The sequence below is a fragment of the Streptomyces sp. NPDC034085 genome, assembly GCF_055575555.1.
In genome coordinates, this window is record NZ_JBVISL010000008.1 from 1 (window position 1) to 56,929 (window position 56,929).

Annotated in this window: 50 protein-coding genes, 1 tRNA gene and 1 riboswitch (1 of these 52 cut by a window edge); of the genes, 11 read left to right on the plus strand and 40 right to left on the minus strand. The window is 73.5% G+C overall.

The window, feature by feature from the left end:
- The 4 genes from ACZ501_RS24945 to ACZ501_RS24960 all read right to left on the minus strand — a co-directional run.
- Positions 1-2,165: type I polyketide synthase (locus ACZ501_RS24945; protein ID WP_468798188.1), on the minus strand; the 2,165-nt coding region annotated here is incomplete at its 3' end.
- Positions 2,166-2,294: 129 nt separating this feature from the next.
- Positions 2,295-4,100, minus strand: a complete 1,806-nt coding sequence (locus ACZ501_RS24950) for an acyl-CoA dehydrogenase (protein ID WP_361607680.1) — start codon at positions 4,098-4,100, stop codon at positions 2,295-2,297.
- Between the two features lie 59 nt (positions 4,101-4,159).
- Positions 4,160-5,563, minus strand: coding sequence for a dihydrolipoyl dehydrogenase (gene lpdA, locus ACZ501_RS24955; protein ID WP_361607683.1), 1,404 nt, complete (start codon positions 5,561-5,563; stop codon positions 4,160-4,162).
- 602 nt (positions 5,564-6,165) lie between these two features.
- A tRNA-Pro gene (locus ACZ501_RS24960) sits at positions 6,166-6,239 on the minus strand.
- Positions 6,240-6,397: 158 nt separating this feature from the next.
- On the opposite strand from ACZ501_RS24960, the gene ACZ501_RS24965 reads away from it, so the two are divergent.
- Complete coding sequence (locus ACZ501_RS24965) at positions 6,398-7,099, plus strand: transketolase (protein WP_468798191.1); 702 nt, start codon at positions 6,398-6,400, stop codon at positions 7,097-7,099.
- 37 nt (positions 7,100-7,136) lie between these two features.
- On the plus strand, positions 7,137-8,033 hold the full coding sequence (locus ACZ501_RS24970) for a transketolase family protein (RefSeq protein WP_468798667.1): 897 nt from the start codon (positions 7,137-7,139) through the stop codon (positions 8,031-8,033).
- Positions 8,034-8,064: 31 nt separating this feature from the next.
- Here ACZ501_RS24970 and ACZ501_RS24975 read toward each other — a convergent pair whose 3' ends face one another.
- From ACZ501_RS24975 to ACZ501_RS25000, 6 genes are all read right to left on the minus strand, one after another.
- The gene (locus tag ACZ501_RS24975) at positions 8,065-8,610 is read right to left on the minus strand and encodes a GAF domain-containing protein (RefSeq protein WP_361607689.1); all 546 of its coding nucleotides are present in this window, start codon (positions 8,608-8,610) and stop codon (positions 8,065-8,067) included.
- Entirely contained in the window at positions 8,607-9,251 is a 645-nt protein-coding gene (locus ACZ501_RS24980; RefSeq protein WP_361607692.1) for a GTP-binding protein, read from the minus strand. Before ACZ501_RS24980 ends, ACZ501_RS24975 begins: the two co-directional genes overlap by 4 nt.
- On the minus strand, positions 9,229-9,570 hold the full coding sequence (locus ACZ501_RS24985; RefSeq protein WP_468798670.1) for a DUF742 domain-containing protein: 342 nt from the start codon (positions 9,568-9,570) through the stop codon (positions 9,229-9,231). Before ACZ501_RS24985 ends, ACZ501_RS24980 begins: the two co-directional genes overlap by 23 nt.
- Before the next feature lie 104 nt (positions 9,571-9,674).
- Positions 9,675-10,106, minus strand: coding sequence for a roadblock/LC7 domain-containing protein (locus tag ACZ501_RS24990; protein WP_361607701.1), 432 nt, complete (start codon positions 10,104-10,106; stop codon positions 9,675-9,677).
- A gap of 23 nt (positions 10,107-10,129) precedes the next feature.
- Positions 10,130-12,421 (minus strand): ATP-binding protein, encoded by a 2,292-nt coding sequence (locus ACZ501_RS24995; protein ID WP_468798194.1) that lies wholly within the window; start codon positions 12,419-12,421, stop codon positions 10,130-10,132.
- A gap of 258 nt (positions 12,422-12,679) precedes the next feature.
- A complete protein-coding gene (locus tag ACZ501_RS25000; protein WP_468798197.1) occupies positions 12,680-13,303 on the minus strand; it encodes a flavodoxin family protein in 624 nt (207 codons plus the stop codon).
- A gap of 55 nt (positions 13,304-13,358) precedes the next feature.
- On the opposite strand from ACZ501_RS25000, the gene ACZ501_RS25005 reads away from it, so the two are divergent.
- Complete coding sequence (locus tag ACZ501_RS25005; RefSeq protein WP_362460342.1) at positions 13,359-14,243, plus strand: oxygenase MpaB family protein; 885 nt, start codon at positions 13,359-13,361, stop codon at positions 14,241-14,243.
- Between the two features lie 59 nt (positions 14,244-14,302).
- Here the strand turns inward: ACZ501_RS25005 and ACZ501_RS25010 are convergent, their stop codons facing one another.
- The 3 genes from ACZ501_RS25010 to ACZ501_RS25020 all read right to left on the minus strand — a co-directional run bounded on the left by ACZ501_RS25010 (position 14,303) and on the right by ACZ501_RS25020 (position 17,654).
- Positions 14,303-15,532 carry an MBL fold metallo-hydrolase gene (locus ACZ501_RS25010; protein WP_468798200.1) on the minus strand — a complete coding sequence of 410 codons (1,230 nt, stop codon included), beginning with the start codon at positions 15,530-15,532 and terminating at the stop codon, positions 14,303-14,305.
- 156 nt (positions 15,533-15,688) lie between these two features.
- Positions 15,689-16,474 (minus strand): SGNH/GDSL hydrolase family protein, encoded by a 786-nt coding sequence (locus ACZ501_RS25015; RefSeq protein ID WP_468798203.1) that lies wholly within the window; start codon positions 16,472-16,474, stop codon positions 15,689-15,691.
- A gap of 163 nt (positions 16,475-16,637) precedes the next feature.
- Positions 16,638-17,654 carry a M23 family metallopeptidase gene (locus ACZ501_RS25020; RefSeq protein WP_468798206.1) on the minus strand — a complete coding sequence of 339 codons (1,017 nt, stop codon included), beginning with the start codon at positions 17,652-17,654 and terminating at the stop codon, positions 16,638-16,640.
- Positions 17,655-17,658: 4 nt separating this feature from the next.
- Positions 17,659-17,824, minus strand: a riboswitch (cyclic di-AMP (ydaO/yuaA leader).
- A gap of 315 nt (positions 17,825-18,139) precedes the next feature.
- On the opposite strand from ACZ501_RS25020, the gene ACZ501_RS25025 reads away from it, so the two are divergent.
- Complete coding sequence (locus tag ACZ501_RS25025; RefSeq protein ID WP_362460351.1) at positions 18,140-18,958, plus strand: tyrosine-protein phosphatase; 819 nt, start codon at positions 18,140-18,142, stop codon at positions 18,956-18,958.
- 76 nt (positions 18,959-19,034) lie between these two features.
- Here the strand turns inward: ACZ501_RS25025 and ACZ501_RS25030 are convergent, their stop codons facing one another.
- The 15 genes from ACZ501_RS25030 to ACZ501_RS25100 form a co-directional block, all read right to left on the minus strand.
- Positions 19,035-20,438 (minus strand): aspartate aminotransferase family protein, encoded by a 1,404-nt coding sequence (locus ACZ501_RS25030; RefSeq protein WP_362460354.1) that lies wholly within the window; start codon positions 20,436-20,438, stop codon positions 19,035-19,037.
- Positions 20,435-21,466: an adenosyl-hopene transferase HpnH gene (gene hpnH, locus ACZ501_RS25035; RefSeq protein ID WP_361609547.1), complete on the minus strand. Its 1,032-nt coding sequence runs from the start codon at positions 21,464-21,466 to the stop codon at positions 20,435-20,437. Before hpnH ends, ACZ501_RS25030 begins: the two co-directional genes overlap by 4 nt.
- A 5-nt stretch (positions 21,467-21,471) precedes the next feature.
- Positions 21,472-22,110, minus strand: coding sequence for a phosphorylase family protein (locus tag ACZ501_RS25040; RefSeq protein ID WP_362460360.1), 639 nt, complete (start codon positions 22,108-22,110; stop codon positions 21,472-21,474).
- The gene (gene shc / locus ACZ501_RS25045; protein WP_362460363.1) at positions 22,110-24,149 is read right to left on the minus strand and encodes a squalene--hopene cyclase; all 2,040 of its coding nucleotides are present in this window, start codon (positions 24,147-24,149) and stop codon (positions 22,110-22,112) included. The genes ACZ501_RS25040 and shc overlap by 1 nt, the downstream gene beginning before the upstream one ends.
- Positions 24,150-24,261: 112 nt before the next feature.
- Positions 24,262-25,362, minus strand: a complete 1,101-nt coding sequence (locus tag ACZ501_RS25050; RefSeq protein WP_468798210.1) for a polyprenyl synthetase family protein — start codon at positions 25,360-25,362, stop codon at positions 24,262-24,264.
- 56 nt (positions 25,363-25,418) lie between these two features.
- Positions 25,419-26,813, minus strand: a complete 1,395-nt coding sequence (gene hpnE / locus ACZ501_RS25055) for a hydroxysqualene dehydroxylase HpnE (RefSeq protein ID WP_468798213.1) — start codon at positions 26,811-26,813, stop codon at positions 25,419-25,421.
- 70 nt (positions 26,814-26,883) lie between these two features.
- Positions 26,884-27,834, minus strand: a complete 951-nt coding sequence (gene hpnD, locus ACZ501_RS25060) for a presqualene diphosphate synthase HpnD (RefSeq protein WP_468798217.1) — start codon at positions 27,832-27,834, stop codon at positions 26,884-26,886.
- Positions 27,831-28,760 carry a squalene synthase HpnC gene (hpnC, locus tag ACZ501_RS25065; protein ID WP_361608361.1) on the minus strand — a complete coding sequence of 310 codons (930 nt, stop codon included), beginning with the start codon at positions 28,758-28,760 and terminating at the stop codon, positions 27,831-27,833. The genes hpnD and hpnC overlap by 4 nt, the downstream gene beginning before the upstream one ends.
- 405 nt (positions 28,761-29,165) lie before the next feature.
- Entirely contained in the window at positions 29,166-29,948 is a 783-nt protein-coding gene (locus ACZ501_RS25070) for an ABC transporter ATP-binding protein (protein ID WP_361608347.1), read from the minus strand.
- A complete protein-coding gene (locus ACZ501_RS25075) occupies positions 29,941-30,870 on the minus strand; it encodes an ABC transporter permease (RefSeq protein WP_361608349.1) in 930 nt (309 codons plus the stop codon). Before ACZ501_RS25075 ends, ACZ501_RS25070 begins: the two co-directional genes overlap by 8 nt.
- Positions 30,871-30,966: 96 nt before the next feature.
- Complete coding sequence (locus ACZ501_RS25080; protein ID WP_468798673.1) at positions 30,967-31,839, minus strand: glycosyltransferase family 2 protein; 873 nt, start codon at positions 31,837-31,839, stop codon at positions 30,967-30,969.
- Positions 31,840-31,847: 8 nt separating this feature from the next.
- Positions 31,848-32,627: a CDP-alcohol phosphatidyltransferase family protein gene (locus ACZ501_RS25085; RefSeq protein WP_361608353.1), complete on the minus strand. Its 780-nt coding sequence runs from the start codon at positions 32,625-32,627 to the stop codon at positions 31,848-31,850.
- Entirely contained in the window at positions 32,605-33,666 is a 1,062-nt protein-coding gene (locus ACZ501_RS25090) for an iron-containing alcohol dehydrogenase family protein (RefSeq protein WP_361608355.1), read from the minus strand. The genes ACZ501_RS25085 and ACZ501_RS25090 overlap by 23 nt, the downstream gene beginning before the upstream one ends.
- Positions 33,654-34,406: a phosphocholine cytidylyltransferase family protein gene (locus tag ACZ501_RS25095; RefSeq protein WP_361608357.1), complete on the minus strand. Its 753-nt coding sequence runs from the start codon at positions 34,404-34,406 to the stop codon at positions 33,654-33,656. The genes ACZ501_RS25090 and ACZ501_RS25095 overlap by 13 nt, the downstream gene beginning before the upstream one ends.
- A complete protein-coding gene (locus ACZ501_RS25100; RefSeq protein ID WP_468798676.1) occupies positions 34,403-36,175 on the minus strand; it encodes a DUF5941 domain-containing protein in 1,773 nt (590 codons plus the stop codon). The genes ACZ501_RS25095 and ACZ501_RS25100 overlap by 4 nt, the downstream gene beginning before the upstream one ends.
- Before the next feature lie 413 nt (positions 36,176-36,588).
- On the opposite strand from ACZ501_RS25100, the gene ACZ501_RS25105 reads away from it, so the two are divergent.
- Together ACZ501_RS25105 and idi are read left to right on the plus strand one after the other, a co-directional pair.
- Positions 36,589-37,839 carry a GNAT family N-acetyltransferase gene (locus ACZ501_RS25105; protein WP_468798679.1) on the plus strand — a complete coding sequence of 417 codons (1,251 nt, stop codon included), beginning with the start codon at positions 36,589-36,591 and terminating at the stop codon, positions 37,837-37,839.
- A 131-nt stretch (positions 37,840-37,970) separates the two neighbouring features.
- On the plus strand, positions 37,971-38,573 hold the full coding sequence (gene idi / locus ACZ501_RS25110) for an isopentenyl-diphosphate Delta-isomerase (RefSeq protein WP_361611005.1): 603 nt from the start codon (positions 37,971-37,973) through the stop codon (positions 38,571-38,573).
- 60 nt (positions 38,574-38,633) lie between these two features.
- Here the strand turns inward: idi and ACZ501_RS25115 are convergent, their stop codons facing one another.
- Positions 38,634-39,158 carry an ATP-binding protein gene (locus ACZ501_RS25115; RefSeq protein ID WP_468798220.1) on the minus strand — a complete coding sequence of 175 codons (525 nt, stop codon included), beginning with the start codon at positions 39,156-39,158 and terminating at the stop codon, positions 38,634-38,636.
- A 130-nt stretch (positions 39,159-39,288) separates the two neighbouring features.
- Entirely contained in the window at positions 39,289-39,939 is a 651-nt protein-coding gene (locus ACZ501_RS25120) for an HdeD family acid-resistance protein (RefSeq protein WP_468798223.1), read from the minus strand.
- Positions 39,940-40,019: 80 nt separating this feature from the next.
- Between ACZ501_RS25120 and ACZ501_RS25125 the strand changes: the two genes are divergently transcribed.
- Positions 40,020-40,769, plus strand: coding sequence for an enoyl-CoA hydratase/isomerase family protein (locus ACZ501_RS25125; protein WP_468798226.1), 750 nt, complete (start codon positions 40,020-40,022; stop codon positions 40,767-40,769).
- Here the strand turns inward: ACZ501_RS25125 and ACZ501_RS25130 are convergent.
- Both ACZ501_RS25130 and ACZ501_RS25135 read right to left on the minus strand, forming a co-directional pair.
- Positions 40,744-41,382: a DJ-1/PfpI family protein gene (locus tag ACZ501_RS25130; protein WP_468798229.1), complete on the minus strand. Its 639-nt coding sequence runs from the start codon at positions 41,380-41,382 to the stop codon at positions 40,744-40,746. The two genes, ACZ501_RS25125 and ACZ501_RS25130, sit on opposite strands and share 26 nt — an antisense overlap.
- A gap of 111 nt (positions 41,383-41,493) precedes the next feature.
- Complete coding sequence (locus tag ACZ501_RS25135) at positions 41,494-42,459, minus strand: GlxA family transcriptional regulator (RefSeq protein ID WP_468798232.1); 966 nt, start codon at positions 42,457-42,459, stop codon at positions 41,494-41,496.
- A 120-nt stretch (positions 42,460-42,579) separates the two neighbouring features.
- On the opposite strand from ACZ501_RS25135, the gene ACZ501_RS25140 reads away from it, so the two are divergent.
- Positions 42,580-43,842 (plus strand): SLC13 family permease, encoded by a 1,263-nt coding sequence (locus ACZ501_RS25140; RefSeq protein ID WP_468798682.1) that lies wholly within the window; start codon positions 42,580-42,582, stop codon positions 43,840-43,842.
- Positions 43,843-43,884: 42 nt separating this feature from the next.
- Positions 43,885-45,522 carry an ABC-F family ATP-binding cassette domain-containing protein gene (locus ACZ501_RS25145; RefSeq protein WP_361603873.1) on the plus strand — a complete coding sequence of 546 codons (1,638 nt, stop codon included), beginning with the start codon at positions 43,885-43,887 and terminating at the stop codon, positions 45,520-45,522.
- A 22-nt stretch (positions 45,523-45,544) separates the two neighbouring features.
- Here ACZ501_RS25145 and ACZ501_RS25150 read toward each other — a convergent pair whose 3' ends face one another.
- From ACZ501_RS25150 to ACZ501_RS25175, 6 genes are all read right to left on the minus strand, one after another.
- Positions 45,545-45,784, minus strand: a complete 240-nt coding sequence (locus tag ACZ501_RS25150; RefSeq protein WP_468798235.1) for a hypothetical protein — start codon at positions 45,782-45,784, stop codon at positions 45,545-45,547.
- A gap of 81 nt (positions 45,785-45,865) precedes the next feature.
- Positions 45,866-46,648, minus strand: a complete 783-nt coding sequence (locus ACZ501_RS25155) for an SDR family NAD(P)-dependent oxidoreductase (RefSeq protein WP_361603867.1) — start codon at positions 46,646-46,648, stop codon at positions 45,866-45,868.
- A gap of 22 nt (positions 46,649-46,670) precedes the next feature.
- Positions 46,671-47,867: an MAB_1171c family putative transporter gene (locus ACZ501_RS25160; protein WP_468798238.1), complete on the minus strand. Its 1,197-nt coding sequence runs from the start codon at positions 47,865-47,867 to the stop codon at positions 46,671-46,673.
- The gene (locus ACZ501_RS25165; RefSeq protein ID WP_468798241.1) at positions 47,857-48,309 is read right to left on the minus strand and encodes a M78 family metallopeptidase domain-containing protein; all 453 of its coding nucleotides are present in this window, start codon (positions 48,307-48,309) and stop codon (positions 47,857-47,859) included. Before ACZ501_RS25165 ends, ACZ501_RS25160 begins: the two co-directional genes overlap by 11 nt.
- Before the next feature lie 297 nt (positions 48,310-48,606).
- Positions 48,607-51,072 (minus strand): Tex family protein, encoded by a 2,466-nt coding sequence (locus ACZ501_RS25170; RefSeq protein WP_468798244.1) that lies wholly within the window; start codon positions 51,070-51,072, stop codon positions 48,607-48,609.
- 86 nt (positions 51,073-51,158) lie between these two features.
- A complete protein-coding gene (locus tag ACZ501_RS25175) occupies positions 51,159-52,022 on the minus strand; it encodes an SCO6745 family protein (protein WP_361603855.1) in 864 nt (287 codons plus the stop codon).
- A 284-nt stretch (positions 52,023-52,306) separates the two neighbouring features.
- Between ACZ501_RS25175 and ACZ501_RS25180 the strand changes: the two genes are divergently transcribed.
- Positions 52,307-53,809, plus strand: a complete 1,503-nt coding sequence (locus ACZ501_RS25180) for a M1 family metallopeptidase (protein WP_361603852.1) — start codon at positions 52,307-52,309, stop codon at positions 53,807-53,809.
- 36 nt (positions 53,810-53,845) lie between these two features.
- On the opposite strand, the gene ACZ501_RS25185 is transcribed toward ACZ501_RS25180, so the two are convergent.
- Positions 53,846-54,739 (minus strand): oxygenase MpaB family protein, encoded by an 894-nt coding sequence (locus ACZ501_RS25185; RefSeq protein ID WP_468798247.1) that lies wholly within the window; start codon positions 54,737-54,739, stop codon positions 53,846-53,848.
- A gap of 141 nt (positions 54,740-54,880) precedes the next feature.
- Between ACZ501_RS25185 and sph the strand changes: the two genes are divergently transcribed.
- A complete protein-coding gene (gene sph / locus ACZ501_RS25190; protein ID WP_468798250.1) occupies positions 54,881-55,870 on the plus strand; it encodes a sphingomyelin phosphodiesterase in 990 nt (329 codons plus the stop codon).
- Positions 55,871-56,012: 142 nt separating this feature from the next.
- Here sph and ACZ501_RS25195 read toward each other — a convergent pair whose 3' ends face one another.
- Positions 56,013-56,929 carry the 3' portion of an AMP-dependent synthetase/ligase gene (locus ACZ501_RS25195; RefSeq protein WP_468798253.1) on the minus strand. It continues 910 nt past the right edge of the window, so the window shows 917 of its 1,827 coding nt (coding positions 911-1,827); its start codon lies off the right edge, out of view — the gene reads right to left on this strand; its stop codon occupies positions 56,013-56,015.

Genomic DNA, 56,929 nt, shown 5'->3' on the forward strand with positions numbered 1-56,929 from the left:
GGGAGCTGCTTGGACTTCACGCCCAGCGTTTCGGTGATCTCCCGGACCGTGGTCTCGTTTCCGGCGATGACCACGGAGGTCGCACCGTTGACCGCAGCGATCCCGGCCTCGGCCTCACGCCCGGCCAGCAGGGGAATGACCTGCTCTTCGGAAGCCTGGACGGCGATCATCGTTCCGCCGGCCGGCAGGGCCTGCATCAGACGGCCCCGTGCCGAGACCAGCGTGCAGGCGTCTTCCAAGGAGAGGACGCCGGCGACGTGCGCGGCGGCGATCTCACCGATGGAGTGCCCGCCCACAACATCCGGACGCACCCCCCACGATTCCAGCAGCCGGAACAGAGCGACTTCGAGAGCGAACAGGGCGGGCTGGGTACTGCCGGTCTCGTCCAGACCCTCACCGGTGGAGATGACGTCTGCGAGCGACGGGTCGAGGTGCGAGAGGACCTCGTCGAAAGCCGACGCGAAGACCGGGAACGCCTCACGCAGCTCCGCGCCCATACCCACCCGCTGCGAGCCCTGCCCGGTGAACAGGAACGCCAGCCGGCCCTCCGACACCGAAGCGCCACCACGACGCCCCGCCACCAGCTCCTCCAACGAAGCCACCAGCTCGGAGCGGTCCGCGGCCGTCAGCACGGCCCGGTGCTCGAAGGCGGTCCGGGTGGCGGCGAGCGAGTACGCGAGGTCGGCCGGCTCCGTCTCCGGGCCGGCCGTGACCTGGTCGAGCAGCCGGCCCGCCTGGGCCCGCAGGGCCTCCTCGGTGCGGCCGGACAGCACGTACGGCAGAGGCCGAACCCCGCCCTCGGGGGACCCGGCGGCGGACGGCTCGGGCTTCCCCGCCGGGGCCTCGCCGAGCACGACGTGGGCGTTGGTGCCGCCCATGCCGAAGGAGGAGACACCGGCGATCAGCGGTGCGTCCGGCTCGGCGGCCTGCGGCCAGGGGCCGAGCTCCGTACGCACCCGGATGCCCAGCTCGTCGAAGGGGATGTCCGGGTTGGGCGCGGCGAAGTGGAGGCTGGGCGGCAGTTCGCGGTGGACGAGGGAGAGGACCACCTTGATGAAGCCGGTGATGCCGGCGGCGGCCTCCAGGTGGCCGACGTTGGTCTTCACGGAGCCGATGTGGAGGGGCAGCCCGGCGTCGCGCAGCGGACCGCCGAGCACGGCGCCGAGGGCCGCGGCCTCGACCGGATCGCCGATGCGGGTGCCGGTGCCGTGCGCCTCGACGTAACGGACGCGGGCGGGGTCGACCGCGGCCCGTTCGTAGGCGAGGCGCAGGACGTCCTCCTGGCCCGCCCGGTCGGGAGAGGTGAGGTTCTGCCCGCCGCCGTCGTTGTTGACGGCCGAACCGTGGATCACGGCGAGGACCCGGTCGCCGTCGGCGAGGGCGTTGTCGAGGCGCTTGAGGACCACGACGCCGCCGCCCTCGCCGTGGACGAAGCCGTTGGCGCGGGCGTCGAAGGCGTGGCAGCGGCCGTCCGGGGAGAGGCCGCCGAACTTGGTGGCGGCGACGAAGCAGTCCGGGACGATGTCGAGGTTGACGCCGCCGGCCAGGACCATGTCGGACTCGCCGGAGCGCAGGCTCTCGCAGGCCGAGTGGACGGCGACGAGCGAGGAGGACTGGCCGGTGTCGAGGGTCAGGCTGGGGCCCCGCAGACCCAGCAGGTACGAGACGCGGTTGGCGATGACGCCGCGGTTGAGGCCGGTCAGGGTGTGGGAGCCGATGGACTCCAGGCCCTGACGGTGCGTCAACGTCGCGTAGGCGTCGGTCATCGCGCCGATGAAGACGCCGACCCGCCCGCCCCGCAGCCCGGCGGGGACGATGCGGGCGTGTTCGAGGGCCTCCCAGGCCAGTTCGAGGGTGAGCCGCTGCTGGGGGTCCATGGCCGCGGCCTCGCGCGGCGAGATGCCGAAGAAGGCGGGGTCGAACCCGCTGACGTCGCCGAGGAAGCCGCCCCGCCTGCCGGTGGTCCGGCCCGGCGCGGCCGGGTCGCCGTCGTACAGGGCGTCCGCGTCCCAGCGGTCGGCGGGCACGTCGGTGACGGCGTCGACGCCGTCGCGCAGGAGGGTCCAGAAGGCCTCGGGGCCGTCCGCTCCGGGGAGGCGGCAGGACAGGCCGATGACCGCGATGGGCGTCGGGGTGTGGGCAGGGGTGGGCACGGCAGTGGGCATGGCAGGTCTCTCCCTTGGCCCTGGGCGCGGGCACGGCTGAAGACGTACGGGACTCGGGAATCGGCCGTACGCGTGCGTCATCGGCTCAGGAGGCGGCGGAGCCTTCCGAGCTGCTGGGGATGGGGGCCGTCAGGCCTGGAGGTCGGGGTGCGCCACCGCGGTGTGGGCGGTCAGGGCGTGCACGTAGTCGGCCTGCGCGATGGGGGCGCCGACCACCTCGTGGGGGACGTCGAGTCCTTCGGCGAGTTCGAGGGCGTGCGGTGCGATGCGCTCGCACAGCTCGTTGACCCGCTGCGGGAGGGAGCGGACCTCGTCGGCGTCGAGCAGGCCGTGGGCCAGGTACCAGCCGTCGTGGGCGGCGATCTCCTCGGTCGCGTAGAGGGCGCACAGGTCGGTGAGCGCGGCCTTGGCGGCGGGATCGGCGACCGAGTCCAGGGCGGTGCGGACGGTGTCGAGGACGAGGGAGAACGCGTGCGCCTCGGAGAGGGCCTCGGCGAGGGCGTTGTGCTCGTTCCACATGTCGAGGGTGGACCGGCCGGCCTCGGTGGCCGTGCGCAGGGCGGTGGTGAGCTCCTGGTGCAGCAGCCGCTCGCGGGTGGCCGCCAGGGCGGTCCAGACCTCGGGGGTGAAACGGTCGCGCTCGGCCCGGGTGGGTGCCGCGTGGGCCGGGGGCTCGTACTCGACGCCGGCGGCCAGGGTCAGGGCGCCGTCGAGCAGCATCATCTGGTTGTCGGCGGCGGCGGTGTTGAACGAGTGCGCGAGGCCCTGGTAGTCGAGGTACCGGTTGTCGGCGAAGAAGCCCAGGGCGCCGGCGGCCTGCCGGGCCCGGATCGTGACGCGCTCGGCGAGCCGGTCGACGGTCACCTTCAGCAGGGAGGTGGTGCGGATCGTGCGTGCGCTGGCGACGGGCTTCTCGGGCGCGGCGACGGTCGCGGCGACGAAGCCGGTGACGTACGCGGCGGCGAGGGCGCCGAACAGGGGCCGCTGCTGGTTGCGGTAGGTGATGACGGGGACGTCCGCGGCGTGGCGGCCGGAGGTGCGCCGGTGGTGGGCGTGCCGTACGGCGACCGCCGCGCTGGCGCGGCTGACGGCGGACAGGCCGACGACGGCGGCTTCCCAGGCGTGGCGGATGACGCTGAGGAGGCGGCGGGTGCGGGTGAGGGCGTCGCCGGCCGGGTCGGTGAACTCGCCTTCCGGAGTCAGGGTGGCGCCGTCGCGCAGCCAGTGGCGGAAGGGGACGCGGACGTCCTCGAAGGAGACGAGCGCGCAGTCCAGCGGCAGGATCGCGGTGGGGCGCTGCGGGGCGATGCGCACACCGTCGCAGGGCCGGCCGTCGGCGTCGCGGATGGGGACGACGAAGAAGAAGAGTCCGCGGTCGTGGCCGTCGACCATCAGGCGGGCGCTGACGACGGCGGTCCTCGGGAACGGGGAGGAGACGCCGGGCGGGAACTTGACCGCGGCCGGGTCCGGGGTGCGGAGGACGAACTCCTGGCGTTCGGCGTCGTATACGGCCTGGGTGCGGATGTTCGCGTTGCTGTTGCCGCGGCCCGCCTCGGTCATCATCAGCGAGCCGATGGTGTCCATGTTGACCATGGAGCCGATGAGGTCGTCGAGGTCGTCGCGGCCCCGGCCGAAGTCCTGGATGGCGCCCATGGTGGTGCAGTAGTGGAGGAAGACCCCGTAGAACAGCGACGGGTCGGCGAGCGCAGCCCATTCCACCAGGGTGAAGAGGCGCTCACGGTCTTCGAGGAGCGGTGCGGTCAGGCCGAGGCCGTCGTTGATGTGCTTCAGGCGACGGTAGGTGAGGTCACAGCGTGCCGAGTCGTCGAGTCCCGTGGGGCGGTCGAAGAGCGGATCGGCGAAAACCTCTCTGAGGTGTTTCGCATGCCCCTCATAGGCAGGTCTATGTATCAGAGACGTGAAGGTGGAACGCATAGCAACCCCCGTTACTAATGCTATGTTGTTCGAAATTTCGTCTTGGTGTAACACCGATGTCACATATTGATCATGTGACCGGCAAGTCCGTGAATGGCTTCCTTGACGGCCTCACCCAGCGTCGGGTGGGCGTGAACGTTCCGGGCCAATTCGGTGACCGTGAGATCCCATTGCTGGGCCAGTGTGAGTTCGGGCAGGAGTTCCGTGACCTCGGGCCCGATGAGATGTGCGCCGAGAAGTTCCCCGTGGCGGCCATCACTGATGATCTTAGCAAAGCCGCCGGTGTCGCCGAGACCGTGCGCCTTCCCGTTCGCCATGAACGGAAATTTCGCGACCCGGACGTCGAATCCCTGCTCGCGGGCCTGTGCCTCGGTCCAGCCGAAACTGGCGATCTGGGGCTGGGTGTACGTCGCCCGGGGAATCATCACGAAGTCCAGCTCGGCCGTCTCCGCGTCCGCGATCGTTTCGGCCGCTATGACGCCCATGGCCTCCGCCGCGTGGGCCAGCATCAGCTTGGCGGTGACGTCACCGATGGCGTAGATGTGCGGCACCGAGGTCCGGCAGCGGGCGTCGACCTCGACGGCACCGCGCCCGGTCAGCCTCACGCCGGTGTTCTCCAGCCCGTAGCCCTCGACTCTGGGCTGGAATCCGATGGCCTGCAGCACCTTGTCCGCTTCGAGGACCCGCTGCTGGTCGCCGCTGGTGACGGTGACCCGGATCTTCTCGCCCGACTCGTCGATGCCGTCCACGCGGGTGGAGGTGAGGAGCTCGATCCCGAGTCGCTTGTAGCGGCGGGCCAGTTCGGCGGAGACCTCCTCGTCTTCGAGGGGGGCGATCCGGTTCTGGAACTCGACGATCGTGACCTGCACGCCGTAGCTGCGCAGGATGTACGCGAACTCCAGCCCGATGGCGCCGGCGCCCGCGATGACGATGCTCTCGGGCAGCCGGTCGGCGAGGATCTGCTCCTCGTAGGTCACCACCCGGTCGCTCAGCGAGGTCCCGGGGAGCAGCCGGGGAGTGGCACCCGTGGCGAGGATGCAGTTGTCGAAGGTGACGTCCTGGACGACGCCGTCGTTGCCTCGGACCTGAAGGCTGTTGGGGCCCGCGAAGTGCCCGCGCCCTTCGAACTGCGTGATCTTGTTCTTCTTCATCAGGTAGTGGACGCCCTTGACCCGGCCGTCCGCCACCCGGCGGCTGCGCTGGAAAGCCGCGCCGTAGTCGAACGAGACAGTGCCCTCCACCGTGATGCCGAACTCCTTGGCTTCGTGGCCGAGGAGGTGGGCGAGCTCGGCATTGCGCAGGAGCGCCTTCGAGGGGATGCAGCCGACATTGAGGCAGACGCCGCCCCAGTAGCGCTCCTCGACGATGGCGACACTGAGCCCGAGCTGGGCGCTGCGAATTGCCGCGACGTAACCACCGGGTCCCGCCCCAAGGACCACGACATCAAAGTGTGAAGAACTCACGCTTCCCCCTGCTTACACCCCGACGCTTGCGCCCAAGCGCAAAGCGCCACTTCCGCAAGCTTTTAACCGATCACATCCTTGCATTATCCAGCAACGTCCACTACGTGATCACTCTCACATGATCGAGCATGCCTCAAGTGCCGAGCATTTCCAGCCGTGTTGGCTTGATTCTGAGGGACGATGGGCGGTTCGAGTCAGTCGACTGGGCGGACTGGCGTGGAGCGGCCACAGTTGCGCTGACGGTGGCGCCATTCGGAGTCCGGGGGCCGGGTACGCGTGGGAGGAGAGGGCGCCGGCGACCGCCCCGCCCCGGTCGCCCATGCCGTCCCGCGGCTCACCCCCGCGATGGCGGCGCGGCTGGACCAGACCGCTCGGAAGGAGCGCGCCGCAGGGTGATCCACGCCGCCTCCAGCGCCTGAGCACCCCGTCGCGCCTCCGGCAGGGCCACATGCCGGTGCCGGTGCAGGAGGGCCTTCTCGGCGTCGGCAACGACCGCCGTATCACCCGCTCGGACCGGCCCGGTCCCCGACTGGTCCCCAAAAACGATCAAGGGGCCGTTTCGGATTACTCCGAAACGGCCCCTGATCTGCGACTCTTTCGAGTCGGGACGACAGGATTTGAACCTGCGACCCCTTGACCCCCAGTCAAGTGCGCTACCAAGCTGCGCCACGTCCCGATGCCCGCTGACCTGGGGTTTCCCCCGGCCGGACCGGCACGAGAACAATACCGCACTTCCGGGGGTGGTCGCGCGCACCTTTCCGGGGCGGCGGGGACCTGACGTACACGGCGTCCGGCGCTTGACCTCAAGTCCGCTTGAGGTTGCACGGTTGGTGCATGACACAGCTAACCGCGGACGCAGGGCTCCGCTACGAGGATCTGGACCGGCTGATCGCGCTCATGACCGGCGCCGAGAAGCACGGGCCCGCCGCCACGTCCACGCTCGACGTGCTGTGGGTGCTCTACGACCGGGTGCTGCGGGTGCGGCCCGGGACGGCCGGGAATGCCGGGCGGGACCGGTTCCTGCTGTCCAAGGGGCACGGGCCGATGGCCTACTACGCCGTGCTCGCCGCGAAGGGGTTCTTCCCCGTCGACTGGCTGCCCGGGTTCGGTACGTACGACTCCCCGCTGGGGCACCACCCCGACCGCACCCTGATCCCCGGCGTGGAGATCGGCAGCGGCTCGCTGGGGCACGGGCTGCCGCTCGCCGTCGGCAGCGCGCTCGGGCTGCGGGCCCAGGGGCTGGACGAGTCGGCGGTGTGGGTGCTGATCGGGGACGCCGAGCTGGACGAGGGCAGCAACCACGAGGCCATCGCGTACGCCGGCTCCGCCGGACTGGAGGCGCTGCACACCGTGGTGATCGACAACGACTCCGCCACCCACGGCTGGCCCGGCGGGATCGCCTCCCGCTTCGAAGCGGCCGGCTGGAGCGCGCTCACCGTCGACGGGCGCGACCACGCGGCCCTGCACGCCGCCTTCACCGCACCGCATCCGGGCCGGCCGCTCGCCGTCGTCGCCCGCGTCGAGAAGAAGTTCTGAGGGGGACACGATGATGGACACGACGAGGGACACGACGATGGACACCATGCGGGAGCGGTTCGTCTCCGTCACGTCGCGGCTGCTCGACGAGGACCCCCGGCTGGCCCTCGTACTGGCCGAGATCACCATGGACGGGTTCCGGCCCGCCCGCGAGCGGCACCCGGACCGGGTGATCAACGTCGGGATCCGGGAACAGCTGCTCGTCGGCGTGGGGGGCGGGCTGGCCCTCACGGGGCTGCGTCCCGTGGTGCACACCTTCGCCAGCTTCCTCGTCGAGCGGCCGTTCGAGCAGGTCAAGCTGGACTTCGGGCACCAGGGCACGGGTGGGGTGCTGGTCAGCGCCAGCGCCAGCTACGACTGGCCGGCCGGCGGGTTCACCCACATGGCACCCGGCGACGTGGCGCTGCTCGACACCCTCGACGGCTGGACCGTCCACGTGCCCGGCCACCCCGACGAAGCGGAGGCGCTGCTGCGGCACGCCTACGCCGCCGGCGACGACCGCGTGTACGTCCGGCTCTCCGAGATGTCGAACCGCTCCCCGCGCCCCCTCGACGGCCTGCGCTTCGAGACCGTGCGGGAGGGCCGCGCGGGTGTGGTGCTCGCCGTCGGCCCGCTGCTCGACAACGTCCTCGCCGCCACCGAGGGCCTCGACGTCACCGTCCTGTACGCCGCCACCGTGCGCCCCTTCGACGACGCGGCCCTGCGCGCCGCCGCCGGACGGGCGGCGGCCGATGTGGTGCTGGTCGAGCCGTACCTCGCCGGCACCTCGGCGGCGGCCGCCGGGCAGGCCCTGATGGAGGTGCCGCACCGCGTGCTGCCGCTGGGTGTCGGACGGGCGGAGCTGCGCCGCTACGGCACGGTGGAGGAGCACACCGCCGCCCACGGCCTGGACGCGGCCTCCCTCCGGCAGCGGATCACCGCCTTCCTGCGCTGAGGGCGGTGCACGGACACCGGAAGGCCTCCCGTCAGCCGCGGCGGGCCGACCGGTCGTCCAGCAGCCCGCCCAGCTCGGCGGCGAGCTCCTTGGCCGTCGCCAGGCCCTGCGTCCCCCACCGCCTCGGCACCACGTCCACCGCGCACACGGTGCCCAGGACGAAGCCGTGCCGGTCGGTGAGGGGCGCCCCGAGGTACGAACGGACCCCGCTCCCGTCGACGACGGCGTTGCCCGCGAAGCGCGCGAAATCCCGTACGTCCTCCAGGACCAGGGCCCGCCGGCGCACCACCACGTGCGGGCAGTAGCCGTGGTCGCGGGGCAGCACCCGGGCCGGGTAGCCGCCGGCCGCGGCGTCCGGGCCGTGGTGCAGGCCCGCGAAGAACTGCCGTTCCTCCCCGACGAAGTTGACCCCCGCGTACGGGGCCCCCAGGGTGTCGGCGACCCGGCGCGCGAAGGCGTCGAGTTCCGCGTCCACCCGCTCGCCCAGGCCCATCTCGCGCAGCCGGAGGGCCCGCGCGGGAGCCTCCCGGTCCACCGGAGTGAGCAGCAGGTGGCCGGTCGATTCGTAGTGGGTCATGGCGGTTCCCCCTGATGTGCGTGCGGCAGCCGGTCCGGCCGGCCGTGGTGTTCCCGGCGGCCCTGGCGGGCCGTGGACAGCAGGTGTTCGACGAGGGCGGCCAGCGTCCCCGTACCGGAGCGCGGCAGGCGCGCGTCGCACCGGACGACGGGCACGTCCGGGTCCAGGCCCACGGCTTCGCGGACCTCCTGGGAGGTGTAGCGGTGACCGCCGTCGAACTCGTTGACGGCGAGGACGAAGCCGATCCCCCGGCGCTCGAAGAAGTCCACGGCGGGGAAGCAGTCGGCGAGGCGGCGGGTGTCCGCGAGGACCACCGCACCGAGCGCGCCGGCGCACAGCTCCTCCCACAGGAACCAGAAGCGCTCCTGGCCGGGCGTGCCGAAGAGGTACAGGACGTGCCGGTCGTCCAGGGTGATCCGCCCGAAGTCCAGCGCGACCGTCGTCGTCGTCTTCGCCTCCACCCCGTCGAGCGGGTCGGCGGCCTCGCCCGGCCCGCTCAGCAGTTCCTCCGTGCACAGCGGCTCGATCTCGCTCACCGCGCCCACGAAGGTGGTCTTGCCCGCCCCGAACCCGCCCGCGACCAGGATCTTCAAGGTCGCGGGGAGGACCGGGGCCGTCTCACAGCCGTCGGCGCAGGCCATCGAGCACCGCCCGCAGCAGGGACACGTCATCGGCGGCGAGCGGGCCGCCGCCGTCCGGGAAGCGGGGTGCCTGCGCCATGACGGCCCCGCATTCCATCAGGTCGGACAGCAGCACCTTCACCACCACGGCGGGCAGCCGCAGTTGCCCGGCCAACTCGGCGACGGTCACCGCCGCCGCACCGGCGCACACGCGCAGCGCGAGGGCGTGCTCGGCACCGAGCGGGTCCCTGGGGCGTACGCCGGTCGCGGTCATCACGGACAGCAGGTCGAGCGCCATGGCCGGACGGGTGCGGCCGCCGCTGGCCGTGTACGGGCGCATGACGCGGCCGGCGGAATCGTCCAGCCAGGGCGTGTCCCGGGCCGTGGGGAAACCGTGCGGCCCGGGGAAGCCGCGGCCCCCGTGCGCCCCCCTCGCCCAGGCCCTCATCGCTCCGGGTCGGCGACGGGCCGGCGCGGGGGCGCAGCCAGGTACGGCCGTACGCTCTTGACCAGCATCGCCATCTCGTAGCCGAGCACGCCCGCGTCGGCCTCGCGGTCCGCGAGCACCGCCAGGCAGGTACCGGAGCCGGCCGCGGAGACGAACACGAGCGCCGTGTCGAGCTCCACGACCACCTGCCGGACCTCGGCCCCGTCCCCGAACCGGGTGCCGGCGCTGCGGCCCAGGGAGTACAGGCCGGAGGCGAGTGCCGCCATGTGGTCGGCGCTGTCGGCATCCATGCCGTGCACGCAGGTGACGAGTCCGTCGGCGGTGAGCAGTACCGCGCTGCGGGTGTACGGCACCCGTTGGACCAGACCGCTGAGCAGCCAGTCGAGATCGGAGAGGCTGCCTGTCCTGGTTGCCAGTTCGCCGGCCATGGGGGTGTGCTCCTTGCTGGGGTTCATGCCTGCTCGTCGGCCTGGGCGAGGCCGAAGCCCCGCTGGAAGGCCGCCATCAGGCCGGGGTCGTGCACGGGCTGTTCGGTTGCGTCGGCCCGCCGGGGGGTGGGGGTGTCGCGCAGCTGGGGCGCGAGGTGCTGCTGGGCGCGGCGCCGGGGCAGGGAGGGCCGGGCCTCCTCCGGAGCGGAGCCCTGGTGCGGTACGCGGGGCGGCGGCGGGCCCGGGTTCCAGGCCGCCGGCGCGGGGCCGAACCCGCCCGGCGCTTCCGCACGCCGGCCGGGCTCCTCCGCGTCCGGAACCGACCTGGCGCCGGCCGGGCCCCGGCCCGCGGGCGCGGGGTCTCCCGCACCGCGCTCCCGAACCACCGGCTCCGGGACTGCCACGCCCTGGCCCCACGCCGCGGGCTCCAGGGCTACCGCGCCCGGGACCCAGGCCGCGCGGTCGGGGTCTCCCTGACCGTCGTCCCACGCCGCCGGCTCCGCGGCTGCCGCGGCCTGGTCCCACGCCGCCGGCTGCGGGGCTGCCGCGCCCTGGTCCCACGCCGCCGGCTGCGGGGCTGCCGGGCGCGGGGCCCAGGGCGTCGGCTCCGCGCCACGGTCCAGGGTCGCCGGCTCCGGGGCCGGGGGTTGCGTCCAGGCCGTGCCCGGAGCCCCACCCTCGTCCGTGTCCGGGCGGAGTTCCGCATGCCGGGCGGGGGACGGCACCGCGGCCAGACCCCGGGCGGCGTTCGTCTCCAGGGGCTGCTCCGGTCCCGGGGCCCGCCCGAAGGCCGGTTCCAGGCCCGGTGCCCCGCCCCGGGCCGTGGCCGTACCCGAAGCCGGGCCGGGGTCCCCGCCCGGCTCCCGGGCCGGGGCCCGGACCGCCGGACCCGGGGCCGGTACCGACCCGCCCGGGTCGCGGGGCAGGCCCTGGGGCGGGACCGTCCTGACGGGAGCCCGGCCCGGGCCCGCCGCCGGGGTCATCGAGCCGGCGCCCCCGCCCGGGGCCGCCGAGCCGGAGACCGGCCCCGCCGCCGGGGCCGGGTCGGTCGTCGGCCAGGAGACGGTGCCCCATGAGGTGGTTCGGGATCCGCCCAGCGCGTCGGACGCGGTCGGGGCCTCCGCGCCCAGCAGCCCCTGGGGCAGCACCAGCACGGCCAGCACCCCGCCGTAGATGTTCGACTTCAGCTCGACCGCGATCCCGTGCCGCCGGGCCAGTGCCGCGACCACGAACAGGCCGATCCGCCCGTCGGCCAGCAGGTGCCGCACGCTCACCTGGTCGGGGTCGCCGAGCAGCAGGTTCATCCGGTGCTGCTCCTCCGCCGGCATGCCCAGCCCGCGGTCCTCCACCTCCACCGCGATCCCGGCGGTGACCCGCTCGGCCCGCACCACCACGTCCGTGTCGGGGGCGGAGAACACCGTGGCGTTCTCCACGAGTTCGGCCAGCAGGTGCACCACGTCGGCGACGGCGTGGCCCCGGACGGTTCCGCCCGCCGGGTGCACCACCTTGACCCGCGTGTACTGCTCGACCTCGGCGACCGAGGAGCGCAGGACCTCGCTCAGGTCGATGGGCCGGGTCCACTGGCGCCGGGACGCGGCGCCGCCCAGCACGGCGAGGTTCTCGGCGTGCCGGCGGATCCGGGTGGCGAGGTGGTCGACGTGGAAGAGCTCCTTCAGCAGGTCGGGGTCCTCGACGGTGTCCTCGAGGTCGTCGAGGAGGGCGATCTCGCGGTGCACGAGCGACTGAAGCCGGCGTGCGAGGTTGACGAAGACCTCCACCTTGCGGTCGCTGTCGGTCGGCGCGGGCGGTGCGGCCAGCCGTACGAGGGTCTCCTGCGCCTGCTCCCGGGCGCTGCGCAACTCCTGTGCGAGCAGCCAGAACTCGTCCACCCCGGACGGGTCCCCCGCTGGCGGCGCACCGCCCTGGGCCCCCCGCACGGGGCGCACGGCACCCTCCCCGCGTTCGATCCGCTCGGCGGCCGTCCGCAGCTCCTGGCGTCCGCGCATGCTGGAGCGGCGCAGCGCCTCGCAGCGGTCCCGGACGGCCTTGGCGGCGCGCTGGGCCCCGAGCAGGGCGGCCGCGAGCGCGCCGACGGCGAGCAGGGCGCAGCCCGCGAGCACCGGCCACAGCCGGTCGTCGCGGGCCCCGGCGCCCCCGCCGAGGTGGAGGGTGAACATGACCGCGGCGGCGCCGCTGAGCCCGGCGGCGAGCGTGGGCAGCACGGCGGCGCGGACCAGCTGGGGGCGCATCTGCCGGCCGGGCCCCTTGACGGCGTGTCTCGACGGGGAGTGGCGGGCGGCGCGGAGTCCGGACATCGGCGTCCTCGGTACGTGGGGCCCGGTGTTGATCACCGGATACCCACGCTAGACCGCACGATCGCGCAGCCGGTGCCCACTCGGGGAACTTCACCGGGGTGCTTCCCGCTCCCGATGGAGCGCTCGTACGGCAGCCCGAATCCGCCGGGAGCGCGTACCCCCGCACGACGGCGGGCGCACGCGCTCCCGGTGGCCCCGCCGACTTCCGAGCGGACCTCGGGCCCGGCCGGCGGCGGTCAGCCGGTCGTCGGCCGCCGGTCAGGACGCCGGATACTGGGCGTACTTGAGGCGCCGCGCGAGGTGGGCGGCGTTGGCGGCCAGGGTGGCGGTCGTGGCCGCGGTCTTCTTCGGGGTCTCGTCGAGGTCCTGGTAGTCCGTTCCCTGCATGGCCTCGCCGACCCAGTAGGTGACGGCGTTCGCCGGGAGGGTGAAACCGACGTCGTTCAGCCCCTGGAAGAGGTCGGCACTGACCTTGTGGGCACCGTCCTCGTTGCCGACGACGCAGATGCCGGCGACCTTGCCGTAGGTGAGCGGGCGGCCCTCCTCGTCGCTCTCGCCCAGTTCGGCGTCGAGGCGCTCCAGGACCCGCTGGGCGACGCTGGCGGGGTGGCCGAGCCAGATCGGCGTGGAGAGGATCAGGATGTCGGTGCCGAGGATGGTCTCGCGGATCTCGGGCCACGCGTCACCGTCCCCCATGTCGGTCTGTACGCCGGGGCGCACGTCGTGGTCGACCACACGGATGGTCTTGCCCGATACGCCGTGGTCCGCGAGGGCGGCCATGGTCTGTTCGGCCAGCAGCTGCGAGCTGGAGGGGGCGGGCGAGGGCGTCAGCGTGCAGACGAGCGCGACGGCGCGCAGCGGAGTGGTCTCTTTGGCTTCCATGCCGCGCGCTTACCCCGAACTCCGCGCCCGACCCGGCCGGGCGCATACTGGCCCCATGACCCGGGCGACGGCCGCCGTCCGGCAGCTGAGGCGGCACGCCGGCGAGGCGGTTTTCCTGCGCGTCGCCGGGCCCGACGGCGCGCGCAACCGGGAGCGGATCCACGGCGCTCCCGGGCCCCGGTGGTTCGGGCCGGGACGGCCGGTGCGGCAGGTCCACGGGGACGCGTCGATGTTCATCGGCGGTCTGGCGGCCCTGCTCCTCCAGTCCCTGCACCCGCTCGCGATGGCGGCCGTGGCCGCGCACTCGGGGTACCGGGGCGACCCGTGGGGGCGGCTGCAGCGCACCAGCACCTTCCTGGCGGTCACCACCTTCGGCACGAGCGCCGACGCGACGGCGGCCGTGGACCGGGTCCGGGAGGTGCACGCGCGGATCCGGGGCCGGACGGCCGACGGGATGCCGTACCGGGCCGACGACCCGGAGCTGCTGACCTGGGTGCACGTCGCCGAGGCGTACTGCTTCCTGCGGGCCCACCAGCGGTACGGCCGGCATCCGCTGAGCCCCTCGGGCCGCGACGCCTACCTCGCCGACACCGCCCGGGTGGCCAGGGCCCTGGGCGCGGAGCGGCCGCCGGAGGACGAGCGGGAGCTGGCGCTGCGGATGGCCGCGTACCGTCCCTCGCTGCGGCCGACGGCGGCTTCCCGGGACACCGCCCGGTTCCTGCTGACCGATCCGCCGCTGCCGGGGGCGGCCCGGCTGCCGTATGCGCTGCTGGCCGCGGCGGCCGTGGAGCTCCTGCCGCCCTGGGCGAGGGCGGCCGTCCGGCCCGGCCCGGCGCACGTGGTCGCGTGGATCCCGGCCCCGGCGGCCCGCGCCGGGGGTCATGCCGTGACCTGGGCGCTGCGCTGGGCGCTGCCGCCGGCGCCGGGCCGGTCCGGATGACGTCGGCCACGGCCCGCTCCCGCGGTGGCGGGGGGCGGGCCGTGGCAGCGGCGGGGACGTCAGCGTTCGCGCGCCAGGTCGAGGTCGTCCTGGAGGAGGGCGGGCGCGGGGGCTCCGTCGGGGGCGGCGGAGCGGGCCGGGCCCGCCGCCGCTGCCGGGGCGGTCACGTCGGCGGCCCGGACGGCGGCCGTGAAGGGCCGCCACCAGGGTGCGGCCGGGGCATCGGGCGCGCCGGGCTCGAAGGGCTGGCCCGGGATCGGCAGGGCCACGGCCGCGCCGGCCGCGCCGGCGGCGGCGAGGGTCCCCTCGCCGGGCTCCTCCCACGGGTGCGGGGCCAGGTTGAAGGTGCCCCAGTGGATCGGCAGCATCGTGCCGTGCGGGACACCGCCCTGGAGGTCGAGGTGGGCCCGCATGCCCTCCTCGGGGGTCATGTGGATGTCGGGCCAGTACTCCGAGTAGGCGCCGATCTGGATCATCGTGGCGTCGAAGGGCCCGTGCCGGCCACCGATCTCCTCGAAGCCGGGGAAGTAGCCGGTGTCCCCGCTGTGGTAGATCCGGTGTTCCCCGCCGGCGACGACCCAGGAGGCCCACAGGGTGAACTGCTGGTTGCGCAGGCCGCGTCCGCAGAAGTGGCGGGCGGGGGTGGCCGTGAGGGTGAGCCCGGCGACCTCGGTGGCCTCGTTCCAGTCGAGCTCGCGCAGCCGGTCCGCCGGGACGCCCCAGCGCTCGAGGTGCGCGCCGACGCCCAGCGGGACGGCGAAGACCGTGTCCGTGCCGGCCAGGGCCTTGATCGTGGGGAGGTCGAGGTGGTCGTAGTGGTCGTGGGAGATCACGACGACGTCGACGTCGCCCAGCGAGGCCAGCGGCACCGGGACGGGGTGGAGCCGCTTGGGCCCGGCGAAGGGGAAGGGGGAGCACCGCTCGCCCCACACGGGGTCGAAGAGCACCCGGCGGCCGTCGATCTCCGCGAGCACGCTGGAGTGGCCCATCCAGGTCAGGCGCAGTCCGCTCACGGGCGGCTTGGCCAGCTCGGCGAGGGTGGTCGGGTAGACGGGGATCGGCGCGCCGGGACCGCGCCGGACCCGCTGCTCCTTCTGGAAGTAGGTCCTGGCGAACTCCGCCATCGATCCGGAAGGCCTGGTCCGGGCCCCGACCGGGTTCTGGAAGACGCCGTCGGCGAAGTTCGGCGAGCGCAGGATCCGCTCCAGCCGTGCGCCGGAGGGGTCCGCGCCGAAGGCTTCGGGCCGCAGGGCGCGCAGCCGGGGACGCAGGGGTCGGGAGCCGGTCAAGGCGCCTCCTGGGAAGGTGCAGGATGAGGTGGGACGGTCGTACGACTACGACCATCCCAACGCACACCGGCCCCCCATGATTCCGCAGCGCGGGGTCCGCCTTGCCGTGGGCGCCGGCGGGCCGGCGCGGCGCCGCCGCAGCCGGCCCCTCCCCCGCTACAGCGGCAGCAGGTCCGGGCGCTTGGCCTCGACGTGGTCGCCGGAGGACTCCCCGCGCAGCCGGCGGCCGATCCAGGGCACGAGGTGTTCGCGGGCCCACTGGATGTTGTCCCGGGTCACGTCCACCGACCCGCGCGGCGGGACCGGCGGCCAGGGCTGGTCCGGGTCGGTCGGCACCGCGTAGCCCAGCACCTGCGCGGCGCGCAGGGCGACGCGGGTGTGCCCCTCGGGCGAGAGGTGCAGCCGGTCGCCGTCCCAGGCCCGCCGGTCCTGTACGGACTTGAGGGACCACAGGTCGAGGACGGGGCACCCGTACCGGTCGGCGATGGAGCGGACGTGCGCGCTGTACGTCGCGACCTTGCCCCGCAGGTGTTTGAGGACGGGCACGCCCCGGGTGTCGAAACCGGTCGTGACCATCACGAGCCCGACGGACCGGGTGAGGTCGGCCACGGCCGCCTCGAACCGCTCCGCCACGTCGTCCGGGTCGCTGCCGGGACGGATGATGTCGTTGCCCCCCGCGCAGAAGGTGACGAGGTCGGGTGCGAGTTCCCTGGCCCTCGGGACCTGCTCGGCCACGATCTGGTCGAGAAGTTTCCCCCGCACGGCCAGATTCGCGTAGCGGAAGTCGTGTTCTTCGCGCTGATCGGCCAGGAGTACGGCGAGCCGGTCCGCCCAGCCGAGATATGAATCCCCGGATCCCGGGTCCCCCACGCCCTCGGTGAAGCTGTCCCCGATCGCCGCGTACGAGCCGATGGTCTTGAGTGTCGTCTTCGTCGCTGCCACGGGACGACATCCTTCACCTTGGCAACCAACCTACGCCAACGTAATGAGGGGTTGACGGACCGTGATCTATACCACGCGGGGGATAAGGAATAAGTACGCGTGGGGCCGGGACCCCCCTCGGGTCCCGGCCCCACGCGCGTCACGGTGCCGACGGCGGGTGCCGTCAGATGCTCACGCCCTTGGAGCGGAGGTAGCCGAGCGGGTCGATGTCGGAGCCGTAGGACGGGCCCGTACGGATCTCGAAGTGCAGGTGCGGGCCGGTCACGTTGCCGGTCGCGCCGGAGAGGCCGATGCGCTGGCCGCCGGTGACGCTCTGGCCCGCCGAGACGGACAGCGAGGAGAGGTGGCCGTACTGGGAGTACCTGCCGTCGGCGTGCCTGATGACGACCTCGTTGCCGTAGGCGCCGCCCCAGCCTGCGGAGACCACGGTGCCCGCACCGACGGCCTTGACCGTGGTGCCGGTGCTCGCGATGAAGTCGACGCCGGTGTGGTAGCCGGAGGACCACATGGCACCGCTCGCCCGGTACTGCGTGGAGATGCCGCCGCCGACGGGGGCGGTGAACCCGGAGGAGGTGGCGGGCGCTGCGGGCGCCGGGGCCTTCTCGCTCTTTGCCGCGGCGCCGGAGCCCTGGGCGGCCGGGCTGCCGTACGTCCGGCCGGCCTTGCCGCCGGAGCCCTTGGCGGACGCCCCGCCGGAGCCCTTCGCGGCCGGGGCCGCGTCGGCCGTGTCCTCGGAGGCGGCCGGAGCATCGCTCGAGGATTCCTCGGCCGGGGCCGCAGGAGCCTTCGGGGCGGGAGCCTGGGCCTGGCCGACGCCGCCGAGGGTGAGCTTCAGGCCGGGGTGGATGAGGGAGGGGTCCTCGCCGACGGCCTCGCGGTTGTCGGCGTACAGCCTCTCCCAGCCGCCGTCCAGGTGGCGCTCGGCGGCGATCTTCGAGAGGTAGTCGCCCGGCACCACCGTGTAGACGGCGGACGCGGCGGCGGGCGCGGCGGTCAGCGCCTGGGGGGCCTGCGCGTGGTGCGCGGGGGCGGTCTTCGCGGGCACGGCCGCCGGGGCGGCGTGGGCGCCGGCGGCACCCATCAGCGGGAGCGCGAGGGCCGCCCCGCCGGTTCCGGCCACGGCGAAACCGCGGGATATCGAACTGGACTTCGGACGGCGGTGCTTACCCTTTGCGGGCATGGCGAATTCCTCTCCGGCGCCTGCGAGGTGAGCTGTCGGGTTCGGACTGGAGATGTCCGGCCATACGTGCGGAGCACGGTTTCGGCTTCACCCCGAGCTGCACCGGACATGCTCCGGAGCAGCGGCCTACCTGGTTCCCCCGCTCCTGCCGCGCGCGGTGGTCGGGTGCGGTCCCCGGGCGGCGGCAGGATTAGGCGGTCCACCCGGATCGATCGCGAAGGTAATCGAGGCGGGCGCCGGGCAACAAGCCACGAATTCTCTGACGGAATCGCAGATATGGGGGATCAATGGAATTACGGTCACCCTGCGTCCATTCCGCACCCTCAACAACCGCTCCCACGAGGGAATTCGATTCCCGTGATCAGGCACGCACGGTCACCGTATGATCTGGCTCACGGGGCATGGCCCGATCTCGCCTCCACCTATGGCAAGTTGCTCCCAACCGGACCAATTCGGACACCCCAGGACCACGCGGAGGAGTACACGTGACCCAGCAGATACCCCAGCCCCTTCCGGCCGCCCCCGAGCCCGGTGCGCAGCTGACCGGAGTGCGCAACTTCCGTGACGTGGGCGGGCTGCCGACCGCGGACGGACGAAGGGTCAGGCCGGGACGACTGTTTCGAAGCGGACATCTCGCGCATGCCACCGAAACCGATACAGAGTTCCTCGCGTCGCTGGGCCTGCACACCGTCTTCGACTTCCGCAACGCGGTCGACCAGGCTCTGGAGGGCCCGGACGTCGAACTGCCGGGCGTGCTGAACGTGAACATCCCGCTGACGGACCCCGCCGACGGCCGGGAGTTCTGGACGATGGTCCGCGAAGGCGACCTCGAACAGCTCCGCGGCCTGCTGGGCGGGGGCAGGGGGGCCGCCCGCATGGCGGAGTCGTACCGCACGATCATCCGCACCCGCACCGCCGAGCACGGCCGCGTCCTGCACGCCCTGGCCGAGGACAGCGTCCCGGCGCTGATGCACTGCGCGGCGGGCAAGGACCGGGCGGGGCTGTCGATCGCGGTGACGCTGCTCGCGCTGGGCGTGGAGCGCGAGGCCATCGTGGCGGACTACCTGGAGTCGAACGCCCCGCACAACCGCTACCGGGTGCGCCGCGGCACCGACACGCCCGAGGCCCGCGCCCCCGAGGTGACGGAGCTGCTGGCCCCGCTGTTCGACGCCCGCGCGGAGTACCTGCTTGCGGCCTTCGCGACCATCGACGAGCTGTGGGGCGGGGCGGACCGCTACCTCGCGGAGGGGCTCGGGCTCGCCCCCGCCTCCCTCGGCCTGCTGCGGGACCGGCTCCTGGACTGACCCGCCGGAAAGAGGGCCGGCGGGGACCGGATACGCCCCCGCCGGCCGCCGGACAGCCGGCCCGGCGGTCGTCGGCTCAGCGGTTGCCGACCGCCTGCTTCACCAGCGTCCTGCCGAAGTCCCACATGAGCCCGCCCCCGCCGTGCGCCTCGTCCATGACCTCCCGGAAGGCCCCGACGAAACGCTCCACGTCCGCCTCGTCCACGACGAGCGGCGGGATGAGCTTGATGACCTCCAGGTGGTCCCCGGAGACCTGGGTGAGGATCCGGTGTTTGCGCAGCAGCGGCACCACGACCATCTGGGCGAACAGCCCCTTGCGGGCCGCCTGGAGCACCGCCCAGCGGCTGCGCAGGCCGAGCGAGGAGGGCTTGCCGAACTCGATGCCGATCATCAGCCCGCGCCCGCGCACCTCGTGCAGCAGCTCGTACTCGTCCACGAGCGCCGCGAGCCGCCCGCGCAGCAGGTCGCCCATCGCCCGGGCGTTGGCGACCAGCTGCTCGTCGTCCATGACGGAGAGCACCGCCAGCCCGGCCGCCATCGCCTGCGCGTTGGAGCCGAAGCTGGCGGAGTGCACCAGCACCCGGTCCATGGACGAGTACACCTTCTGGAAGATCCAGTCCTTGCCCAGGGTCGCGCCGACGGGCACGTAGCCGCCGGAGAGGGCCTTGGCCACGCACACCAGGTCCGGCTCCACGCCCGGCTCGTGCTGGTACGCGTAGAAGTCCCCGGTACGTCCGAGGCCCGTCTGCACCTCGTCGGCGATCAGGAGCGCCTTGTGCCGGTGCAGCAGCTCCTGCGCGGCGCGCAGGAAGCCGGGCGGGGCGGCATGCACGCCCTTGCCCTGGACCGGTTCGACCACGAAGGCGGCCACGTCCCCGCGCGCGAGCTCGCGCTCGAGCGCGGCCAGGTCCCCGAGCGCGATCTTCGTGTCGGGGAGCAGCGGGGCGAAGCCGTCGCGGAAGCCGCCTTCGCCGTTGACCGACAGCGAGCCCGTGGTCAGCCCGTGGAAGGCGTGGTCGCAGTAGAGGACCCTGGGCCGCCCGGTGGCGTACCGGGCGAACTTCAGGGCGGTCTCCACGGCCTCGGTGCCGCTGTTGCCGAAGAAGACCCGGTCGAGGTGGGGGCTGTACGACAGCAGCTTCTCGGCCAGCAGCCCGGGCAGCGGCTGGCAGTCGAAGCGGGTCAGGTCGGCGAGCTGGGCGTCCAGGACGTCGTGCAGGGCCCGGCGTACGACGGGGTGGTGCCGGCCCAGGCCCATCACCCCGAACCCGGCGAGCATGTCGAGGTAGTCGTTGCCCTCGGCGTCCCAGAAGTGGGCGCCCTCGGCCCGCTCGTAGACCTTGTCGAAGCCGATGGTGTGCAGCATGCGGGGCAGCTGGTGGTTGAGGTGGCGGGCGTGCAGCTCGTAGCGCTCCCCGCCGCGCTCGGCCAGCAGCGCGGCGAGGTCGAAGCCGCCCGGCCCGCCCTGTGCGGGGGTCATGCGGACGTGTCCCGGTTCCCGCCCAGGGTCTCGCGGGCCGCGCGCAGCGACTCCTTCAGCGACCCCATGGTGGCGAGGACGGCGGTGGGCTCGTAGCCGCAGTGCGCCATGCAGTTCGCGCAGCGCGGGTCCTTCCCGCGGCCGTACTTGCTCCAGTCGGTGTCCTCGATCAGCTCCCGGTACGTGGGCACGTAGCCGTCGCTCATCAGGTAGCAGGGGCGCTGCCAGCCGAAGAGCGAGTAATTGGGAATGGCCCAGGCGGTGCAGGGGAAATCGGCCTTGCCTTCGAGGAAGTCCAGGAAGAGCGGCGAGTGGTTGAGCCGCCAGCGCCGCCGGTTGCCGCCCGCGAAGGCCTTCTTGAAGAGTTCCCGGGTCTGCTCGACGCCCAGGAAGTGCTCCTGGTCGGGTGCCTTTTCGTAGGCATAGGCGGGCGAGATCATCATCTCGTCGACCTGGAGGTCGTCATTGAGGTAGTTCAGTACTTCGATGATCGTCTGCGGGGTGTCCGTGTTGAAGAAGGTGGAGTTGGTGGTCACCCGGAATCCGCGGCGCTTGGCCTCCTTGATGGCCGCGACCGCCTCATCGAAGACGCCCTCCTTGGCCACCGATTCGTCGTGGCGTTCGCGCAGTCCGTCGATGTGGACGGCGAAGGCGAAGTAGGGGGAAGGGGTGAATTTCTCGATCTTCTTGCGGAGCAGCAGGGCGTTGGTGCAGAGGAAGACGTATTTCCGCTTCGCCACCAGCTGGCGCACGATCTCGTGGATCTGCGGGTGCATCAGGGGTTCGCCACCCGCGATGGAGACCATCGGCGCGCCGGACTCCAGCACGGCGCCGACCGCCTGGGCGACGGGCATGCGCTGCTTGAGCACCCCGGCCGGGTGCTGGATCTTCCCGCAGCCCTCGCAGGCGAGGTTGCAGGCGTAGAGCGGTTCCAGCTCGACGATCAGCGGGAACTTCTCACGCTTGCGGAGCTTCTGTTCGAGAAGATAGGTCCCGACCCTGATGGACTGTCGCAACGGCATGGCCATCTGGTTCACCTCCTGGGGAGCAGTAACGAACGGTGCCATTCGTGGAACGCGGGCAGTAGGGCGCGCAGGACACGGAAGGCAGATATTCCACCCCGTACCGTGCCGATGCGGACGAGCTCGTGCTCCGGAGCGTCCACGACCACCCGGACGGCGGCAACGGGACGGCCCGGTGCTGCGGCGGTCCACAGGGTGGCCGCGGACTCCATGTCGACGGCGACGGCGCCGGTCGCGCGCAGCTGCGCGCGCTCCTGGCCGCGTACGACGTGGTCGGAGCCGGTCAGAGCGCCGGTGTGCACGGTCCGGCCGGGGACGGCACGGGCCAGGGCGCCGGCGAGCAGGGCGGTCCCGGTGCAGGTGACCACCCCGCGGGGGTCGCGGGTCTCCTCGGCGACGACCAGGTCCCCGGGGTGCATGCCGGGGACCAGGCCGGCGCAGAAACCGGTGGCGAGGACGGCCGCGCGGCGCATCCCGGGCCGCTCCAGGGCCCGGGCGACGGCCCGCTCGGCCGCGCGGGGGCCCATGCCGGTGCGCAGCAGGGCGCCGGGTACGGGTCCGGCGCGGCCCGCGCTGCGCAGGGCCGCCTGCTCGATGCGCAGGGCGCAGGCGACCAGCAGGGGCGGCGGGGGCTCCGCTGCGGCGGGCATCAGGACCCCCCGGCCGCGGCGGGGTGCCTGCGCCCGGGGCCGAACGGTTCTCCGTGGAGGTACCGGCCGAGGGCAGTGAGCGGGAACACCTGCCGGTAGAGGTGGTAGTTGATGGAGAAGTCCCAGGGGAAGCCGGTGCCGGTGAAGTACGGCTCGTCCCACGTGCCGTCGGGGTGCTGGGTCCGCACCAGGTACGCCAGTCCCCGCTCGACGGCCCGGCTCTCGCGCTCCCCCGCCGACAGCAGGGCCATCAGCGCCCACGCGGTCTGCGAGGCGGTCGAGGCGCCCTTCCCGGCCCAGGAGGGGTCCTGGTAGGAGCGCTGGTCCTCGCCCCAGCCGCCGTCCTCGTTCTGTACGGATTCCAGCCAGCGCACGGCCCGCCGGAGGGCGGGGTGCGCGGGTGCGAACCCGGCGGCGGTGAGGGCCGGGACCACGGAGCCCGTCCCGTAGACGTAGTTGGTGCCCCAGCGGCCGAACCAGGAGCCGTCGGGCTCCTGTTCGGCCAGCAGCCAGGCGATGCCCCGCCGGGCGCGGGGGTCGGCGGCCCGGCCCTCCGCGGCGAGCATCTCCACCACGTGGGCGGTGACGTCCGCCGAGGGCGGGTCGATGACCTCGCCGAAGTCGCAGAAGGGCAGCCGGTTGGGGAAGGGGCTGGTGTTGTCGGCGTCGAAGGCGGCCCAGGCGCCGTTCTTCGACTGCATCCCGACGGTCCAGGACACCCCGCGGGCGATGGCGGCCTCGACCTTCGCCGGTTCGGGGTGGCGGATGCGGCGCAGGGCCAGGACCACCTCGGCGGTGTCGTCGATGTCGGGGTAGTTGTCGTTGTGGAACTCGAAGGCCCAGCCGCCGGGTTCGAGGGCGGGCCGGCGGACGGCCCAATCGCCGGGGCGGCGGATCTCCTCGCCGAGCATCCAGTCGGCGGCCCGGACCAGCGCCGGATGGTCGGGGGGCAGGCCCGCGTCGGCCAGGGCGATGGCGGCGAGGCAGGTGTCCCAGACCGGGGACTGGCAGGCCTCGACCATCCGGGCGCCGTCCTCGCGCCAGACGGTGAAGCGGTCGAGGGATTCCAGCCCGGCCCGCATCACCGGGTGCTCCAGGTCGTAGCCGAGCAGGTGCAGGGCGATGACCGAGTACACGGCGGGCGGCTGGATGCCGCCCCAGCAGCCGTCGTTCTCCTGGCGTTCGATGATCCAGCGGGCGGCGGAGTCCATGGCCGCCTTGCGCAGCCGGCGCGGGGCGAAGCGCCGGTAGAGGTGCAGGGCCTTGTCCATCCGCTGGAAGGCCCCGTCCCAGCTGGCCAGCGGCGCGGGGGGCGCGGCCGGGTTCGGGTCGCGCGCGTCGGTGTGAAGTTCGTCGAGCGCGAAGGGCGCGGGGCGGACGGGCCGCAGGGCGGAGACGACGGTGAGCGGGACGATCGTCTGGCGGGCCCAGCAGCCGAAGTCGTAGATGTTGAGCGGCATCCAGGAGGGCAGGAAGACCAGCTCGGGCGGGAGCTCCGGCAGGTGCTCCCAGTTCCACCAGCCGAACAGGGCCAGCCAGATGCGGGTGAAGACCCGCGCGGCGGCGATGCCGCCGTGGGCCCGGATCCAGGCCGAGGCGCGGGCCATGTGCGGGGCGTCGGGCGGGTCGCCGGCCAGGCGCAGGGCGACGTACGCCTCGACGGTGGCGGAGAGTTCGGGCGGTCCGCCGTGGAAGGTGGCCCAGGTGCCGTCGGCGTTCTGCTCGCCGCGGATGAACAGGGCGGCGGCGTGGGTGACGGCTTCGTCGCGGATGCCGAGGAACTGCCGCAGCAGCAGGTCCTCCGCGTCCATGGTGACGTTGGTCTGGAGGTCGCCCTTCCACCAGCCGGCCGGGTCCTGGCGGGCGAGCAGCTCGCCGATGGCCCGGTCGGCGGCCTGCCGGACGTCCCGCAGCAGGCCGGATTCACCGGCGGGCGCGGCGGCGGCGAGGGCGGCCACGGCGCCCATGGCCGGCGCGCTCTCGTGTCGTGGATCCGCGCCGTCGGTCGTCGCACCGCCGCCGTCGGTCGTCGCTGTCATGGCTTCCCCTTCGTACAGTGCTTCGGCTGTGCCCGGGTCTGCCGTCGGCCGGGGGCCCTAAGGGGCGCCTCCGGCCGGCGACTCGCGATTCATATCCACATTTCGGCGATGGTCACCTCTTGCGCACGACGACGAAGTCGGCGAGGGCGACGAGCTGCTCGCGCACGCGCTGCGGCATGTCGACCTCGTCGAGCGCGCGGATGGCGACGGCGTGCTGGCGGCGCGCCTCGTCGGCGGTCCACTGGCGGCCGCCGGCGGCCTCGATGAGCGCGGCGCGGTGGGCGAACTCCTCCTCGGAGAAGTTCTCGAAGTCGTTGCTCTTGGCGTCCGCCGCGAGCAGCGTCGCGAGCTCCTCACATGCGGGTCCGCCCGCCGCGAGGGCCGCGACGACGGGCAGGGACTTCTTGCGCTGGCGCAGGTCGCTCCAGGTCTGCTTGCCCGTGGACTCCGGGTCGCCCCAGATGCCGAGGAGGTCGTCGACGGCCTGGAAGGCGAGGCCGAGGTGGTAGCCGTACTCCTCCAGCTTGTCGGCGGTGCGGTCGTCGGCGCCGCCCAGCACGGCGCCGATGGACACCGCGCACGCGAGCAGGGCTCCGGTCTTGTTCCCCTCCATCTCGAGGCATTCCTCGACGCTGACGCGCTCGCGGTGCTCGTACGAGATGTCCTGGGCCTGGCCGTCGATGAGCTTGCGGCTGGCGGTGGTCAGGCGGCGGGTGGCACGCCCGGCCTCGACGGTGCCGAGTTCCAGCAGCACCTCGTTGGCGAGGGCGAACAGGGCGTCGCCGACCAGGATGGCGAGGGCGGGGCCGTGCACCTTCCACACCGTGTCGCGGTGGCGGCGCTGCTCGTCGCCGTCCATCAGGTCGTCGTGCAGCAGCGAGAAGTTGTGGACGAGCTCGACGGCGACGGCCCCGGGGACGCCGACCTCGGCTGCGGCGCCGGCCGCCTCGGCGGACAGCAGCGCCAGGGCGGGGCGCACGGCCTTGCCGCCGTCGCCGTCCGCCGCGTTGCCCTGGGCGTCGATCCAGCCGAAGTGGTAGGCGGCGACGGTGTCCATGGGCGCCGCGAGCCGGCTCACCGCCGCGCGGAGCACGGGCGTCGACAGCGTGCGGCCGCGTTCCAGGAGGGCGAGGGTGTCGGCCTTCTCCACTCCCCCTCCGGCTGCGCCCGTGCCGGCATCCGTGTTCTCGACAGCCGGGTTCCCCGGGTTCACTGGCTCTCCTCTGGTTCCTGTACGTGCTGTGCCGGTGGTGCTGGTGGTCGTGGTGCTCATACCGCCTCCTGCAGCGGGTGTTCGCGGGGGCGGCCGAGAGCGGCCAGCGCGGCGTGGGCCGCGCCCAGACCGCTGCGGACGGCGCTCTCCATGGTCGCGGGCCAGCCGGTGGCGGTCCACGCACCGGCGAGGTAGAGGCCCGGCGTGTCGGTGCGGGGGCCGGGGCGCAGCCGGCCGACGCCGGGGCTGGGGGCGAAGGTGGCGGTCCGCTCGCGGGTGACGAAGAAGTCCCGTACCTTCGCGCCGCGGGCGGCCGGCAGCAGCCGTTCCAGCTCGGGCAGGTAGGTGGCGCGCAGGACGGAGACGGGCTCGTCGATGTCGTCCTGGGCGGCCGACTGGGACAGGGCCAGGTACTGGCCGCCGTCGGTGAGTCCGGAGGCGTCGGTGCGGTCGAAGACCCACTGGACGGGAGTGCCGAGCGCGGCGAAGAAGGGCTGCTTGAGCACCTTGCGGTCGTACACGACGTGGACGTTGAGGATGGGGGCGGTGCCGATGTCGAGGAGCTTGTCGGGGTCGGCCAGCGCTCCGGGGGGCAGCAGGGCGTGCGCCTCGCGCTGCGGGACGGCGAAGACGACGGTGCCCGCCTCCAGGGACTCGCCCTCGGTGTCGACCCGCCAGCTCCCGTCGCCGGTACGGGAGACGGCGGTGACGCGGGCGCGCAGTTCGGTGCGTACGCCGGCGGCGTCGAGGGCCTTGCGGGCGAGGGTGTCGTGCAGGTCGCCGAGCGGGACCCTGGCCCAGCCGATGTCGGCGGCGCCGTTCTCGGAGAGCAGGCCGGTCTTGAAGACCATGGCGGCCAGGCCCAGCGAGCACCGGTCGGCGGTGGCGTTGAGGGTGGCGATGCCGACGAGGTCCCACAGGGCCTCGACGGTGCGCCGGGACTGCCCGTGGCGGGCGAGCCAGGTGGCGAAGTCGAGGCCGTCGAGCGCCGGGTCGGCGGGGTCGAGCCGGCGCAGCGCGAGGGCGGCGCGTCCGACGGCCAGCCGCTCGGGGAGGGAGAGGTGCGGGTAGGCGGCCAGTGAGGCGGCCAGGTGCAGGGGCACGGGCAGGGCGCTGCGGCGCAGCCGGCCGAGGCGGGGGCCGCCGGGGTGGGCCGCGTCGAGGACGGGTACGTCGAGCCGGTCCTGGAGCGGGGCGAGGGCCGCGCCGTCGACCCGGTCGAGGAACCACCGGTAGGCGGTGCAGCAGCGCAGGTAGACGTGCTGGCCGTTGTCGACGGTCAGGTCGCCGCGCTTGAAGGAGAACGCGAGCCCGCCGAGGCGCGGGCGCCCTTCGAGGAGGGTGACCCGCAGCCCGGCGTCGGCGAGTTCGAGCGCGGCCGTGACGCCCGCGAGTCCGCCGCCGATGACGACGGCGCGGCGGTCGTTCCCGGCGGTCGCGCCGGCGCTCATGAGGCCTCCCGTGTGGTGCGGCGGCCCGCCGGGCCGGGGTGCGGCACGGCCGGGGTCGTGGTCGGGGGCATCAGGTGCGCCTCCGGGTGCTCTGGCGGGAGACGGTGCGGGCGTCGAGGCCGGACAGGCCGCGCACGGCCACGTACGCCTTCTCGTGGGTCGGCAGCGAGACGCGCCCGCGCAGCACCGCCTCGGGTTCGCGCTCGATGCGGTCCAGGAGGCGGCGGTAGATGCCGGCCATCGCGGCGACGCAGGCGCCGCTGCGCCGGTCGAGCATCGGCAGGAGCCGGTATCCCTCGGCGAACAGGGCCCGCGCGCGCCGCACTTCGTGGTGCACGAGCCCGGCGAAGTCGGCGCCCGCCGGCATCCGGCCGGCCCCGAAGCCTTCGGAGCAGCCGAACTTGGCGAGGTCCTCGGCGGGCAGGTAGGTGCGTCCGTTGCCGGCGTCCTCGCGGACGTCGCGCAGGATGTTGGTGAGCTGGAGGGCCAGGCCCAGGGTGTCGGCGTACTCGTCGGCGCGGTCCGCGGGGCCCACGGTGCCGAACACGCCGAGCGAGAGCCGTCCGATGGCGCCGGCCACGCAGCGGCAGTAGGCCTGGAGGTCCTCCCAGGTCTCGTACTCCTCGCCGCGTACGTCCATCAGGACGCCGTCGATGAGTTCGTCGAGGCCGCCGAGCGGGATGGGGAAGCGGCGCGCGGCGTGGGCGAGGGCGACGGCGACCGGGTCGGTGTCGTCCTCGTCGACCTCCTCGGCGCGGATCCGGCCGAGCAGGGCGCGGGTCTCCTCCAGCCGGGCCAGCTTGGCCGCGGGCTGGAGGGGGCCGTCGCCGATGTCGTCGACGCGCCGCGAGAAGGCGTACAGCGCGGACATGGCGTGCCGCTTGTCGGTGGGCAGCAGCCGGATGCCGTACGCGAAGTTGCGCGCCTGGGTGCCGGTGACGGCCTCGCAGTAGCTGTAGGCCGCGAGGACCTGGGCGGACGGTGCTGACGCGTGTGCGGGGCCCTCCACGTTCGGGCTCACCTCTTTCTCGGCGCTGTACGCAGGACGGCGGCCACCTCGCGGAGCAGGAGGCTCCGGGTGGGCTTGGGCGGGCCGGGCAGCACGTCGAAGCCGACGGCGGAGATCGCTCGCAGGGCGGCGCGCCCCCCTCCCACGAATCCCGCGAGCAACAGCCGTAGCCTGCCGTGGACGCTACCCACGAGCGGGGTGCCTTCATTCAGGAGATCGCGCGTGCGTTCGGCCTCGAAGGCGATCAGGGCGCGTACGGACGCTCCGGCGGACGGGGCCTTGAGGTCGGCCTCGGCGACGTGGAAGCGGCGCATGTCCTCGGCCGGGAGGTAGATCCGGTCGCGGCCGAGGTCCTCGGTGACGTCCTGAAGGTGTTCGGCGATCTGCAGGGCGGTGCACACGGCGTCGGAGCGGCGGATGCGCTCGGGGGTGCTGGTGCCGGTGAGGGAGAGCACGAGGCGTCCGACCGGGTTGGCGGACAGTTCGCAGTACGCGAGGAGTTCGCCGTACGTCTCGTAGCGGCTGACCCGCTGGTCCTGGCGGTTGGCCTCGATGAGCCCGAGGAAGGGTTCGGGGGTGAGGCCGCGCTCGCGCACGACGGGTTGCAGGGCCAGCAGCAGGGGGTGGCGCGGGGGGCCGTCGGAGCCGCCGAAGACGCGCAGCAGGTCGGCCTCGAAGGCGTCGAGCATGGCGGGCCGGTCGTCGGCGGCGGCCGGGTCGAGGCCGAGGAGCACGGCGTCGCGGCCGCCGGGGGCGAGGTCGCCGTCGCCGATGTCGTCGACCAGGCGGGCGTACCCGTAGACCGCCATGAGGCCCTCGCGCCAGGCGCGCGGGAGGAAGGCGGGGGCGACGGGGAAGTTCTCCGCCGCGGCCTTGTCGAGGGTGGCCCGCGCGGGGAGCGGGTCGGGGGTGCCTGCGCCGGCCGGCGCGGGACGGATGCCGTGCCCGGGGGTCACCGCCCGCCGCCCGGGGCGGGGACGGCCGCTGTGCCTGGGGGCCGGAGAATTCCCGTAGCCATTGCCGTCACGTCTCCCGTTCTACACTGCCGACCCAAGTCATCCTATTTCGGACACGCCGCCGGACCTTACCCGGGGGTATCCCCACGGGGCCGGCTGCGGGGAATCGTCCCCTCTTGGCGCGATTGAGAACTGGTCCAGCTTACGCTGTACAACGCCGCGGGAGCCTTCGGGGTGCTCCTCCGCGCCCCGGAATGTCGGCCGCCCGCTCCGGAAGCTCCCGCTCCGCCCGTTCGCCCGCGCACCGCCGCCGCCCGCCCCCATGGCGAGGCCCCCGCCGCGGTGAGCGGCAGGGGCCTGCGGGCCGGAGCGGGGGGGACCCGCGGGTCAGTGGCCGCTGGCCTTCTCGTACGCCGAGACCACTTCCTCGGTGGGCCCGTCCATCAGGAGTTCGCCCTTCTCCAGCCACAGGACGCGGCTGCAGGTGTCGCGGATGGACTTGTTGTTGTGGCTCACCAGGAAGACCGTGCCGGCCTTCTCCCGCAGCTCGCGGATGCGGTTCTCCGAGCGCACCTGGAAGCTGCGGTCACCGGTGGCCAGCGCCTCGTCGATCATCAGGACGTCGTGGTCCTTGGCGGCGGCGATGGAGAACCGCAGGCGCGCGGCCATGCCGGAGGAATAGGTGCGCATGGGCAGGGAGATGAAGTCGCCCTTCTCGTTGATCCCCGAGAAGTCGACGATGTCCTGGTAGCGCTCCTTGATCTGCTCGCGGGTCATGCCCATCGCGAGACCGCCGAGGACGACGTTGCGCTCGCCGGTGAGGTCGTTCATCAGCGCGGCGTTCACGCCCAGCAGGGAGGGCTGGCCGTCGGTGTAGACCTTGCCGGACTCGCAGGGCAGCAGGCCCGCGATGGCGCGCAGCAGGGTCGACTTGCCGGAGCCGTTGGAGCCGATGAGGCCGATGGCCTCGCCGCGGTACGCCGTGAAGGAGACGCCCCGGACGGCGTGGACCCGGCGGACGCCCGGGGCGTCGCCCTTGCCCCGGCGGAGGATCTTGCTCAGCGCGGCGGTGGCACTGCCCTTGCCGGAGCTGCCCGTGTTGACGCGGTACACGATGTGCACCTCGTCCGCGATGACGGTGGGGACGCGCCCCGGGGTGTTGTCAGCCACGGCCGTAACGCTCCTCAGCCTTCCAGAAGTACACGAAGCCGCCGATGCCGATCACGACGGCCCAGCCGACGGCGAAGGCCCAGACGTGCGGCGGGAGGTTCTCCCGGCCGTAGCCGTCGATCATCGCGAAGCGGACCAGGTCCATATAGATGGCGGCGGGGTTCCACTGGAGCGCGTCCGCGATCCACGCGGGCCGGTCCTTCAGCATCTCGCTGATGGAGAACATCACGCCGGAGGCGTACATCCACGTACGGGTGAGGAAGGGCATCAGCTGCGCGAGGTCGGGGGTCTTGGACCCCATGCGCGCGAACACCAGCGCGAGCCCGGTGTTGAAGACGAACTGCAGCACCAGCGTCGGGATGACCAGCAGCCACGACAGCCGCGGGTAGTTCCCGAAGGCCACGGCGACGACGACCACGACGATCATCGAGTACAGGAGCTGCTGGAGCTGCTGCATCGAGAAGGAGATCGGCAGGGAGGCGCGCGGGAAGTGCAGGGCGCGCACCAGGCCGAGGTTGCCGGGGATCGCCCGGACGCCGGCCATCAGCGAGCTCTGGGTGAAGGTGAAGACGAAGATGCCCATCACCAGGAAGGGGATGTAGACCCCCTTCTCCATGCCGCGGCCCGCGTTCAGGATGAGGCCGAAGATCAGGTAGTAGACCAGGGCGTTGAGCAGGGGGGTCGCCACCTGCCACACCTGGCCCAGCTTGGCCTGGCTGTACTGCGCCACCAGCTTGGCCCGCGAGAAGGCCATGATGAAGTGGCGCCGACCCCAGAGCTGCCGCACGTATCCGCCCAGGCTGGGCCGCGCGCCACTGACGGACAGGCCGTACTTCCTGGCGAGCTCCGCGGGGCTGAGCCCCGCGTCGTCGGACGGCGGCTTGCTCGTGGCGAGGGCGCCGTCGTGGGTTGTGTCACTCACAAGTTGAAACTTTCCGTCTTCAAGATGCGGCAGGAGGGGCATCGGGGCTGGAACGCCGGACCCGTGGTGGGGCCCATGGTCCCAGACGCGAGCTTGTCAGATGACAGGCGGTCGGCCCAGCCGCGTCAGCCGCCAGACCGTACGCCACCTCATCGGACGCCGGGGGCCGCAGGGGGTGGTCCAGCCCTCCTTGAACCCGCCGAACCAGGCCTTGAGCGCCGGCACGGAGGGCCTGCGGACGAGCGTCAGCGCGAGCCAGACGCCCAGGTAGACCGGGACCAGCGGGGCGGGCAGGTTGCGGCGGGCGAGCCACACCCGGTTACGGGCCACCATACGGTGGTAGACCGCGTGCCGGGAGGGAGCCGTCGCCGGGTGGAGCAGCACCATGTCCGCCCGGTAGTCGATCAGCCACCCGGCGTCGAGCGCCCGCCAGGCCAGATCGGTCTCCTCGTGGGCGTAGAAGAACTCCCCGGGCAGTGTCCCGACCTGCTCGAACACCTTCGTGCGGACGGCGTTGGCGCCGCCCAGGAAGGTGGTCACGCGGGAGGAGCGCATCGGGTCCGAGGCGCGCAGCCGGGGCACGTGGCGGCGCTGGGTGGTGCCGGTCTCCGGATCGGCGATGCGGAAGCTGACGATCCCCAGCCGCGGGTCCCGGGCGAAGGCCTGCCGGCACAGCTCGGCGGTGTCGGTGCGCTCCAGGAGGCCGTCGTCGTCGAGGAACAGCAGGGCGTCCACGTCGGTGCCGCCGGGCCCGAAGGCCTCGATGCCGGCGTTGCGGCCGCCGGGGATGCCCAGGTTCTCGGGCAGCTCGACGGTGCGCACGCCCTCCGGGAGGCCGGGGACCTGCACGCCCTGGCCGACGACGACCACCTCGACGGGGTCGCCCTCCTGCCGGGCGACCGATTCGAGGAGCGCCTTCAGCTCGTCGGGGCGGTTGCCCATGGTGATGATCACGGCGCCCAGCCGCATCGGCGTCGTCACTTGAGCCTGCTGGAGGCCAGGATCGACACCAGGTGCAGCAGGGTCTGCAGCAGCGCGATGCCGGCCAGCACGGCGACGCCGAGCCGGGTGAAGAACAGGTCTCCCCGGATCTGGTCCACGACGGCGAGCGCGAGGATCAGCAGGGAGGCCTCGATGCCGAGGACCAGGCGGTGGAACTTGAGCGCGGCGGCGGCCCGGCGGGCGAGCGCCATGCCGGAGGAGCGCGGCTCCGCGGCGGACTCCTGGACCACGGGCTTGCCGGCCTGGTGCCGGGCGACGCCGACGAGGTCCGTCTCGGCCTTGATCAGAATCGCACCGAGGGCGGCGAGGGTTCCCAGGAAGGCCCACAGCCAGTCGATTCGGCCCCCGCCCCACAGGTCGGCGGCGCGCAGGCCGAAGCCGACGAGGACGGCCGCGTCACACAGGTAGGCGCCGACCCGGTCCAGGTAGACCCCGGAGAGCGAGAACTGCTTCTTCCAGCGGGCGACCTCGCCGTCGACGCAGTCGAGCAGCAGGTACAGCTGGACCGCGACCACACCGAGGACGGCCCCGGGCACGCCCGGCACCAGCAGCGCCGGGGCGGCGAGGACGCCGGCGAGGGTCATCACGTACGTCAGCTGGTTGGGCGTGACGCGGGTGGTGACCAGGAGCCGGGTGATGCGCAGCGAGACCTCGCGCATGTACAGGCGGCCGCCCCAGTGCTCGCCACTGCGCCGGTCCTTGACGCCCGGCGGGTGAACGACGGGCCGGAGTTCAGCTACGGATGGTCTGGGCATAGTCGGCGTAAGCGTCCCTGATCTCGGCTGCGGACAGGTTGAGGTGCTCCAGGACCGTGAAGCGTCCCGGGCGGGTTTGGGGGGCGTACTCGACGGCGGCGACGAACTCGTCCACGCTGAACCCGATCTCCTCGGGCAGCACGGGCAGGCCGTGGCGGCGCAGGACCTCCGTGAACAGGCCGGACTGTTCTGCGGCCCCGCGCAGGTGCATGGCGAAGGCGGCGCCGATGCCGACCTGCTCGCCGTGCAGCGCGGAGCGCCCCGGGTAGAGCAGGTCGAAGGCGTGGCTGATCTCGTGGCAGGCGCCGGAGGAGGGACGGCTGTCCCCGCTGATCGACATCGCGATGCCGGAGAGGACGAGGGCCTCGGACAGCACGGTGAGGAACTCGTCGTCGCCGCATCCGCCGGGGTGGCGCAGTACGGACTCGCCGGCGGTGCGGGCCATGGCGGCGGCCAGGCCGTCGACGGCCTCGCCGGTGACGCGGTGCGAGAGCTCCCAGTCGGCGATGGCCGAGATGTTGGAGATCGCGTCGCCGACGCCGGCGCGGATGAAGCGGGTCGGGGCCTCGCGGATCACGTCGAGGTCGATGACCATCGCGATCGGCGTGGGCACGCCGTACGAACCGCGGCCGTTGTCGTTGTCCAGGATGGACACCGGGGAGCAGATGCCGTCGTGGGAGAGGTTGGTGGCGACGGCCACCATGGGCAGGCCGACCCGCGCCGCGGCGTACTTCGCCACGTCGATGATCTTCCCGCCGCCCAGCCCGACGACGGCGTCGTAGCGGCGGCCCTTTATGTCGTCGGCCAGCTTGACCGCCGAGTCGATGGTGCCGTCGACGACCGGGTACCAGTCGGCGAGCGGCAGGGCCGGCTCCAGACGGGCGCGCAGCGCCTGCCCGGAGCCCCCGCTGATCGCGACCGCGAGCCGGCCGGACGCGGAGATCCGCTGGTCGGCGAGGATGCCGTCCAGCTTGTCCATCGCGCCGCGGCTGATGTCGACGACGACCGGCGAGGGGATCAGCCGCGTCAGTACTGGCATGCGATCGTCCGGCCCTTGGCGAGGTCGTCGTGGTTGTCGATCTCGACCCACATCACGTCGCCGATGGGGGCAACGTCGATGGTGAAGCCGTCGTCGACGAGCTGCTGGTAGCCGTCCTCGTAGTAGAGGTCGGGGTCCCGCTCGAAGGTGGTCTTCAGGGCCTCCGCGAGCTGCTCGGCGGCCTCGGGCTCGATGAGGGTGACTCCGATGTACTCGCCGGTGGCGTCGGCGGGGTCCATCAGTTTGGTGATCTTCCGCACGCCCTGCCCGTCGGCGGTGACGACCTTCATCTCCTCGTCGGCCAGGTTCTTGACCGTGTCCAGGGCGAGGATGATCTTCTGGCCGTTGCCGCGGGCGGCGAGCAGGGTCTTCTCGACGGAGACGGGGTGGACGGTGTCGCCGTTGGCCAGGATCACGCCCTGCTTGAGGACGTCACGCGCGCACCACAGGGAGTAGGCGTTGTTCCACTCCTCGGCCTTGTCGTTGTCGATCAGCGTGATCGTGACGCCGTACTTGGCCTCCAGGGCCTCGCGGCGCGCGTAGACGGCTTCCTTGCGGTAGCCGACGACGATCGCCACCTCGGTGAGGCCGACCTCGGCGAAGTTGCCGAGGGTGAGGTCGAGGACGGTGAGGCTTTCCTCGTCGCCTTCGGGGCCGACGGGCACGAGGGCCTTGGGCAGGGTGTCGGTGTAGGGACGCAGGCGGCGTCCGGCACCGGCAGCGAGGACGAGGCCGATCATGCTGGTTCTCCTTCGTCATGTACGGCGGGTGCCCCGGAGGAGACCCAGAAGCGGATGCTCTCCACGAGCACCACGAGTGCCACGAACACGGCCAGGGCCGTGAACGCGACGGGGAGCGTGTCACGGGGCAGGACGGCGGCCAGGACCACGGCCAGCAGGACCCGGCCGTCCTGCCCGCCGATCGTCCACACCAGCCACCTGGGCGGCGCGCCGGAGCCGCCGCGGATGCGGTAGACCGTGTCGTAGTGATGGTAGGCGACCGCCGCGACCAGTCCGAATGCGGCGGGAAGCGCCCCGGGGACGTCGGCGCGCGCGGCGAGCGCCAGCACGGTCACGTACTCGGCGCAGCGGAACACCGGCGGGATGAGCCAGTCGAGCGCCCCCTTGAGCGGGCGGGAGACCGCCGCGCCCGCGGCTATGACGTAGAACACCGCGGATCCGATCAGCGCGGCGGTGCCGAACGGGCGCACCGCGGCGTCGCCGATGACCAGGAGGGTGCCGATGAGGGCCATCGCCAGGGGTGCGACGGGCCGCCCCTTGGCCAGGCCCGTGCCGATCGGGGCCAGCGGCCCGCAGTCGGCGAGGTCGGCCAGGGCCTGGGCGGCCCGGTCGGTCCTCTGCGCCTTGCGGGTCAGGGAGCGCAGCACCCGGCCGGCGGTGGTGTAGAGGGCGCCGAAGGCGCAGCCGACGAGCAGGGCGTAGAACACGGTCCGGGGGCTGGTGACCGCGGTCAGCACCGCGATCATGGCCCACCGCTCGCCGATCGGCAGGATGATCATCCGCCGGACCCAGACCGTCCAGCCGACGCTGTCGAGCCTGTCGGACAGGGCGGCCGTCGGGCTCGTGTTGGCGGTCGCGTCGTGGTTGGCCTCGTTGAACGCGAAGTCCACGACGTGGCGGCAGGTCATCAGGATCATCGCGCCGAGGGCGAGGGCCCACACGTCGTCGCCGTTCGCGGCCGCGCCGAGCGCGAGGCCCGCGTAGAAGGAGTACTCCTTCGCGCGGTCGAAGGTGGCGTCCAGCCAGGCGCCCATCGTCGAGTACTGGAGCGAGTAGCGGGCGAGCTGCCCGTCGGTGCAGTCCAGGACGAAGGAGACGAGCAGCAGCACGCCGGCGGTGACGTAGCCCCAGCGCTCCCCGGTGGCGGCGCAGCCCGCCGCGATCAGCGCGGTGATCAGGGAGGCGGTGGTGACCTGGTTCGGGGTCAGGCCGCGGCGCGCGCACCACCGGGCGATGTAGCGCGAGTAGGGGCTGATGAAGAAGGTGGTGAAGAAGCCGTCGCGGGACTTCACCGCGGTGCGCAGGCGTACGGCCTCGTCGTCCACGGCCGCGACCGCGGCGAGGGCGTCGGCGCGCTGTGCCTCCCCGTCCGGCACGGCCGCCACGAGGCTGCCGAGCTCGGGTCGCTGGACGGTGGTCCCGGCGGCCTCCACGGCTGCGGCGAGCCGGTCCGCGTAGGGGCCGGGGCCGGCCGGGGCCAGGGCGGCCGCCTCGTCGAGGGCCGCGCGGGCCCCCGCCTGGACGGCGAGGGCGCCGGTCACGGCGCAGGCGTCGAAGCGCGGGTCGGTCAGCGCGAGGCGCAGCGCGTGCGGGTGGCCGACGAAGCCGCTGTCGACGACGGCCACCCGCTCCCCGGCCGGTACTGCGGCGAGGGCGGTGGCGGTGTCCTGAGGGCCGGTGACCGGGCGCACGTCGAACCCGAGCGACCGGAGCTCGTCCTGGAGCGGTGATCCGGGTACCGGCGGGCCGGTGAGGATGACGGTCGGCAGACGAACTCACTCCTTGCGACGGACATTCCCGACGGCCGGGGGCCCGGTGGGGCGGCGGCAGCACGTCGGCAGGGCTGTCGGCAGAGGCTATCGGATGATTGGAAGGGCGCATCCACCAGCTGTTCAGGACGATTAAGGCCCCTTTGGCCCGGGTGTTAGGGTGGACGCCGGCGTCCACGGGTCACGTGGCGCGCCCACGAGGGCCGAAGCGGAAAGAGGTGGGTCGATGACCGTCGCAGTGGCCGCTGCCGTGCGCAGCGGACTCCGGTACGTCCCCGTTTCCTTCCGGGCGTCCGGCCGGCTCTGATCCCACCCGGGTCTGATCCCACCCGGGGCGGTCCCCGTCGGCCGTAGCCCCCGTTCAAGGGTTCACGTTGACCGACCACACCACTTCATCGTCCTTCGACGCCTTCATGGAGCTGCACCGCGGGCTGCCGCGGCAGTCCCCCGGTTCCGACGCCTCCACCCGGCACCTGCTCTCCCTGTGCGGACCGCTGCCCGAGCGGCCCCGCGTCCTCGACCTGGGCTGCGGCCCGGGCCGCAGCGCCCTGCTGCTCGCCGCCGAGGCGGGCGGGGCGGGCCGCGCCGAGGTGACCGCCGTCGACCTCTACGAGCCGTTCCTCGACGAACTGCGCCCGGCCGCCGCCGCCCACGGGCTCACCGGCCGGGTCCGCGCCGTGCGCGCGGACATCGGCGCGCTGCCCTCCGCCGCGTTCGCGGACGGCTCCTTCGACCTGGTGTGGGCCGAGGGCAGCGCGTACCTCCTCGGCTTCGACCGGGCCCTCACCGAGTGGAAGCGCCTGCTCGCCCCCGGCGGCCGGCTCGTGCTGAGCGAGTGCGAGTGGACCGCCGAGGAGCCCTCGGCCGGGGCCCGGGCCTTCTGGGACCCGCGGTACCCGCTGCGCTCCACCGCCCGCAACGTCGCGGCGGCCCAGGCCGCCGGGTACCGGGTGCTGGGCACCCGCCTCCAGCCCGACTCCGACTGGGCCGAGTACTACGGCCCGCTCGGCGAGCGGGTCCGGGCGGCCCAGCCGGCCACCGCGGCCGAGGAGGCCGCGCTGGGCCTCGTACGCGAGGAGCTCGCCGTACGGGAGCGGCACGGCCGCGAGTACGGGTACACGGGCTTCGTCCTGGCCCCGGTCGGCGCCGGGGACGGGGGCCGCTGGCGGGTCCGCCCGGAGACGGCGGCCGACGCGGCGGCCGTACGGGCCGTCAACCTGGCGGCGTTCGAGACCCCGCTGGAGGCTGATCTCGTGGACGCGCTGCGCTCCGACGCGACGGCCTGGCTGCCGGGGCTGTCGTACGTGGCCGAGGGCCCGGACGGGTCGGTGGCGGCGCACGCCCTGCTGACCCGGTGCGCGGTGGACGGGGTGCCCGCCCTGGCCCTCGCGCCGGTGGCCGCCGATCCCGCGGTCCAGCGCTCGGGCGCCGGCAGTGCCGTCGTACGGGCGCTGCTGGCGGCGGCGCGCGCGAGGGGGGAGGCGCTGGTGCTGGTCCTCGGACATCCCTCGTACTACCCGCGCTTCGGGTTCGTGGCCGCTTCGCGGTTCGGGATCCGGGCGCCCTTCGAGGTGCCGGACGCGGCGATGATGGCCCTGGTGCTGGACGATTCCGTTCCGGTGCCGGCGGGCACGATCACGTATCCGGCCCCGTTCGGGGTCTGACCGCCGAGCCCGGTGTCCGCCCCCCGCCGTCTACCACGCGGCGGGGGGCGGACATGCGCGGATCGCCGAAGTGGGGACAAGCCCCTTTTGTACGGCAGACTGAAGGCCGAAGTCCGAAGCGAAGGATGGGTATGCCGACCACACCAGCCACCGACGCCACCCGCAGCGCGTCCGCCGGCACCGGCGCTCGAGAACCGATCATGCTCGAACTGGTCGACGAGTCCGGCAACACCATCGGCACGGCGGAGAAGCTCTCCGCACACCAGGCGCCCGGCCTGTTGCACCGGGCGTTCTCCGTGTTCCTCTTCGACCAGCAGGGCCGCCTGCTGCTCCAGCAGCGCGCCCTCGGGAAGTACCACTCCCCCGGCGTCTGGTCGAACACCTGCTGCGGTCACCCCTACCCGGGGGAGTCGCCGTTCGCGGCGGCGGCCCGGCGCACCCACGAGGAGCTCGGGCTCTCGCCCGCCCTGCTCGCGGAGGCGGGGACCGTCCGCTACAACCACCCGGACCCCGCGTCCGGGCTGGTGGAGCAGGAGTACAACCACCTGTTCGTGGGACTTGCCCAGGCCTCGCCGCAGCCGGATCCGGAGGAGGTCGGCGCCACCGCCTTCGTCACGGCCGGGGAACTGGCGAAGCGGCACGCGGAGCAGCCGTTCTCGGCCTGGTTCATGACGGTGCTGGACGCGGCGCGGCCCGCGATCCGCGAGCTGACCGGCGACGCGGCCGGCTGGTAGCCGCTACGCCGTTCGTCCGCGGAGGCCCCGGGTCCTCGGCGCCCGCCGGGGGTCCGGTGCTCAGAGCCGGGGGCCGGGGAGCGGCAGGGCCGCCCAGATCACCTTGCCGCCCGTCGCGGTGTGCTCGACGTCGCACACCCCGCCGGCCTCCCGGGTGATCTCCCGGACCAGCAGCAGGCCCCGGCCGCCGGTCTGGCCGAAGTCGGCCTCCAGCGCCTTGGGCCGGTACGGGTGGTTGTCCTCGACGGCCACCCGTACCCACTCCCGGCCCACCGCCACCTCGACGGCGACCTCCGGGGAGAGCAGGGCCGCGTGCCGGACCGAGTTCGTCACCAGCTCGGAGACGATCAGCAGCAGGGAGTACACGAGGTCCTGCTGGGCCGGCACCCCCTGGCGGCCGAGGAGCTCCCGGACCGCGCGGCGGGCCTGCGGAACGGATTCTTCTACCGCGGGCGCGGTGAAGCGCCACACTCCCTCATAAGCGAGGGGGTCGGCCGGAGCCGACGCCTCACCTCCCCGGGCCGGCGGGACGCTCCCGCTGTCGTTCATCTTGCCGCCCCCGTCTTCGCGCTCGATCGTCTCCACAGGGCAAGAGTGGGGAACAGCCTGGTCCGGACCGCGCCGCTGACCAGAAGTCAGCGGCAATCGGACGCTTTCTGACCGTCGGCTTATGACAGAGTCAGTTGTTGGTCCCTTCCTGATCCGGTCCGGCCCCCTACTCGGCCGCCTTCCCCGCCCCGTCCGACGCACCCGGCGTGTCCTTCCCGTCATCGTCCCTGACCAGGCCGAGGATCCGGCGGGCACCCATGCCCAGCCCCACCAGGCTGAGACCGTCGAACAGCAGGGCGAGCGAGAAGAACGTTCCGATCACGTACGGGCTGTTGCCGGGCCAGCCGAACAGGATCAGGATGCCCAGCAGCAGCCCGAAGGCGCCCTGGACCAGCGCGATCCCGAAGTTGGCGCCGCGCACCACCAGGGCGCCGGCGAGACGGAAGACCCCGCCGGTGAGGAAGAGCAGGGCCGCGAACATGGTCAGCGCCTCGGCGCTCGCCTCCGGGCGGCGCAGGATCACGAAGCCCGCGGCCAGGTTGACCGCGGCGACGATGACGGCGAGCCAGAAGTAGTTGCTCTTGCGTGACTGCACGGCCTGCGCCAGGCCGACCACTCCGCCGAGGAGCAGCAGCCAGCCGAAGAGGAACATCGACGTCAGGGTGGCGAAGCCGGTGTAGGCGAGGCCCACCAGGCCGGCCACGACGAGGACCACCCCGAGCAGGGCCAGCAGTCCGAAGCCGCGGTTCAGCTCCTTCGTCTCCTGCTGCTTCGGGTCCCGCTTCTTCGCGTCGCGCTTGCTGCGGTCGGCGCGCATGGACGTGCCACCTCCTCGGCACCCCCCGGGTCGGACTCCCCTTGATCGTAGGATCGGCCGACCGGGATAGCATCCGGCGCATGGACTCAGCCCTCCACCATTCGGTCGCCGACGGGGTCGCCACCGTCGTCATCTCGCACCCCGCGAAGCGGAACGCCATGACCGCCTCGATGTGGCGGGCCCTGCCGGAGCTGCTGGCGCAGCTGGCCGACGACTCGGCCGTCCGGGTGATGGTGCTGACCGGGGACGGCCCGACCTTCTGTGCGGGGGCCGACATCTCCTCGCTCACCGGCAAGGAGGATCCGCAGGCCCTGGCGGTGGCGGCGGAGGAGGCCCTGGCGGCCTTCCCGAAGCCGACGGTGGCGGCGATCCGGGGGTTCTGCGTGGGCGGCGGAAGCCAGCTGGCGGCGGCGTGCGACCTGCGGTTCGCCGAGGAGGGTGCGTCGTTCGGGGTGACCCCGGCGAAGCTGGGCATCGTCTACCCGGCGTCTTCCACCCGGCGGCTGGCCTCGGTGGTCGGCCCGGCGTGGGCGAAGTACCTGCTGTACTCGGCGGAGCTGATCGGGGCGGAGACGGCCCTGCGGGCCGGGTTCCTGAACGAGCTGCTGCCGGCGGGGCGGCTGGAGGAGCGGGTGGCCGCGTTCGCGCGCGTCCTGACCGCCCGCTCGCAGCTGACGCAGGCCGCCGCCAAGGAGTTCGCGGACGGCCGCACCGACCGGGACGCGTACTGGTCGGAGCAGGCCGCCGCGAGCGGCGACACCGCCGAGGGCGTCGCCGCGTTCCTGGAGCGGCGGGCTCCGGACTTCAGCTGGCGCCCGTCAGCGGGTTAGCGGCGCGCAGCCGGGCGACGAGCTCGGCCGGGGCCTTCTCCGGGGAGCCGGCGTCGTACGGCGGCTGGGGGTCGTACTCGCACATCAGCTGCACGGTCCGGGCGTACTCGTCCCCCGCGATCCGGCCGACGAGGCCGAGGCCCATGTCGAGGCCGGAGGAGACCCCGGCGGCGGTGACGTACTTGCCGTCGAAGACCACCCGCTCGCCGGTGGGCTCCGCGCCGAAGGGGACCAGCCGGTCGAGGTAGAGCCAGTGGCTGGTCGCCCGCCGCCCCCGGAGCAGTCCGGCGGCGGCCAGCAGGAGCGAGCCGGTACAGACGGAGGTGGTCCACGTGGTGGTGGCGTCGACGGCGCGGAGCCAGTCGAGCACGGCGGCGTTCTCCATCTCCACCTCGGGGTGCGGCCCGCCGGGCACGATGACGACGTCCGGCCGCGTCACCTCGTCGAGCCCCTTCTCGGCGACGAGCCCGAGCATGCCGTTGTCCGTCCGCACGGGGCCGGGGCGCTCGGAGACGAACACGGTCTCGGCGCCGGGGACGCGGCTGAGGGTCTCGTAGGGCCCGACGGCGTCGAGCGCGGTGAAACGGTCGTAGAGCAGTACGGCGATCTGCATGGCTCCTCCGGAGCGGTAGGCCGCCCCCGGTCGTGGGGCGGAAGCGTGTGTCGTGCCGCCGCTCGCACGGCGGTGTCGGCCTCCGGCCCGCGGCCCGGGGTGGGCGGGGCGTCAGAAGGGCACGCGGCCGAAGCGGCGGCGGTACTCGGCCGGGGGCTGGCCCAGGGTCTTGACGAAGGCCCGCCGCAGGGCCTCCGGCGTCCCGTAACCGCACGTCCGCGCGATCTGCGCGATCCCCTCCCCGCTCTCCTCCAGCAGACGCCGCGCGTGCTCCAACCGCACCCGCTCGACGTACCGCCCCGGCGTCACCCCCGTCTCCGCCTGGAAGGCCCGCGCGAAGTGGCGCGGCGACAGCGCGGCCCGCGCCGCCAGGGCCTCCACGCTCAGGTCCGCGTCCGGATGCTCGGTGATCCACTGCTGTACGTCGCGCAGCGGCTCCCGCCTCGCGGTCTGCGCCGCCAGCTGCGCGCTGAACTGCGCCTGGTTCCCGGGCCTGCGCAGGAACACCACCAGGTGCCGGGCGATCAGCAGCGCCGCGTCCCGCCCGAAGTCCTCCTCCACCAGCGCCAGCGCGAGGTCGATCCCGGCGGTGACCCCGGCCGAGGTGGCGACGGGGCCGTCCCGCACGTAGATGGGGTCGGGTTCCACCGACACCCGGGGGTAGCTGCGGGCCATCCGCTCGCACACGGACCAGTGCGAGGTGGCCCGCCGCCCGTCCAGCAGCCCCGCCTCGGCGAGCAGCAGGCCCCCGGTGCACACGGACACCAACCGGCCCGCGCGACCCCCGTACGCGCGCAGCCAGTCGGTGAGCCGCGGCTCGAAGGTCCCCGTGTAGCGGCCCCCCGGCACGAGCAGCGTGGTCCCCGGGCCGGGGCGGGCCTCCTCCAGCTCCCCGTCGGGCAGCAGGGTCAGCCCGCTGCTGGTCCGTACCGGCGCACCCCCCAGTGAGACGGTACGGATCGCGTACCCCTCTCCCCCCGGGCGCCGGCTGGCTCCGTCGAAGACCTCGACGGGGCCGGTCACGTCGAGGCTCTGGACCCCGTCGTAGAGGACGACGAGCACGTTCAGCGGTGGCATGCCCCCATCCTGTGATCCCGGCCGGATGGCCGCAATGACGCGCAGCCCACCCATCCGGACACGCCCCCGGCGCGGGATGGGATCCTTGGCCTTCCCCTCCCCGCCGACCGGAGCACCGCCCTGAACACCGTCGTCGCCGAAGCCCTGTCCGTCGTCCTGCTGCTCGCCGTGCTGGCCTTCGCCGTGCTGCGCCCGCGCGGGCTCCCCGAGGCGGCGGCCGCCGTGCCGGCCGCCGGTTTGCTCGTCGCCCTCGGGGTGGTGTCGCCGGCCGACGCCTGGGGGCAGACGCGGGAGCTGCTGCCCGTGGTCGGGTTCCTGGCCGTGGTCCTGGCCCTCGCGCAGCTGTGCGCCGACGAGGGGCTGTTCCGGGCCGCGGGCGCCGCCGTGGCCCGGCGGGCGGCCGGGCACGGGCCGGCCGGGCTGCTGGGCGGGGTGTTCCTCGTGGCTTCGGCGGTCACCGCCGCCCTGAGCCTGGACGCCACGGTGGTGCTGCTGACCCCGGTGGTGCTGGCGACGTCCGCGCGGCTGGGCGCCCGGCCGCGGCCGCACGTGTTCGCGACCGCGCACCTGGCGAACTCGGCCTCACTGCTGCTGCCCGTCTCCAATCTGACGAACCTGCTGGCGTTCGCCGCGAGCGGGCTGACCTTCACCCGGTTCGCGGCGCTGATGGCCCTGCCCTGGGCGGTCGCGCTCGCGGTGGAGTACGCGGTGTTCCGGCGCTTCTTCCGGGCGGACCTCCAGGCGCCGCCCGAACACCGCCCCGAGGCGGCGGAGCCCGCGCCGGTGCCGCGGTTCGCCCTGGCCGTGCTGGCCCTGACCCTGGCGGGCTTCGCCCTGGCCTCCGTCGCGGGGGCCTCCCCGGTCTGGGCCGCGCTCGCCGGCGCCGTGGTGCTCGGCGTACGGGCCCTGCTGCGCGGCGAGACCACCCCGCGGCGGCTGGTGGCGTCCACGGCGCCGGCGTTCTGCCTGTTCGTGCTGGCGCTGGGGGTGGTCGTCCGGGCCGTGGTGGGCCACGGGCTCGGCGACGGGTTGCAGTGGCTGCTGCCCGACGGGGACGCGCTGCCCGCGCTGCTGGCCGTCGCCGGGGTGGCCGCCGTACTGGCCAACCTGATCAACAACCTGCCGGCGGTGCTCGCGCTGCTGCCGCTGGCCGCGCCCGGCGGTGCGGGGGTGGTGCTGGCGGTGCTGATCGGCGTGAACATCGGCCCGAACCTCACGTACGTCGGCTCCCTGGCCACCCTGCTGTGGCGGCGGCTGCTGCACGCCCACGGCGAGGACGTCCGGCTCGGCGACTTCACCCGGCTCGGGCTGCTGACCACGCCCCTGTCCCTCGCGGCGGCGGTGACCGCCCTGTGGGCCGGCCTGCGGCTGCTGGGCCCGTAGGCGGCCGGCGGTGCGGCGGGGCGCCGATAGGATCGGAGCATCATGACTGCAACCCTCGTCGCCAGGAACCTCACCGCCGCGCACGGTGAGCGCACGCTCTTCGCCGGTCTCGACCTCGTCGTCGCGCCCGGCGACGTCATCGGACTCGTCGGCGTCAACGGCGCCGGCAAGTCGACCCTGCTGCGGCTGCTCGCCGGGCTCGACACCCCCGAGACCGGTGAGCTGCGGCTGTCGCCGCCCGGCGCGGCCGTCGGCCACCTCCCGCAGGAGCCCGAGCGGCGCGACGGCGAATCGGTGCGGGAGTTCCTCGCCCGCCGGACCGGCGTGGCGGCCGCGCAGGCGGCGCTGGACGAGGCGACGCAGGGGCTCGTGGACGGCACCCCGGGCGCCGACGACGCGTACGCGGAGACCCTCGACCGCTGGCTGGACCTCGGCGGCGCCGACCTGGACGAACGCGCCCAGGAGGTGGCGGACGAGCTGGGGCTGGCGGTGAACCTGGACCTGCCGATGACCGCCCTGTCCGGCGGCCAGGCCGCCCGGGCCGGACTCGCCTCGCTGCTCCTCTCCCGGTACGACGTGTTCCTCCTCGACGAGCCCACCAACGACCTGGACCTGGCCGGTCTGGAGCGGCTGGAGCGGTTCGTGACGGGGCTGCGCGCCGGCACGGTCGTCATCAGCCACGACCGCGAGTTCCTGGCCCGGACCGTCACCAAGGTCCTCGAACTCGACCTGGCGCAGCAGCAGATCAACCTCTACGGCGGCGGCTACGACGCCTACCTGGAGGAGCGTGCCCGCGCCCGCAGCCACGCCAGGGAGGAGTTCGAGGAGTACGCGGACAAGAGGGCCTCGCTCGAGGGCCGCGCGCAGATGCAGCGCAACTGGATGGACAAGGGCGTGCGCAACGCCCGCCGCAAGGCCACCGACAACGACAAGATCGGCAGGGCCCTGCGCGGCGAGTCGAGCGAGAAGCAGGCCGCGAAGGCCCGGCAGACGCAGCGTGCGATCGAGCGCCTGGAGGTCGTGGAGGAGCCCCGCAAGGAGTGGGAGCTGCGCATGGAGATCGCGGCGGCGCCGCGCTCCGGCTCGGTGGTCGCGACGCTGCGCGAGGCGTGCGTCAAGCGCGGTGACTTCGCCTTCGGCCCGGCGGGTCTGCAGATCGACTGGGCGGACCGGGTGGCGATCACCGGGGCCAACGGCGCCGGCAAGTCCACGCTCCTCGCGCTCCTGCTCGGCCGGCTGGCTCCGGACTCCGGTGCGGCCACCCTGGGCTCGGGCGTCCTGGTGGGCGAGGTCGACCAGGCGCGGGGCCTGTTCCTCGGCGAGGAGTCGCTGCTGGAGGCCTTCTGCGCGGCCGTCCCGGAGACCGAGCCCGCGGAGGTGCGCACGCTGCTGGCCAAGTTCGGCCTGAAGGCGGCGCACGTGATGCGCCCGGCGGCGACCCTCTCGCCCGGTGAGCGCACCCGTGCGGCCCTGGCCCTGCTCCAGGGCCGCGGGGTGAACCTGCTGGTGCTGGACGAGCCGACGAACCACCTCGACCTTCCGGCGATCGAGCAGCTGGAGTCGGCGCTGGAGGCCTACGAGGGCACCCTGCTGCTGGTCACGCACGACCGCCGGATGCTGGACGCCGTCCACGTGACCCGGCGGCTGGAGGTCGCGGACGGCAAGGTGACCGAGCTCTGAGCCGCCGGGCGTTCCGGGCGGTCTAGAACTCCTTGGGGCCCTTGCCGTGGCTGCGGTGCTTGCGCGGCTCGTCCGGGTTGGGGGCGGGGGCCTCGGGGCGGTCGAGGCGGCTCGCCTCGTCCGTGTCCTCGGCCCGTACGGGGCCGGGCTCCGGCCGGGGCCGGGGTTCCGAGGCGTGCCGCCCGGGGTGCGGCTTGCGGTGCTGCTGTCCGTCGTCCTCGTCGTGGAGCGGGACGCCTCCGGCGCCGCCTTGGTCGTCCATGTCACGTCCTCCTCTGCCCCCGCGCGGCTGTGCCCCCTCGCTCGGCGGGTGCCCGGGCAGCCGTCCCGCAAACCGCCCCGGTCAGGCCGGTGCGTCGGCGGGGGGCCGCCGGGTGCGGGCCATCCTGCGGGCCACGAAGGAGCGCGGGAGGTGGCGGGCCGCGAAGGCGTACGCCTGGTAGTGCCGGCCGGTGACGCTGACCGGGCGGCGGCGGGCGAGGTCGCGCAGGGCCTTGGCCACCACCGCCTCGGGTTCGAGCCACACCGCGTCGCGCAGGGCGCTGACGTCCATGCCGGCGCGTTCCTGGAACTCGGTGCGGGTGAAGCCGGGGACCACCGCCAGCACGCGGACTCCGTACGGCTCCATGTCGACCCGCAGGGACTCGCTGAAGGCGGTGATCCAGGCTTTCGCCGCCCCGTACGTCCCGGTCGGCAGCAGTCCCGCGACCGAGGAGACGTTGAGCACCGCGCCCCGGCGGCGCTCCCGCAGGCCCGGCAGCAGGGCGTGGGTGAGCCGGAGCGGGACCTTGACGAGGAGGTCCAGCATCCGCTCCTCGTCCTCGACCGGGTTGTACGGGTAGGGGGCGGGGAGGCCGAACCCGGCGTTGTTGACCAGGACGTCCACGGGCCGCGCGGTGTCGGCGAGCCGGGCGGCGACGGCCGCGCAGGCGGCGGGGTCGAGCAGGTCGGCGGGCAGTACCTCGCAGACGGTGCCGCCGCTGTGGGCGAGTTCGGCGGCGAGGGCCTCCAGGCGGTCCTTGTCCCGGGCGACGAGGACCAGGTCGCAGCCCTTGGCGGCGAAGGCCCGCGCGAAGGCGGCTCCGAGGCCGGCGCTGGCTCCGGTGATCAGTACGGTGGTGGTCACGTGAGGTTCGCTTCCCGGGGGTTCAGGCGGTACGGGGGGCGGGGGTGAAGGTGGCGGCCGCGGGAGAGGCGTAGGCCTGGGCGACGTCCACCAGGAACCTGGCCTCGTCCTCCAGGCCGCCGCCCTCCGCGGAGGTCTGCATCGCGGCCGGCAGTTCGAGCGCCGGGGGCTGGGTCGGCTGCCCGGGCAGTCCGGCCAGCTTCGCCCGCCGCGCCTCCTTCAGTACGCAGGCCAGCGCGGCCGCCGTGCGCCGCTGCTCGGGGACGCCCTCGCCGGCGACGTGGCCGCGGGCGAGCTCCGGCACGCCCGGGGTGACGTACTCCCCCAGGATCAGGATCGCGTCGCGGGTCTCGATGACCTTGCGGTAGACGAGGAGGCCCCGCGGGACCGGCGGCCAGAGCAGCTCCAGCAGCCGCCCGGCCCGGGGCTCGGAGAGGACGACATGCGGGACGGCCTGGACCAGCTCCCGCCACAGCGGCCACAGCCGCCAGGCGGTGGCGGTGTCGGTGAGGGCGCGGCGCAGCGCGAACAGGGTCGGCACGAGGATGGCCGCGGCGCGCAGCAGGCCGTGCAGGTTCATCATCAGCGGCAGGGCGGGCATGGCCCAGGTGCTGCCGAAGAGGGCCTTGAGCAGGTACACGAACCAGAACACCCCGGCCAGCGCGGTGCCCAGGCCGAACAGCCGCAGTCCGGCGGCCAGTGCCCGGCTCTCCGAGCGGCGGCCGTAGCGCCAGCAGACGCCGACGCAGACGGTGTTGGCGATCAGGTGCGCGGAGATCAGGACGAGCCAGTACGCGAGGGAGGGCACCGGGTCGCCGGCGGGCGGGATGGTGTGCGTCCCGTGCTCGGGTGCGGCGGCGTCCAGTGCGACGAGGGTGGTGAGCCAGAGCACCGTGCCCGCCCAGGAGGCGAGCTGGAGCCTGCGTCCGCGGGTGGCGGCGGCGACGAAGTAGAGCACGGCGCCCGCCGACAGGACGCCGATGAGGTTGCGGACGAGGCCGACCGTGTGCGCGTACGAGGGTTCGCGGCTCAGGGCGTACGTGACGACGGCGGGCAGGTTCAGGGTCATCGCGGCGGCCGCGGTGGCGACGGCGAGCCACAGGCCGCGCTGTTCCGGGGAACGCAGGGCGCCGGGGGCCCGCAGCAGGACCGCGATCCACAGGCAGACCACGCTGGGGACGGCGAGCCAGTCGCCGGCGGCGGTGAGTTCAGCTGCCATCGCGGTGGCCCCGTTCGTAGCCCATGGCGGATTCCAGCCGGGCGAGGGCGCCCCGGGGGGCGGTGCCGCGGCGGGGGCGGCCGGTGCCGGAGGTGCGGGTGCGGATCATGCTCGCGAGCATCTCCGCTTCCTGCTCCTGGCGGGTGGTGTAGTTGGTGCGGCCGAGGATGACGGGGGCCCGGCCGTCGTCCTCTTCGCCTTCGAGGGAGTGGTGGCCGAAAAGGATGTGCCCGAGTTCGTGGAGCACGATGTGCTCCCGGTGCAGGGGGGTGGTGTGGGCCTCGTAGAAGACGTAGTCCACGCTGTCGGTGCCGACCCACAGTCCGCAGACGCCTGATTCGGCGGCCTCCCTGGGCAGCGGGTGCAGCCGGATGGGGCGGCCCCGCTGCTCGGCCATGTGCGCGCACAGGCCTTCGAGGGAGAAGGGGTGCGTCAGATCCAAGCGACCGAGAATCGTCTCGCACCGTTTGCGCAGGCTGAGATCCCGGTGGGGCATGTGTTCCCTCTTCGGACCCTTTCTCGGGCAGCGTCGGTAGGCGTGGGGGGTGGGCATCGGCATGACGTCCTGTGCCTCGGGGGCGGCCCCGGGAGTGCGGTCCCGGAGGGAAAGCGGGAACGCCCGTCCGCGCGGGCGAACGGGCGTTCCACCATCCCTACAGATCTTCCGGGGGAGTTGGCAAGGCGGTCCCCCGCGCGGGGTCCCTATTCGGCCACTCCTGCCGGCTGGGTCCGACGCGACCTAGCGGCGCCCGCCGCGTTCCTCCGGTGCGGTCAGGCCGGCCCGGCGCAGGGCGTCGGCCATGGCGCTGTTGGCGGGGGCCGGGGCGCCGGAACGCTGCCCGCCGCCGGTCTGCCCGCCCCGGCCGGCCGGCCCGCCCCGGCCGGCCTGGGCACCCTGTCCGGCCTGGCCGCCCTGGCGGCCGTCACCGGCGCGTCGGCCCTGGCCCTGGCCGCCGCGCTGCTGCGGGGGACGCCCGCCGCCCCGGCGCTCCTCGCGCTGCCCGGGCGCGCCGGCTCCGCGTTCGGCTCCGGCCTCGTCCTCCAGGCGCAGGGTGAGGGAGATCCGCTTGCGCGGGATGTCCACGTCCAGGACCTTCACCCGGACGATGTCACCCGGCTTGACCACGTCCCGGGGGTCCTTGACGAAGGTCTTCGACAGCGCCGACACGTGCGCGAGGCCGTCCTGGTGCACGCCGATGTCGATGAAGGCGCCGAAGGCGGCCACGTTGGTGACGACCCCTTCGAGGATCATGCCGGGGGCCAGGTCACCGATCTTCTCGACGCCCTCCTTGAAGGTGGCCGTCTTGAAGGCGGGACGGGGGTCGCGGCCCGGCTTCTCCAGCTCGCGCAGGATGTCGGTGACCGTCGGCAGGCCGAAGGCCTCGGTGACGAACTGCTCCGGCCGCAGGGACCGCAGGACCGTGGTGTTGCCGATCAGGGCGGCCACCTCGGCGCCGGCGGTCTTGCCCATGGCCCGCACCACCGGGTAGGCCTCGGGGTGGACGCTGGAGTAGTCCAGCGGGTCGTCGCCGCCGCGGATGCGCAGGAAGCCGGCGCACTGCTCGTACGCCTTCGGGCCCAGCCGCGCCACGTCCTTGAGGCCCTTGCGGCTGCGGAAGGGGCCGTTGGCGTCGCGGTGGGCGACGATGTTCTCGGCGAGGGTGCCGCTGATGCCCGAGACCCGCGAGAGCAGCGGGGCGGAGGCGGTGTTGACGTCCACGCCGACACCGTTCACGCAGTCCTCGACGACCGCGTCGAGGGAGCGGGACAGCTTCACCTCGGACAGGTCGTGCTGGTACTGGCCGACTCCGATCGACTTCGGGTCGATCTTGACCAGTTCGGCGAGGGGGTCCTGGAGGCGGCGGGCGATGGAGACCGCGCCGCGCAGGGACACGTCCATGCCGGGGAGTTCCTGCGAGGCGAAGGCCGAGGCGGAGTACACGGAGGCGCCGGCCTCGGAGACCATCACCTTGGTGAGCCCCAGCTCGGGGTGGCGGGTGATGAGGTCCCCGGCGAGCTTGTCGGTCTCGCGGGAGGCGGTTCCGTTGCCGATGGCGATCAGCTCGACCGCGTGTTCCTCGGCCAGGCGGGCCAGTTTCGCCAGGGCCTCGTCCCACCGGTTGGCGGGAACGTGCGGGTGGATCACGTCCGTGGCGACGACCTTGCCGGTCGCGTCGACCACGGCCACCTTGACGCCGGTACGGAAGCCCGGGTCCAGGCCGAGCGTGGCGCGGGTGCCGGCGGGCGCGGCGAGCAGCAGGTCGCGCAGGTTCGCCGCGAAGACCCGTACGGCCTCGTCCTCGGCGGCGGAGCGCAGCCGGGTCCGCAGGTCGATGCCGAGGTGCACCTGGATCTTGGTGCGCCAGGCCCAGCGGACGGTGTCGGCGAGCCACTTGTCGCCGGGCCGGGCCCGGTCGGCGATGCCGAAGCGGCGGGCGATGAGCCCCTCGTACGTGGACGGGCCGGGGGTGTCGGCCGGCTCCTCGGGCTCCAGGTCGAGGACGAGGACGTCCTCCTTCTCGCCGCGCAGCATGGCGAGGACCCGGTGGGAGGGCAGGGCGGTGAAGGGCTCGGCGAAGTCGAAGTAGTCGGAGAACTTCGCGCCCGCCTCCTCCTTGCCCTCGCGGACCCTGGAGGCGAGCCGGCCGCGGCTCCACATGCGCTCGCGGAGGTCGCCGATCAGGTCGGCGTCCTCCGCGAACTTCTCGGTGAGGATGGCGCGGGCGCCCTCCAGGGCGGCGGCCGGGTCGGCGACGCCCTTGGCGGCGTCCACGAACGCGGCCGCGGCGGCGGCCGGTTCGACGGACGGGTCGGCCAGCAGCCCTTCGGCGAGGGGCTCCAGGCCGGCCTCGCGGGCGATCTGCGCCTTGGTGCGCCGCTTGGGCTTGAAGGGCAGGTAGATGTCCTCCAGCCGGGCCTTGGTGTCGGCCGCGTTGATCCGGGCCGCCAGTTCGGCGTCGAGCTTGCCCTGCTCGCGCACGGACTCGAGGATCGCGCCGCGGCGCTCCTCCAGTTCGCGCAGGTACCGCAGCCGCTCCTCGAGGGTGCGCAGCTGGGCGTCGTCGAGCATCTCGGTCGCTTCCTTGCGGTAGCGCGCGATGAACGGCACGGTGGAGCCGCCGTCGAGCAGCTCGACGGCGGCCTTGACCTGCCGTTCCCGTACGCCGAGCTCCTCGGCGATCCTGCCTTCGATGGACATCGTCACTGTGCGGTCCCGCCTGCCTTCGTGCGTGTGCGTGCGTGGAAGGCTGCCAATTGTGGCAGGTGCCGCTGACGGAGCGGCGGAGCCCCTCAGCCCTTTCCGAAGAGGTCGCCGGGGAAGGCGCCGGCGCCGATGGCCTGCTTGACGAGAGCGCCGCCCAGTTCGCCGAGCCGGGCGAGGCCGGCCGCGCCGAGGTGTTCGTACGGGGCCGCGTCGAGGCGGTCGGTCTCGGTCTCCAGGCGCTCGCGCACCGCGCGGCCCTCCTCGGTGAGCTCGCCGCCGGCGTCGAGGACCCCGCGGGAGCGGAGCCGGTCGGCGGCTGCGTCGAGGTCGTCCTGCTCCCAGCCGCGGATGCCCTTGACCCACTTCGGGGTCATGCCGCGGCCGGTCGCGGTGTGGCTGACCAGGGCCTCCAGCGGGTCGAGGCCGGTCAGCAGCAGGGCGGCCAGGTGGCCGTCGCCGCGGTGTTCGCGCAGCAGGGTGGTGGCGTGCCACAGGCGCAGGTGCGCCTCCTCGGGGACGGGGAGGTCGGCGTGGGCGGCGTACAGGGCGCGGCCGTGGCGGGTGCAGGCCTCGGTGGCGCGCATGGCCAGGTCCGCGGCTTCGGCGAGTTCGGGCGAGGCGATGGTCCCGGGGCCCAGGAGGCGGCGCAGGGTGGTGTCGACGGCGCGCAGCCGGGCGGCCAGGACCTGCTCGGGGGTGGCGGTGTCCCAGACGGCGGGGAGGTGCGCGGCGACCAGGTCGTGGCGGTAGTTGTAGAAGGCGGCGGTGACCACGCCGGGGCCGACGGCGCCCATGGCGGCGGAGCGGGAGGCCAGGTTGACGGCGACCCGGTGGGTGATGCCGAGGGCGCCCAGCTCGGCGGCGAGGTCCGGGGAGAAGTAGCTGGTGGCGTGCAGGGGGTTGATGGCGGCGTGCCAAACGCGGCGGGCGGCGTGCGGGGGAAGCGTCATGGACGGCAGGTTACCGACTGCTCAGTATGTGACGGGAGGCCGCCCCTCGGTTGCCGGTTGCCCGGGGAGCGCGCCGTTTCCGGCCACTTCGCGCCCCGCCGTCCCCGCCGCATCGGCGCAGCTCCGGCGGCGCTTCCGGGCCGCAAACGGCGTCCTGGGCCGGGTTCGTGACGTCCGAATGGCGATCGTGTGACAGCAGGGGCCATGGACATGACCGGAGTGATCACGGGTGAATACGGTCGGACGACGAACCGATGTGACTCCCCTACCCCTTGGAGCTCTTCGTGCACCGCAAAGTCATCGCCCCGAGCGTCCTGGCCGCCTCCCTCCTGCTGGTGATCCCGGCATCTGCGGCCAGCGCCGGTCCGGGCGCGCCGGGTATCGGCGACACCTATTACCCGGCCAGCGGCAACGGCGGGTACGACGTGTCCCACTACGACCTGCGCCTGCAGTACCAGCCGAAGACGGACCTGCTGGAGGGCACGGCCACCCTCCTCGCCACCGCCCGGCAGGACCTGTCCCGCTTCAACCTCGACTTCGGCCTCAAGGTCAGCGAGATCCGGGTCAACGGGGTCAAGGCGTCCTTCGCCTCCTCCGGCGCGCACGAGCTGGAGGTGACCCCGGCCCAGCCGCTCCAGAAGGACCGCCAGGCCAGCGTCGTCGTCAAGTACGCCGGCAAGCCCTCCGAGTTCAAGATCGACGGCTGGTCGGCCTGGCAGCGGACCCCGGACGGCGGTGTGGCGGCGCAGGAGCCGGACTCGGCGGTCTGGTGGTTCCCGAGCAACGACCACCCCCTGGACAAGGCCACCTTCGACGTGTCGGTGAACGTCCCGGACGGCACCCAGGCCATCAGCAACGGCGTGCTCCAGTCGCAGAGTTCGAAGCTCGGCTGGACCCGCTACAACTGGCGCTCGAACAAGCCGCAGGCCACCTACCTGGCCACGCTCGCCATCGGCAAGTTCGACATCACCACGGACAAGACGGCGAACGGCCTGCCGATCCTCAACGCGTACAGCAAGGACCTCGGCGACAACGCCGGCGCGGCGCGCGCGAGCGTGGAGCGGACCGGCGAGGTCGCCGAGTGGCTGGAGGGGGTCTTCGGCCCGTACCCCTTCAACGCGCTGGGCGGCTACGTCCCCAACGTCCCGACCGGCTTCGCCCTGGAGACCCAGACCCGGCCGTTCTACAGCCCGCGCCAGTTCGCGAACGGCGCGAACGTCTCGGTGGTCGTGCACGAGCTGGCCCACCAGTGGTACGGCGACAGCGTGTCCGTGGACAACTGGAAGGACATCTGGGTCAACGAGGGCTTCGCCCGCTACAGCCAGTGGCTCTGGTCGGAGAAGGAGGGCGAGGGCACGGCGCAGGAGCTCGCCGACTGGGCCTACGCCTCCCGTCCGGCCGAGGACCCGTTCTGGCAGGTCAAGCCCGGGGACCCGGGCCCGGACAACCAGTTCCACGGGGCCGTGTACGACCGCGGCGCGATCGCCATCCAGGCGCTGCGCAACGAGGTGGGCGACGAGAAGTTCTTCCGGATCCTCAAGGGCTGGCCGACCGAGCGGGCCTACGGCAACGCCAAGGTCGGGGACTTCGTCCGGTACGCGGAGAAGGTCTCGGGCAAGCCCCTCGCGCAGCTCTTCGAGACCTGGCTGTACACCCCGGGCAAGCCGGCCTTCACCACGCCGGCCGCCAAGCCCGGCGCCCGGACCCTCCAGTCCCCGGCCAAGCCGGCCGCGGAGCCCAGGTCCTGGAAGAAGATCGCGGCGACGAACTCGGTCCACGACCACTGACCGACGGCGGTACGCGGACCCGCGCGCCGGCGCCCTTCAGCGGAAGGTGCCGGCGCGCCACCGCGCCCGCGCGGCCCGGGCCCTCGGCAGGTAGCGCAGCCGCTCGGGGAGCAGCGGTACGAGGAGCCGTACGGCGGTGCTGAACCGCCGGAGCCGGCGCTCCTGGGCCGGCGTCCACTCCAGGCCGATGGCGGCCCGGGCGTCGGGCGGCATGTACCCGACGGTGACGAAGGCCCGGAAGCGCAGGTAGCCCGCGCGCAGGGCCGGCCAGGTGATCCAAAGCAGCAGCCGGACGGCCCGGGAGGCGGCCTCGGGGCGGGGCAGGTCCACGTCGGTGGAGACCAGCTCGCGGGCGACCTTGGTCGGCTCGATCTCCTCGGCCAGCATCCGGCGGTAGTAGGGCCAGAACGCCTCGACGCTCTGCGGCATGTCCCGGTCGCGCAGGCCGAGGATTCTGCCCACCCGGAGCCACTCCGCGTAGAGCTGCCGCTCCTGGGCGGGGGTGATGCGGCGGAACAGGTAGCGCCCCGCGTACACGGCGACGGGGAAGCCGGTGGCGTGCACCCAGGCGTAGCAGGCGGGGTCGAGGGAGTGGTAGCGCCGGCCCCGGGTGTCGGTGCCCTGGATCTCCTTGTGCAGGCGGCGCACCCGGCGGCCCTCCGCGGCCGCCTCGGCCCCGCCGTAGACCCACAGCATCACCGAGCGGAGGGAGCGCTCGCCGCGCCCCCACGGGTCGGTGCGGAAGACCGAGTACTGGTCGACCCCGGCGCCGACGGCCGGGTGGGCGACCTGGAGGGTGAAGGCGGCGGGCAGGGTCAGCAGGGAGCGGATGTCCCCCGAGGTGGTCCACAGCACCCCGCCGGGCGGCGGCGGCTCGGGATCGAGGCGCCGGGCGGGCTTTTCGGGGGGTGCGGGAGCCGTGTCGTCCATGAGGCCAAGTATGCGAGCGCGAGAAGTCCTCGGTCCGGACAGAAAGTCTTGTCACGGGTGTTACCCAGAGGTAACCGCGGCTGCTTGGATGACGGCGTCGATCTTCCCCCGCAGGACTTCGCAGGAATGATGGAGGCCTCCATGCCGCAGACCTCGCACCGCCGCACCCGCTCCGCCGCCACGGCCATGGCCGCGGTCGCCGCGGGCACCCTCGCCCTCACCTCCGCGCCCGCGGCCACGGCCGCCGAGAGCGCCCCGGCCCCGCGGCTGAGCGTCCTGACGTACAACGTGTTCCTGATGAGCAAGAACCTGTACCCGAACTGGGGCCAGGACCACCGGGCCGCCGAGATCCCGAAGGCCTCCTTCTTCCAGGGCCGGGACGTGGTGGTGCTCCAGGAGGCCTTCGACAACGGCGCCTCGGACGCTCTGAAGGCCAACGCCGCTGCGCAGTACCCGTACCAGACGCCGGTCGTGGGCCGCTCCAAGACCGGCTGGGACGCCACCGGCGGCGCCTACTCCGCCACCACCCCGGAGGACGGCGGCGTCACGATCCTGAGCAAGTGGCCGATCCTGCGCAAGGAGCAGGTCGTCTACAAGGACGCCTGCGGCGCCGACTGGTGGTCCAACAAGGGCTTCGCGTACGCGGTGCTGGACGTGAACGGCGCCAGAGTGCACGTGGTCGGCACGCACGCCCAGTCCACCGACCCGGGCTGCGGGGCGGGCGAGGCGGCGCAGATGCGCAGCCGCCAGTTCAAGACCATGGACGCCTTCCTGGACGCCAAGAACATCCCGGCGGACGAACAGGTCATCGTGGCGGGCGACATGAACGTCGACTCCCGCACCCCCGAGTACGCCTCCATGCTCGCGGACGCGGACCTCGCGGGCGCCGACTCGCGCACGGGGCACCCGTACTCCTTCGACACGGCGCTGAACTCGATCGCCCACTACCGCTACCCGACGGACCCGCGCGAGGACCTGGACTACGTGCTGTACCGCAAGGGCAACGCCCGCCCGGCGGGCTGGGAGAACAACGTGGTCAAGGAGGAGTCGACTCCCTGGACGGTCTCCAGCTGGGGCACCTCCTACACGTACTCCACCCTCTCGGACCACTACCCGGTCACAGGCCGCTAGCGGCCCGGCCCTCTTCGGCGGGGGGCGGGGTTTCACCCGGGCGGGTGGCCGCGCCCCCAGTCCGGGCTCTCGTGTGAGGGCCCGGATGCCCGGCGGGCCGCGCCCCGCCCCCCACCTCATCACTGAGGGAGCCGCTCCCCTCTCAAGCCCCCTCGTACAGCCCCTCGATCAGCGGTCCGTACTTCTCCCGGACCACCCTGCGGCGCAGCTTCAGCGAGGGCGTGAGCTCGCCCGTTGCCGGGCCCCACTCCTCCGCCAGCAGCCGGTAGCGCTTGATCTGCTCCGTGCGGTTGAGGCGGGCGTTCGCGGCGGCCACCGCCCGGGCGGTTTCCTCCAGGACGGCCGGGTGCTCGGCCAGCTCGGCGAGGGAGGCGTCCGTGATGCCCCGGGCGGCCGCCCAGGCCGGGGCCAGCTCGGGGTCGAGGACCAGCAGGGCGACCAGGTAGGAGCGGCCGTCGCCGTGCACCAGGGCCTGGCCGATCAGGGGGTGCTCCTTGACGGTGTTCTCCACCAGGGCCGGGGAGACGTTCTTGCCGTTCGAGGTGATGATCAGTTCCTTCTTGCGGTCCGTCAGCCACAGGAAGCCGTCCTCGTCGAGCCGGCCGATGTCCCCGGTGGGGAACCAGCCCTCGGCGTCGGCCGCGCTCTCCACCGACCCGTCGGGGCGCAGGTAGCCGCCGAAGACGGTGGCGCCGCGGGTGAGGATCTCCCCGTCCCCGGCGAGTTTCAGCTCCAGCCCCTCGATCGGCCGGCCCACCGAGCCCAGCCGGAACCCGTCGGGGGTGTTGCTGTTGACGGTGCACACGCCGGAGGTCTCGGTCAGCCCCCAGGCGTCCATGATCGTGATGCCCCAGCCCGCCCAGAAGCGGACCACGTCGATCGGCATCGGCGCGGTGGCGCTGGCGGTCCAGACCAGCCGGTCGAGGCCGGCCAGGCGCAGCAGCGGGTCCAGGACGCGCTCCTTCGCCTCCGCGTACGAGGCTTCGAGCGCGGCCGGCACCTCCTGCCCGCGCTCCCGGTGGCCGGCTCGGGCGCGGGCGAGGTCCCCGGCGGCGTCGA

Coding starts and splice junctions, on each gene's coding strand:
- ACZ501_RS24950 (WP_361607680.1), bottom strand. CDS start 4,100: ATGCGTTCCACCTTCACGTCTCTGATACATAGACCTGCCTATGAGGGG.
- ACZ501_RS24965 (WP_468798191.1), top strand. CDS start 6,398: ATGACACAGCTAACCGCGGACGCAGGGCTCCGCTACGAGGATCTGGAC.
- ACZ501_RS24970 (WP_468798667.1), top strand. CDS start 7,137: ATGGACACCATGCGGGAGCGGTTCGTCTCCGTCACGTCGCGGCTGCTC.
- ACZ501_RS24975 (WP_361607689.1), bottom strand. CDS start 8,610: ATGACCCACTACGAATCGACCGGCCACCTGCTGCTCACTCCGGTGGAC.
- ACZ501_RS24980 (WP_361607692.1), bottom strand. CDS start 9,251: ATGGCCTGCGCCGACGGCTGTGAGACGGCCCCGGTCCTCCCCGCGACC.
- ACZ501_RS24985 (WP_468798670.1), bottom strand. CDS start 9,570: ATGCGCCCGTACACGGCCAGCGGCGGCCGCACCCGTCCGGCCATGGCG.
- ACZ501_RS24990 (WP_361607701.1), bottom strand. CDS start 10,106: ATGGCCGGCGAACTGGCAACCAGGACAGGCAGCCTCTCCGATCTCGAC.
- ACZ501_RS24995 (WP_468798194.1), bottom strand. CDS start 12,421: ATGTCCGGACTCCGCGCCGCCCGCCACTCCCCGTCGAGACACGCCGTC.
- ACZ501_RS25000 (WP_468798197.1), bottom strand. CDS start 13,303: ATGGAAGCCAAAGAGACCACTCCGCTGCGCGCCGTCGCGCTCGTCTGC.
- ACZ501_RS25005 (WP_362460342.1), top strand. CDS start 13,359: ATGACCCGGGCGACGGCCGCCGTCCGGCAGCTGAGGCGGCACGCCGGC.
- ACZ501_RS25020 (WP_468798206.1), bottom strand. CDS start 17,654: ATGCCCGCAAAGGGTAAGCACCGCCGTCCGAAGTCCAGTTCGATATCC.
- ACZ501_RS25030 (WP_362460354.1), bottom strand. CDS start 20,438: ATGACCCCCGCACAGGGCGGGCCGGGCGGCTTCGACCTCGCCGCGCTG.
- hpnH (WP_361609547.1), bottom strand. CDS start 21,466: ATGGCCATGCCGTTGCGACAGTCCATCAGGGTCGGGACCTATCTTCTC.
- ACZ501_RS25040 (WP_362460360.1), bottom strand. CDS start 22,110: ATGCCCGCCGCAGCGGAGCCCCCGCCGCCCCTGCTGGTCGCCTGCGCC.
- shc (WP_362460363.1), bottom strand. CDS start 24,149: ATGACAGCGACGACCGACGGCGGCGGTGCGACGACCGACGGCGCGGAT.
- hpnE (WP_468798213.1), bottom strand. CDS start 26,813: ATGAGCGCCGGCGCGACCGCCGGGAACGACCGCCGCGCCGTCGTCATC.
- ACZ501_RS25080 (WP_468798673.1), bottom strand. CDS start 31,839: ATGCGGCTGGGCGCCGTGATCATCACCATGGGCAACCGCCCCGACGAG.
- ACZ501_RS25085 (WP_361608353.1), bottom strand. CDS start 32,627: ATGCCCAGACCATCCGTAGCTGAACTCCGGCCCGTCGTTCACCCGCCG.
- ACZ501_RS25090 (WP_361608355.1), bottom strand. CDS start 33,666: ATGCCAGTACTGACGCGGCTGATCCCCTCGCCGGTCGTCGTCGACATC.
- ACZ501_RS25095 (WP_361608357.1), bottom strand. CDS start 34,406: ATGATCGGCCTCGTCCTCGCTGCCGGTGCCGGACGCCGCCTGCGTCCC.
- ACZ501_RS25105 (WP_468798679.1), top strand. CDS start 36,589: ATGGAGCTGCACCGCGGGCTGCCGCGGCAGTCCCCCGGTTCCGACGCC.
- idi (WP_361611005.1), top strand. CDS start 37,971: ATGCCGACCACACCAGCCACCGACGCCACCCGCAGCGCGTCCGCCGGC.
- ACZ501_RS25120 (WP_468798223.1), bottom strand. CDS start 39,939: ATGCGCGCCGACCGCAGCAAGCGCGACGCGAAGAAGCGGGACCCGAAG.
- ACZ501_RS25125 (WP_468798226.1), top strand. CDS start 40,020: ATGGACTCAGCCCTCCACCATTCGGTCGCCGACGGGGTCGCCACCGTC.
- ACZ501_RS25130 (WP_468798229.1), bottom strand. CDS start 41,382: ATGCAGATCGCCGTACTGCTCTACGACCGTTTCACCGCGCTCGACGCC.
- ACZ501_RS25135 (WP_468798232.1), bottom strand. CDS start 42,459: ATGCCACCGCTGAACGTGCTCGTCGTCCTCTACGACGGGGTCCAGAGC.
- ACZ501_RS25145 (WP_361603873.1), top strand. CDS start 43,885: ATGACTGCAACCCTCGTCGCCAGGAACCTCACCGCCGCGCACGGTGAG.
- ACZ501_RS25150 (WP_468798235.1), bottom strand. CDS start 45,784: ATGGACGACCAAGGCGGCGCCGGAGGCGTCCCGCTCCACGACGAGGAC.
- ACZ501_RS25160 (WP_468798238.1), bottom strand. CDS start 47,867: ATGGCAGCTGAACTCACCGCCGCCGGCGACTGGCTCGCCGTCCCCAGC.
- ACZ501_RS25175 (WP_361603855.1), bottom strand. CDS start 52,022: ATGACGCTTCCCCCGCACGCCGCCCGCCGCGTTTGGCACGCCGCCATC.
- ACZ501_RS25185 (WP_468798247.1), bottom strand. CDS start 54,739: ATGGACGACACGGCTCCCGCACCCCCCGAAAAGCCCGCCCGGCGCCTC.
- sph (WP_468798250.1), top strand. CDS start 54,881: ATGCCGCAGACCTCGCACCGCCGCACCCGCTCCGCCGCCACGGCCATG.